Below are 53,943 nucleotides of genomic sequence, written 5' to 3' on the forward strand. Positions count from 1 at the left end.
ACTTGACCCGCAAACCCGCGGGCCTGACATTACCCCCACGACCCGGGTCACTTCTCGATGAAAACGCCGGGTCAACTCTCAGTGAAAATCAACACATCGCCGGCCTGCGCCCGCGCGGCCGTGCCGACGAGGTGGTCGCGAGCCTGCCGTTCACGCCGCTGCCGGCACCGGACGCCGCGCTCGACGCGCTGCTCGGCCGCATACCTTAACCCTCACCGGAGAACCCCATGTTCCATATCGACTGGCGCGAGGCTTCGCGCTGGTGGTCGCTGCGCGTCTCGGCGCTCGGCTCCCTCCTGTTCGCCGCCATGTCGCTGATCCCCGATCAGCTGCTCGCCCTTTGGAACATGATGCCGAGCGAGGTCCGCGCCCATGTGCCGGCGCGCGCCGGCAGCTGGATCGGCCTGGCGCTGTTCCTCCTGGTCGCCATCGTGCGATTGATTCCGCAGCGACCGGCGAAGGGTGAGCCGGTTGAGACGCTGGTCCAGACCGATGACGGTTGGATCCTCACCGGTGCCGGGAAGATCAAGGGCTCGCTGGTCGTTCTCCGCGACAAGGCCGGCAAGGTCGCGGCCAAGGCGGCCGGCACCGCGGCGATCGCGGCCGCGCTGGCGATGGCCGTCGCCGGGCTGAAGCCGGACGAGGGCAAGCGGAACGTCTCCTATCTCGACATCGTGAAGGTGCCGACCAGCTGCTACGGTCACACCGGGCCGGGAGTGGTGGTCGGCCAGTACCGGACCGACGCGCAGTGCGAGCTGCTGCTCACCGAGGATGCGCGCGAGCATATGATGGGCGCGCTGGCCTGTTCGCCCGAGCTGGCGACGCGACCCGACCAGCTGGCGGCCGTCACCCGCCTGACCTTCAACATCGGCGTGCGCGGCTATTGCCGATCGAGCATCGCCCGCAACTTCGCGGCCGGCCGCTGGCGCGCCGGGTGCGACGGCTTTCCCGCCTGGCGCTATGCCGGCGGACGCGAGATCCGGGGCCTGCTCCTCCGCCGGCAGCGCGAGCGCGCGCAGTGCCTGACGAACCTGCCGGCATGAACCCGCTTGGGCCTATCCGCCGCGCGATCGGGCTCGGCCTGGTCGTGGCGCTGGCGATCGCCCTGGCGTGGGGCTTTCGCGTCGATGCCTTGCGGGGCCGGTACCGCGCGCAGCTCGACCGGATCTCGATTGCGATCGACCAGGTGACTGGCCGCAAGGTGTCGCCGGCAGCCGCGCCGATCGCGATCGAGGCGGTCGGCATCGTCCGCGATCGGTACCGCCAGCAGCGCGACGAGGCGCGCGGCGTCGTCGAGCGCCAGTCCGCCTCGATCACGGCGCTGGCGGCCGAAAGCGCCCGCCAGGCGGCGATCGGCGCGCGCAACCGCCAGCTCGCCGAGGCGGCGATCGCCGAGCGCGGCCGCTGGATCGCACGGGCGGCCGCAGCCGAGACCCGCACCGAGCGGCTCAGCGCCGAGGCCGAGGCCGCCGAGTGCGAGCGGGTCGCCGACGCGCTCTACCAGGACGGCTTCTAACCGGACCTGTCCCGGGCGGCGGCAGGCGCGGCGTGTCGGATGCGGCCGCGCGCAACCGCGCCACCAGCTCCGCCAACCAGGCCCACCATCGCCGCATGGCCGCCCCCATGCCGCGCCCGGGCTGAACCAGGGGTGACACCACAATGAAGCTACTCGCCGCGCTGGCGCTCGCCAGCGCCCTGTCGGCGTGCGCCGGCCGCACGCCCACGCCCGAGCCGACCATCGTCTACCGCGATGCACCGATCGCCGTCGCGGCCGGCTGTGTCGTCGACCGGCCCGCCCCGGTCGTGCCGCTGCGCGACCGCGTGCCTCCGGCCGAATGGGCCGCCCGCGCGCCTGGCGCGAAGGCGCAGGCGATCGCCGCTCAGGCCGGCCGCCGGATGAATCACCAGGCCCGCACCGACGCCGCAACGTCCGGCTGCGCTGCCGCCAACTGAGGGCCGCACACCATGCTGAAAACAGCGATCGATCTAACCTCCTACCAGCTTGCCGCCGGCGAGCCGTTCCTCTTGGAGATCCAGCTTCAGGAATCGACCGGCGCAGTCATGAACCTGGCGGCGCGCGAGTTCGTGCTGGCGTTCTATGGCTCTGGTCGCACGCAGGTCGCCGCGATCGACGGCCAGAAGCTGACCGACGCGACCGGGCTCTTCCTGCGCTTCGCGCGCGACGGCCTATTCAGCGACGGCCTGTTCGGTCAGGATCTGACGGTCGAGTTTGCCGAGCGGTATAAGAACGGCCGCAACGTCATCACGACGGGCAAGCTAACCATCCTGGCATCCAGTGGCGGCGTGCAGTCGCTGGACGATGGCGTGGTCGGGCAGTTCGTCGTCCGCATCACCATGCGGGCCAATGCCTCCTCCCCGGGCACGCTGACGCCATCGCAGCAGATCCTCCCTTACCAGCCGACCCTTGGGACGCCGGCCCCGACCTTCACCACCGCGCCCTCGATCTCGCGCAGCGGATCGCGTCTGACCGGCAACGACGGCGTGATCGCCAATGGCACCGCCAAGACGCGCGAATGGCTCCTGGATGGCACGGTGATCGCCAGCGGCGGCACCTATGACCTGGTCGGCACCGAGGCGGGCCAGATCACCTATCGCGTCCTAGCGGAGGGTGCAGGCGGCACGCTGCGCGTCAGCTCGGCCCCGATCAGCGTCACGGCAACGGTGACGAAGGTCACCATCACCGGCACCCCGCCGACGAGCGGGCAGGTCGGCACCGCCTACAACTTCATGCCGGCGACGGCGAACGGGTCTGGCACCAAGACCTTTGCCTTGTCCGGAGGCTCGCTCCTGGCGGGCCTGGCCTTCAGCACGTCGACCGGTGCGATCACCGGCACGCCAACGGCCGCAGGATCGATGACCGGCCTGGTCATCACCGTCACCGACAGCACCGGCAGCGCCGCACTGCCCGCCTTCAGCGTGACGATCGCGGCGGCCGCGCAGCCGGTCCCCGCCTTCGCGCTCACCGGCCCGGCGACGATCGCCGAGGGCAATCCATCCGCAGAATACGGCTTCGCCGGTCCCGCCACCATCGCAGAGGGCAACTGATCCATGACGACTGTCACCTATACCGTCACCGAGAATGCCGCGACCGGCGTCGCCCGCACGATCAAGATCGGCGTCCGCGCAAGGTCCGGCTCTTCCATTCCGTCGCCGCGCACGGACTGGAAGGATGACACCTATCCCGTGATGACCTTCGTCCTGCCGATCGGCGCGACGAGCGCGACGGACACGATCAGCACGAAGGGCAATCTCTCGCCCGATGGTCCGCGCGAATGGGAGTTCTACGAGATCAGCCGCTCGCCCGCCGGCGGCACGCTGAGCATGAACCCGCAGTTCGGCACCATCACCGACGACGACACGGCTGACCCGGTCATCACCTATACCGCGTGGCCCTATAGCGACGATTTGGAGGATGCAGCGGACGGCAGCGACCCGCTCGTCCGGTCCAACTGGTCGGCGACCGGCAACAGTGCTGACCGCTACCGTGTCGGCACCTATTCAAACGGAAAAGCCGTGTTCAACGGTAACATCTACCGGCCGATGAATTATCTCACCTTCGGTCCCGACTTGAACATCGACGGCCTCGATTGGGGGTTCGAGGTCGAGATTGATGAGAACCGCGCCGGCAATGCGGGAGCGACCAACGGCAATGCCTGGGAAACGAGCCGTCAGTCCGCTCTGCTCTTCTATCGCGGTGAAGGTGACTACCTGGAGGTTGGTGCCGGCGACACGGGCATTCTGCCCGCTATCGCCAATGTTCTGAACGGTGGCACGTCGACGCGCATCGGCAACACCTTCCGGCATCAATTGCAGACGGCCCCGACCGCGCTTCCCGGCGGGTCGCCGAGCGTCAAGACGCTATTCCAATACTACAATGGCGGCCTGCGCGCCCGCCTCATGGGCACGGGCGATTGGGCCTTGCGGGCCGACAAGGCGACGTACCCGTTCGATGTGGCGGAGGTCAGCAAGATCACCGGGCTCACGGACCTGGCCGCGCGCCACGGCCGCTTCGGCTACCGCAATTCGACCTGGACCTATCCGCTGCTCAACGGCATCCGTATCCGGCCGCTGCGCATGATCATCACCAGCCATGCGCGCTACTGCTCGCGCACGACCTTCACCAGCGGGATCGGCCGCATCTGGATCAAGGGCGCGTATCGCGGCAACGCGGTTTCGTGGGCCTACCGGCTGCGCAACAAGCCGGCGAACACGATCGCGCAGGATTGGAAGGCGTGCAGCGACGTGGTCACCGACGCCGGTGCCGGCACGTTCTCGCTCAACTGCATCATCCCCCAGGGCGGCCCCTACGAGATCGAGCTGGCGATGACGGACAGCGATGGGAAGGTGCACACCACCTGGACCAAGCGCGTCGCCTGCGGCCGGTTCTTCATCACGAACGGGCAATCCAACTCGCTAATGCGCGGCAATGCGGTCTCTGACCTGCCGGCGTTCAGCCCGCTGGCGGCTTGCACCCCGATCACCACGCTCGAAAATAAGGAGGGCGTGCCCGCGTTCGAGATGCATGGCATGGGCACGGCCGAATATGCCTTCCCCTCGAATATCGAGATGTCGCGCACCATCGCCGAGGCGACGGGCCTACCTTGCCTGACCATCTCCACCGGCATTGGCGGCTCGGGGATCAGCGGCATTTTCGGCGACACCGGTTACGCTGGTACCTTCGTGCCCACGCGGGCGCGGATCGACGGCGTGGTCGACGGCGTCCTATGGGATCAGGGCGAGGGCGATCGCGACGGCGTCTATTCGCCCGACACGTATTACGACCAGCTCAAGGCCGGCTATCTCAAGATGGTCGATACCTCGGGCAACCCGAACCTGCCGATGTGGATCTCGCCGATCGGCAACTTCCCGTCGAACAATCCGCCGAACGGCCTGACGACCTTCCCCCAGATGGACCGCTACGAGCGCGTCGTGAAGCTGGCCTATGAGAAGCTGATCGCCGAGTACCCGGGCAAGATCATGTATGCCGACAGCAAGCTGGGGCAGGTTCACGGCGACGGCGACTGGTACCATTACAAGGCTCTAGCGGCGACCGGCTATCCGAGCATGGGCCGCCGCGCCGGCTACAGCATCGCCAAGTACCTCGGCATCAGCACGCCGGACGGTCGCGGCCCGTTGCCGAACGCCCTTTCGCGGTCCGGAGCAGTCCTGACCCTGTCCATGGATATGAACGGGGCGACCGGGCTGACCGACTTGGTCACCAACTCGACCATCTCGGGCGACACCAGGGGCACCCCGGCGCTTGCGGGCGCGCTCTATGGCTATGAGGTCAGCGCCGACGACTTCACGTCGCTGCTCGCGATCAGCAGCATCGTGCGGTCGGGCAACACACTGGTCATCACCCTGGCGGCCGATCCAGGCAAGCCGGTGAAGCTGCGCAGCTTCCACGGTGCCAGCTACGAGGACCGCTACCTATTCTGGGGCACCTATGCGAACGGGCGCGACAACATCCCGGTTGCCCCGATCATCAACTATCTGACCAGCAACTGATCGCCTTCCAGGATCAATCGGGCCGTGGCATAGCTGCGGTCCCGATCGATCCTAGTCGTGAGATCGGGGCCGCGCGCGCGGTTTACCTAGGGTCGCCGGTTCGCCGGGTGGCCCGAGAAATAGAAGACCCTCCGGGGAAATACTCGGGGCGTAGCTCCCTGGGTCTGCGCGACTAGCCACCCGGTCCGTCCGGCCGGCTGGTCGCGCAGATGTCCTCCACCAGTTTCAGGCGGCGATCGCCGCCACCATCCATCCTGACGCCATCCCGGCGCAGGCTCGCCGATCGCTGTCGATCGGCGCTTTCAGGCGCGCCTAGTCGAGCGCTTCCCCTCCTGAAGGAACGAGCACCCTATGGCGCATCACGCAGCCAATCCCCCCGCCGCGTACATCGGCGGGAAGCGTAACCTTGCGAAGCGCCTGTGCGCGCTGATCGAGGCAACTCCCCACCGCGCCTATATCGAGCCGTTCGTCGGCATGGGCGGCGTGTTCCTGCGCCGGCCGACGCCGGCGCCGGTCGAGGTGATCAACGACTTCAACGGCGACGTCGCCAACCTCTTCCGCGTCATTCGGCGGCACTATGAGCCGTTCGTCGATGAGCTGCGCTGGCTGATCACCAGCCGGGCCGAGTTCCAGCGTCAGAACGCGCTCGATCCCCGGCTGCTGACCGACATCGAGCGCGCGGTCCGCTTCCTGTACCTCCAGCGCCTGGCGTTCGGCGGCAGGGTCGAGGGCCGTACCTTCGGTGTTCGCCGCGACATGAGCAGCCGGTTCAACCTTGGGCAACTCCGCGCCGATCTGAAGGCGCTCCGCGATCGCTTGGCGGCCGTCACGATCGAGCAGCTCGACTATGCCGATGTCATCCGCCGATACGACCAGGCTAATGCCCTATTCTTCCTCGACCCGCCCTATGACGAAACCAGAGGCTATGGGATCGAGTTCGGCCGGCCGCAGTATGAGGCGATGGCCGAGCAGCTCGCCGGTATCCGGGGCCAGTTCATCATGTCGATCAACGATACCCCATTCATTCGGGAGACGTTCGCGCGCTTCCGGATCGACGAGGTCGAGACGACCTGGACGCTGTCGTCGACCACCGCGCACAGCTCGAAGAAGGTGACCGAGCTGATCATCCGCAGCCCGGAACGCTGATCGCCTGGGGTATCGTCGGGGTATCGCCCACCGGCGACCCGCCCCAGAGTGGCGGAAATGCGCGAGCTGATCGAGGGTGCGGCGGAGGATGTCTCCGCCGTGAATGTCCGCTTTTGGGAGGAAAGCGGACATGACCGCTTTTGGGAAAACTGCGGCTGTGACTATGGTCGTGCCATGCCACGCTTGGTTCCTTTCGCTCCGGAGCACTTCGACGTTCTCTCCAACTGGTTCGCAAGTGAGGCGGATGTGGTGCAGTGGGGCGGACCATTCCTGTCGTTTCCTTTGACGGTCGAGCAGCTCCGGCCCATGCTGACCGAGGCGGAGACGATGCCGCCTACCCGGCTGTGCTGGATGACGGAGCACGACGGCATTCTTGTCGGCCACGCGCAGCTTGGCTTCGACTGGCGTAACGGAAACGCCTTGCTGTCGCGCGTTGCGGTCGCTCCTCATGCGCGCGGTCGCGGACTGGCTGGCCCTATGCTGCGCCTCGTTCTTGGGCAGGCGTTCGCCCGACCCGAAATCATGAGGGTTGAGCTCAACGTCTACGCTTGGAACGTCCCCGCTATACGCTCTTACGAGCGGCTCAGTTTTAAGATCGAGGGCGTTCGTCGCTCCTCCGCCTTGGTGAATGGCGAACGGTGGGACACTGCCATCATGGCGCTGTTGCGACAGGAATGGCAACCCTGCTCTGACCAAGCTTAGACGATAGCGAGTTCCGCTTCGCAGACCTTCTCGCAAACGAACCTCTAGGAGGACAGTCGCGGCGGCAATCCCGTTGGGGACCGTCCGAGGCACCGTTTCCCAAAACCTGTTCCCAGTTGTTCTTTCCCAAAACGGCCTGTCTGAGATCGAGAAACGGGACAGATCATGCTCAACGAATGACAGGTCTTGGAAGCGTAATCCCCATCCGGAACGTCCGACTGTGGGCGGAAGCGGACATGGGGTATGCCCGCCGCTGTTCGGGGTACATCGGCTCAGGAGTAGCTCGGATATGCGTCGCCAGAGCGGAGGGTGTCTCCGCCGCAAATATCCGCAAGTGGGAGGAGAGCGGATATTTGCGGGATCAAATGGTTTAGGTTCGCTAGAGCCAGAAGCGGCCCCATGCCAGATGGATCAGGCCGGGAAATGAATTCCGCATAATTTGTTGCCGTCGGGATCACGAAAATAGGCCAGTTCGATGGTCCCCATGGAGGCAGTTTCGCGCGGTCCAGGCGGAGCTTCGATCGAGGTTCCGCCAGCAGCAATGGCGGTATCGTGAAGCTGCTTCACCTGCTCTGGCGAGTCGCAGGAAAATGCGACGGTGCTGCCGTTGGCGACGCTTGCCGGTTCGTCGTTGATCGGCTGAGTGACGATGAAGTTGGTCCCGCTGCCGTTATTGTATATCAGACGCGTATGGCCGCTATCTGCGACGTTCCGCGTCCCTTCCCCTGCACCCAAGGTGCCGAGCACCGTGTCGTAGAAGCGCTTGGACCGCTCAATGTCGTTTGATCCGACCATGGTGTGAAAAAGCATGCATACTCTCCTGATGGCTGATCAACTACCGATCGCCATTAGCGGTTTCAGCTAACCGGCACTTCACCTGCGGTCATCCCCCGGAGCCGTCGCATTGTTCGCTCTTGGGCGCGAGCTGCCATGGGGTATGCCCGCCGCTATTCGGGGTACATCGGCACAGGAAAAACGCGGAATTGCGTTGCTGCGGCGGAGGGTATCTCCGCCTCGGTTGGTTCGAAAGCTTCTCGGCGTTATGGCTTACTGCCGCGAGATCGCACAAAACCGCCGAATGCGACCGAATGCAAAATGGTCCGAGTTCGAGGACTTCAAGCTTAGAAAGCTTGTTTCTTCTCAGGCCTCACTCGCAATGATGGCGAGGTGTTTAGGCCGCTCACAAGCTTCGGTGAAAGCACGTCTTTTCCGACTGAAGCGCCTATTGCCATAGTCGCCTAATCATACCTCCTTCGCCTCGGCCGGTCTTCTGGCTTTATAGCCATATCCATCGCTGACTGTTCAGCTTCGACCTTGGTTGCGAATAGGACTGGCAGCCATCGCTTTTCGCGCTCCGAATAGAGACCCCACGATTCGGGACGGGTGGAGTCGGCATAAAGTCGAACGACAAAGCCATGAGCGTGGGCCACTTGGATTGATCCGATCAACGTTGTGAATCAAAGGTTTATGATTCGCTGACCATCATAGCCGGTTCTCGAACTGCCCCTTAGCAATCCATCCACGGCCTTACGCTTCGACCAGAGTTCGTGCTTTCGGACGGGAAACCTCCCTTTCGGCCAGCCAACCATGCCGCCCAGTGCACAAACTTCGTGCTTTCGAGTATTAATTCGCCGGCGTTGGCCGGCCTGATCCTCTCCTAAATAGCGAGATTCCCATGCTGACCAACGCTGCCGTGAAGGCTGCGCGGCCGTCGACGCGCGCCTATAAGCGCTTCGACGAGCGCGGCCTGTTCCTCTACGTCGCGCCGACCGGCACCCGCTCTTTTCGGATGCGCTTTCGCCTGGGCGGGAAAGAACAGCTGCTCACCATCGGCACCTATCCCGAGGTCACACTCGACCAGGCGCGCGATCGGCGCGACGCCGCGATCGAGCAGCTCGGCCGAGGCGAGGATCCCCGCAGCTGCTCGGCCGCGCCGATCGCGCGGACATTCGAGGTCGCGGCGCGCGCTTGGCATAGCCTTCGGCGTCCAGAATGGACCCCGGTTCATGCCGGTGACGTGCTGACCAGCCTGGAGCGCGACGTGTTCCCGGCGATCGGCGCGCTCGCCCTGAACGACGTCACGCGGCCCGAGATCCTGGCGCTGCTCCGCAAGATAGAGCGGCGCGGCGCGGTCGAGACGGCGCGGCGCATCCAGCAGCGGATTTGCGGCGTGTTCCGGCTGGCCATGTCGGAGGGCTGGTGCGACGCCAACCCGGCCGAGGTGGTGACCGAGGGCTTGGCGAAGGGCCGCGCCAGCGGCCGCCATCCGGCGCTGGTCGACGCGGCCGAGCTGCGCGCGCTCCTCGCGGCCGTCGACGCGCAGCGCGCCGCGCCGGCGGTGGTGCTGGCTTCACAGTTCCTGGCGCTGACGGCCGTGCGCCTGGCGGCCTTGCGTGGAGCACGTTGGGAGGAGATCGAGGATATCGACGGCGTCGAGCCGCTGTGGCGCGTGCCGGCTGCGCGCATGAAGCTGGCGGCGGCGAAGAAGCTCGACCCGACGAACGACCACTTGGTCCCGCTGTCGTCGGCGGCCGTGGCGGTGCTGCGCCAGGCGCGCGAGCTGGGCGACGGCGCGGGCCTGATCTTCGCGGCCGGTGCCGGGACCGCGATGATCCCCGAGCGCGCGATCGGCGACCTGTACAACCGCGCCGGCTATGCCGGCCGGCATGTGCCGCACGGCTGGCGCGCGAGCTTCTCGACGATCCTCAACGAGGCGCGGCCGGACCAGCGCGGCGCGATCGATCGCGCGCTAGGCCACATCGGGGGTGGTGCCGAGGCAGAGCTGAAGATCAACGCCAAGGTGGAGGGGGCATATAACCGGAGCCAGCATCTCGCCCCCCGGCGAGCGTTGTTCGATGCCTGGGCCGTGATCCTGGTCGACGGTGCGGCAGACGCGACGCTGGGGTGAATTGGCGCGGTTCCTGCTCGTCCCCCCAGGCAGCTCGGGGCGGCGCAAGCCGCCACGCACCGACAGCCGCGCCTATGCGGTCGGGTCGATGGGTTGGGCCATTTCGGCAGGGGGGACTAACAAATCTGTCCGAGCGTAGCTCGCTTCCTTTTCATCTTGATCTCTTAAGGGCGGATAGAGCCTATTCCGTGTGGTCGCGCTCCGCGAGCTTAGAGCCGTAGCTCGCGAGCGCGGCCTGTAGTGGCGTGGGCGGGGCCGGCGGTGCGCCGACGATGCTCAGCACCGGCGCTGCTGGCCTACGAGCGCCAAGACGGCGCAGGGCGAGGATCAGGCGCTTCCAATAGGTCTGCCATGTCCGTGCTGCCATGCGCCGCCTGTGGTCGAAGAAATAGGCATTGCTGGTCTGCTCCAGCTGCGGACCAGCCTGCTTGTCGTTGCCGGTGCGGGTCGTGCGACGGACGCGTTCGATCAGGCCATGGTGGCGCAGCCGGCGGATCGCGGCGACGGCGCTGTTATAGTGGACGCCGGCGCGCTCCGCGATCTTCTCGATCGACGGGAACAGCCGGCCGGTGGCGAAGTCCAGGAAGCCGAGCAGCGCACGCAGCACGTCGACATCGATGCGGTGCAGCCGATTGTCCGCATTGCTCAGCCATTCGTCGTGCTTGGCAATCGCCATGCGCAGCTGCGCCGGCCGGCCTACCGGCACCTCGGCCGGTGATCGCGCCAGCAGCTCGTCCAGTTCGGCGGCCGCATTCGCGCGCTCGGCGCGACGGCAACGGATTTCCGTCAGCGGAAATTCCTTGCGCAGCTGGCGGCGGAGTGAATCGGCCGTGCTGATCAGCACCTCACAATGAACCAGGCCCTGCGGCACTGAGCCATCGCCGACCTTCGACCACGGCTTCGCCCGGGGATCTGTCTCCTCGTAGCTATGCCGGCGCGGGACGCGGCGACCCTCGCCCTGGTCGGGACCGCGCGTCTTGCCCGACAGCTGCGCGCCGACGGATACGATGAGGGAATTGACTGCGCTCTTGGAGGGCGCGGCGGCGAAGGTATGCGACATCGTGTCGGCTCCCGGATGGGAAGTCGATGGGGCGCACGAAAGCGCCCGCTGAATCGCATGAGACAGCGCGGCGCTTACGCGGGTGCTGAAGGCGTCAGAGACGCCCGATTGTCGGTGGTGATTTCCCGAAAACGGCTCCGGTGCCGCTCCGGTGCAGACCAGAACGAGCAACGTAAAACTGCCGTTTTTGGGGGGTGCTTAAGCCGCCAGAACTTCGCGAAAGCCGCAGAAAACTAGGCTGGGCGTTTCGTTCGTAATGCGGGGGTCACAGGTTCGAGTCCTGTAAGCGGCACCACTTCCGATCAGAACCTGGCACCGTCAGCATCGCTGCTACGCACGATCGCGCTTGCGGCGGCGCGCGCCAGGAGACATTCCGGCGGCCGGACGATAGGAGCGCGGGATGGCCCAGCTGCTGCTGTTCAACAAACCCTATGGCGTCCTGTCGCAATTCACCGACCGCGGTTCGCCGACCGCGCGGTCGACATTGTCGGACTTCATCGCGACGCAGGGCGTCTATCCCGCCGGCAGGCTCGATCGGGACAGCGAGGGCCTGCTGCTGCTCTGCGACGACGGGCGGCTGCAGGCGCGCATCGCCGATCCCCGCTTCAAGATGCCCAAGACCTATCTGGTGCAGGTCGAAGGCGATCCGCAGGAGCCGGCGCTGGACCGCCTGCGCCAGGGCGTCCGGCTCAACGATGGCATGACCCTGCCCGCCGAGGTCGCGCGGATCGCGCCGCCGGACCTGTGGCCGCGCGACCCGCCGATCCGCCAGCGCCGGTCGATCCCCGACGGCTGGCTGAGCATCACCATCCGCGAGGGACGCAACCGGCAAGTCCGCCGCATGACGGCGGCGGTCGGGTTGCCCACGCTGAGGCTGGTCCGCTGGTCGATCGGCGACTGGTCCGTCGCCGGGATCGCACCGGGCCAGTTCGAGGCCCGCTCCGGCCCGGGCCGGGGGCCCGGCGGCGCACGGCGGCGCTGACGCGGTCCGGCGGGAAGCCGGGAAGCCGGGAAGCCGGGAAGCCGGGAAGCCGGGAAGCCGCTGGCGGGATCGCGTGGGCGCGGATCACGGCCAAGCCCGCCACCGGTTGCCGCCGGCCGCGAAAGCTGATTTGAGGCTTCCACGCCTCAGCCCGGCGAAGAAGCGCGCGGCGGGAGGGCGTCGATCGTCCCGGCATCGGCGTCTTCGCCCGGTCGCTCGCACCAAGGCCCATCGGCAGGATTTCGGACTTTCATGAATTATCGCCACTCCTTTCATGCCGGCAACAGCGCCGATGTCGTGAAGCACAGCCTGTTGATCGCGCTCGTCCGGGCGTTGCAGCAGAAACAGGGCGCGCTGACCCTGATCGACACCCATGCCGGCTGCGGGCTCTACGACCTGGGCGGCGAGCAGGCCCAGCGCACCGGCGAGGCCGCACAAGGAGTGGCGCGGGCCTTCGCCGATCCCAACCCCCTGCTGGATGCCTATCGCGCCGCCGTCCAGGCCGTGAACATGGGGGCGGAACCGCGCCTCTATCCCGGCTCGCCGCGCGTTCTGGCGCAGCTCCTGCGGTCGCAGGACGGGCTGATCCTCAACGAGAAACATCCCGAGGACGCGCATGCCCTGCGCGGCGCGATGCGGGGCACGCCAGCCGCCGTGCACGAGCGCGATGCCTATGAGCTTTGGCTGGCGATGCTTCCGACCCGCACCGGTCGGGGCGTGGTGGTGGTCGACCCACCCTATGAGCAGACCGACGAACGCGCCCGCATCACCGCCACCCTCGCCGCGGCGCACCGCAAATGGGCGCATGGCGTCACGGTCATCTGGTATCCGCTGAAGGACCGCGCGACGCACCAGCGGTGGAAAGCCGATCTGCGCAGGCTCGGCATCCCGAAGATCCTGTCGGTGGAGCACTGGCTCTATGATGCCGATCGCCCCGGTCTCTACAACGGCGCGGGCCTGTTCATCGTCAATCCGCCCTATGCCTTCATCCAGGCGCTGCCGCCCCTGCTGGAGGCCTTGCGCGCCGCCCTGGCGCCGGACGGGCACCGGGGCGCGATCACCGCTGAGTGGCTGGCGCCATGACCATCGGCCGGGTCGCGGAGGCGGCCGTACGGCCCCATCGGCACCGCCGCTCCACCCACCGCGCTCACCCCTCGCGAAGCCGCGGCGCGTCCAACGCCATCGCCGCCCGTTTTGCAATCGCCAGGAGCCTAGCCTCGTCCCATCCCTCCCGGGCCGCGGCGGACAGGCCGAGCATCGTCGTGGCGACGTAATCGGCCAGATGCGCGGGGTTCTCGACACCGGCCCCTGTCAGGAACGCCTGCACCTTCTCCCGGTTCTCGCCCGCGATCCGCGCGGCCGCGACGCCCCAATCCTGGGCTGCGGTCCTGGCATGTTCGAGGATCAGGCACCCGCGCCGCTGCGGATGGGCGGCATAGGCGTGCGCCGCGGCGCATAGCATGGCGGCAAGGGCGGCTTGGGCCGGCACGCCCGGCACCAGGAAACGGTCCAGCGGCACGACGGTGTTCGAATAGCGTCGCAACGCCTCCTTGAAGAAGGCGGTCTTGCTGCCGAATGCCGCGTAGAAGCTCGGCGGGGTGATCCCGATCGCCTCGGTCAGCGCCGCGACGCTGACCTTCTCATAGCCGTGTTCATGGAACAGATGCTGTCCCACCGCGACCGCGTCGTCGAGCGCGAACCCGCGTGGCCGCCCCCGTAGCCGCCCGTTTTGTTTAACAGCCATTACAGAATCCATTTGCTTCGCTCATGCCATTTATATAGCGGTCATTCATGTAATTAGCCACGCCCCAGATCGCTGCGGTCGGGGACGGGCCTCGACCCGACGGACAAGGACCATCATGCCGCCTCCTGCCTCGCCCGCCTGCGTCGGACCGGCGTCCGCCCCGCCGCGCGCCGAACTCCCCATCGCGGCGCTGTCCGGCCTTGCCGCCAGTGGCTTCCTGTGCATCGTGACCGAGACGCTGCCGGCCGGACTGCTGCCGCACGTCGCGGCCGGGCTGGGGGTCGCCGAGGCGGTCGCGGGACAATTGGTCGCGGTCTATGCGCTCGGATCCTTGCTGGCGGCGATTCCCCTGACCAGCCTGACCCAGGGCCTGGCCCGGCGGGGCGTCCTGCTCGCGACGATCCTCTGCTTCGTCGTCGGCAACGCCCTGACGGCAGGGGCCGGATCGCTGGCCGTCATCCTGGTCGCGCGGTTCGTCGCCGGCTGCGCGGCCGGGCTCGCCTGGGGGATCCTGGCGGGATACGCACGCAGCATCGTGCGTCCGGACCAGACCGGCCCGGCGATGGCGCTCGCCATGGTCGGCGTGCCGCTGGCGCTTGCGCTGGGCGTCCCGCTGGGCACCTTCCTTGGCGGCCTGGTCGGCTGGCGCGGATCGTTCCTGATCCTCGCGGCGCTTGGCCTCGCGCTGATCGGCTGGATCATCGCCACACTGCCCGACGCGCCCGGCCGGGCGGGCGACGATCGTCCATCGCTGCGCCAGGTCATCGCGACACCCGGCGTGGCGCCGATCCTGCTCGTCATCCTCACCTGGATGACGGCGCACAATGTCCTCTATACCTATATCGCGCCGTTCGCGGTGGCGGCCGGGGTACGGACCGATCTGGTCCTGCTGGCCTTCGGCGTCGGGTCGCTCGCCGGGCTCTGGCTCGTCGGGCGACTGGTCGACCGGATGCTGCGCACGCTGGTCCTCCTGGCGACCGGATCGTTCGCGACGGTCGCGATCGTCCTGGTCGTCGTCGGCGGACAAGACGTCGTCCTCTACGGCGCGGCCCTTCTCTGGGGACTGGGCTTCGGCGGCGCGGGGGCCATGATGCAGACGGCATCGGCGGATGCGGCCGGCAACGGCATCGACCTGGCACAGGCCATGGTCACCACCGCATGGAACGTGGCGATCGCGGCCGGCGGCGCACTGGGCGGCGCGTTGCTCGCGATCGGTGGGACGTCGCTGCTGCCGCCGGCCGTCGCCGCGCTGGCTCTGCTCGCCTTCCTGATCGCGCTGGCCGCCCGCCGTTCCGCCTTTCCACCCGGCCGCCGCTGACGGCCGCCCGCGCCGATCGGTCGCGCGCATGCGTCATCAGGCATAATGATATATTGTTTTGCGCCCCGGGATGCGGCAGCACGCCGCCTCCAGGCCATCGATGATGGCGGACGACGGGACCATGATCGTGACGCCATATCGCCTTTCCCTTTCCGTATGCGCAGGGTCGCTGCTGGTCCTGTCAGTCGCACCGGCCCCCCAGGCGATCGCGCAGGTGTCCGCGCCGGCCACGCTGTCCGCCACGATCCTGCCGCCGGCCGCGCCATGGACGGGGGCGAGCGAACGCCTGATCGCGGCGGCCGACGATCCCTGGATCACGCCGGCTGAGGCGGCGGGCTTCCGCACGACTCCCACCTATGCCGAGGCCCGCGCCTGGCTGGAGCGGCTCGCCGCGGCTTCGCCGCTCGTCACCGTGAAGCAATTCGGCCGCACGACAGAGGGGCGCGAGATGATCCTGGTCCGCGCCAGCAAGGGGGGCGCCGCGAAGCCCGTGGTGCTGGTGCAGGGCGGCATCCATGCGGGCGAGATCGACGGCAAGGATGCCGGGCTGATGCTGCTGCGCGACATCGCGCTGCGCGGCAAGGACGCGCTGCTCGACCAGGTCGACCTGGTGTTCGTGCCGGTCTACAACATCGACGGCCACGAACAGCGCAGCGCCTATCATTATCCGCATATCCGCGGGCCCGCCGAAAAGGGCCGTGACGGCAATGCGCGCGGCATCGATCTCAACCGCGACTATGCCAAGCTCGACGCGCCCGAATCGCGCGCGATGGTCGGCCTGATCCGCGCGCTCGATCCGATCCTCTATATCGACTGCCACGTCAGCGAAGGCTTCGACATGCAGTATGACGTGACCTTCACCTATGCCGGATGGGGCCGATATGCGCGGCACCGCGCGACCGCCGGCTGGCTGGAGAGCCGCTTCGGCCCGGCGGTGTCGCGGGCGCTGACCCGCGCGGGCCATGTCCCGACCCTCTATCCCAGCCCGGTCGACACGCGCCGACCCGACCAGGGCATCCGCCAAAGCCCCGAAGGACCCCGCTACTCGACCGGCTATGGCGACTTCATCGGCATGCCGACGGTCTTGGTCGAGAACCATATGCTCAAGCCCTATCGCCGACGCGTGCTCGGCACCTACGTCCTGCTCGAAGCGGCGCTGAGGATCGCGGGCACCGACGCCGCCCGCATCGCCGCCGCCCGGGCCGAGGACCGCGCCAGCCGCCCGGCCGACCTGCTGACCCGCTGGTCGCCCGATCCCACGCCGGTCGGCTGGGTCGAGGATTTCAAGGGCGTGGCGTTCGACACCTATGTCTCGCCCGCCTCCGGCCGGCCGGAGCAGCGCTGGCTGGGCACGCCGATCAGCATCCGGATGCCGATCATCGGCCAGATCCCGACGGAGCGCGTCCGCCTGCCCAGGGCCTGGTGGGTGCCGCGCGAACAGAGCGAGGTGATCGAACGCCTGCGCCTGCACGGCATCGCCGTCGAGACGATCGCCGCCCCCCGCCGGCTGAGCGTCGACCGGGTCCGGCTGATCGATCCCCGGGTGACCCAGCCCCGCGAAGGGCGCTATCCGATCACCGCCGGCTTCGCGCATGAACGCGCCGAGCAGGTGATGCCGGCCGGCAGCGTGCGGGTGCCGGCCGACCAGCCGCTCGGGCTGCTGGCGGCGGCGCTGCTGGAGCCGGAAAGCCAGGATTCGTTCCTGGCCTGGGGCTTCTTCCCCGAGATGCTCGCTCCCGCGCCCGACACGGACGCCTTCGTCGTCGCCCGGCTTGGCGAGCATGTGCTGGCCACCGAGCCCGGGGTGAAGGCCGCGTTCGCGGCGAAGCTGCGCGCCGAACCGGCCTTCGCGGCCGATCCCGAGGCGCGGCTGGCCTGGCTCTATGCGCAGGCCGGGCCGGGCCATGCCTTCGTGCTGCGCTATCCGATCGCGCGCGAGGTGGATTGACGCCGGGCCTCGGCGCGGTCGTCGAAGCGCGGCGCGCGGCCGAAGTCGGCCCGGCCGAACGGCCGGTCGTGGAAGACATAGTCGTAGTAGAAGGATCGCAGCCGGGCGTGGAAGGCGCGGATGCGGTCCTGATAGGCCAGTTGCGCGGCCAGGTCGGTCCGCGCCAGCCGGGTCAGGAGCGCCTGCACCCCGACCGAAGGCAGCAGCCAGCCAAGCGCGCGGCCCGCCCGGTCGCGCCGCTCCAGCGCCGCGCGATAGGCGCGAGCACGGGGCGCGACCGCCTCGTCGCCATTCTGGTGGAAAGCGAGATACCATTTATAATGGAAGTCGGCGCCCAGCGGCGGCGAGTCCGACCATTCCGGATGCGCGGCGTAGAAGCGCCGCATCGTCGCCGCGCGCGGGATGTCCCAGGCATGGTTGACGACCTCGCGCTGCGCCAGCGCGATCTCGGCGCCCTGCCCGACCGGGACCAGCCGGTCGATCACGACATGGCCCAGGGTCGGCACGATCAGCACCAGCACCAGCCAGGCGGCGGCCAGCGTCGCGGCATTGGCGACCGAGGTCCAGCGCAGCCGTCCGACCAGGGCGGCGAGCGCGATCCAGAACAGCAGATAGGCGAGGATCGCGCCCAGCACGAGCAGGACGACGCCGAACGCCACCCCCTCGGCCAGCGCCGCCACCGCGAACGGCAGGCCGAGCGTCGCCCAGAGCAGGACCAGCCGCAGCCCGGTCCGCCGCCGCCACAGCGCCGCACCGCCGCGCGGCAGCGCGTCGAGCGTCCGTTGCCGACCCGCCTCGCGCTCGCCCGACACCAGGTCGTGAAACAGCGCGATGACGAACAGCGGCGCCAGGAACACCAGCACGAAGGCGAAGTCGAAGCGCCCGGCCAGCGCGATCTGGGGATTGAAGATGTCGCCGTCCTGGATCTGCGCCTCCAGCCCCAGCGCGCGGACCCGCAGCATGTACGGCGCGACGTCGCGCATCCCCAACGCGGCGAAGGCGAGCGGCGCGGGCGCGTCCCAGGTCGGATGGAAGCTGTAATAGGCGGCGCTGCCGGCATCCTTGGTCCGGTCGACATAATCGGCGACCGCGCCGATATCCTCGGCCTGCGCCGCCGGGATCGCGGCGATGGCGGCGCGTTGCCGCGCGACCTCGGCCATGCCGGTGGCGACCGCCGCGACGCTCAGCAGCGCGAGCAGGACCAGGGCGAAGGCGCTCGGCCGCTGGCGCAGCAGCAGGCGCAGTTCATGCCGCCAAAGAGTCATCGGCCCGCTCCCAACCGGCGGGTGGCCCATCCCAGCAGGGCGGAGGCGGCGACCAGCCACAGGCCCAGCATGGCCAGGCCGGGCAGCGCCGCCCGCGCCAGCGTCGCCCCCGTCGGCGCGACGAAGCGGAAATCGGGAAGCGCCTGCCAATGCGCCGCGCCGATCCGCTTGCGCCGGTCGGCCCCGGCATCGGTCGCACTGTCGTCGGCATAGGTGACGGCCTCCGCCTGCATCCGGTTGAGCCGCTGGACCAGCGCATAGCGATAGGCCTCGGCCTGTTCGAGGAAGCGGCGGTGCGCGGCGAAGTCGGTGCCCGCCGCCGCCATCGACAGGCCGCGCAGCGCGATGGCCGGACTGAGCAGCCCGGCGGCATCCACCATGGCGTTCTGCCGGGCTTGGGCGGCGAAGCTCTGCGCGGCATAGAGGTCGAACAGCGCGGCGCTCAGCCGCTCGCCCTCCAGCGCCAGCAGACCCTTGTAGTTGAACGGCAGATCCTCGACCCGCTCGACCCGATGGCGGTCGAGCAGCGCCTGTCTGAACCGGGTGAAATGGGGATCGTCGGGATCGTGGCTGTCGCCCATCCGCCGCAGGTCGCGCGCGATCGCGACCTCGGTCTGCAAGCGGTTGCGCAGCGGCACCGCGCCGCCGGCCAGATCGGGCACCGCGCGGGGCAGCAGCACGCTGGTCACCGCCCATAGCGCGACCAGCACCAGCAGCGCATCGCGGCTGCGCCGCACCACCGCCGAGACGAGCAGGATCAGCACCACCCACAAGCCCAGATAGAGGCCATAGCCCAGCGCGATCGTCAGCATCGGCAGTGCCAGCGCGCCCGGCTGGCCGGCGATGAGCAGCAGGCCGAGCATCGCCGGCGCCGCCGCCGCCAGCGCCACCGCGCCCAGTGCGAGCAGCTTGCCCGCCACCAATTGTCGCCGCGACGCGCCCTGCAGCATCAGCAGGCGCAGCGTGCCGCGCTCGGTCTCGCGCGCCAGGCTGCCGAAGCCCAGGAAGACCAGCAGCAGAGGCGCGACGATCTGGAGCACGAAGGCGGGCGTCAACTGGCCGAAGCGGATCAGCAGCGAGCTTTGCCGCACGTCACCGAAATTGGCGGTGTTCTGCCGATGCCCCTCCAGGAACATGCTGTTGCCGGTGAAGGCGTCGACGCCGGGGTCGAAGGCCGCGAGCGGACCGAGCGGGCGGAAGAGGAAATGGCCATAATGCACCATCCGGTGCGGATGCCGGTCGGGTTGCGCGTCGAAGGCGCGTTCGGCCGCGTGCTGGTGCCGCGCGCGCCGTTCAGCGATCGCGCGCTGGTGCGACCAGCTGCTCGCGACCGCCGCCCCGGTGAGCAGCAGGATCAGCGCGAAGGCGATCAGCGCGACCCGGTTGCGCAGCATCAGCCGCAATTCGTCGCGGGCGATCAGGCGCACGATCCTCATGCGGCGACCTGGAATCGGGCATGGAGCGCACGCACGTCGAACCGCTCGGGCCCGCACGCCGCGACCCGGTGGGCGACGCGGCCGGCTTCGAGGACGGCGATCTCGTCGGCGACGTCGGCGGCGCTGAGCAGGTCGTGCGTCACCATCAGCACGGCGGTGCCGCGTTCGCGCACCGCGGACAACAGTCCGTTGAAGTCCGCCGTCGCGCGCGGGTCGAGCCCCGAGGTCGGTTCGTCGAGCAGCAGGACCGGCACGGCCCGCAGCAGCGCGACCGCGATCGCCACCTTCTGCCGCATCCCCTTGGAGAAGCCGGCCAGCCGCTGGTCCCAGGCGCGTTCCTGCAACCCGGCCGCGCGCAAGGCGTCGACGATCGCGGCCCGCCCGTGCCGCTCGTCGCTCAGCGCCAGCAGGTAATCGGCATTCTCCACCGCCGAGAGATGCGCGTACAGCGCCACGTTTTCGGGCAGATAGGCGATGTGGCGGCGCGCCGCGTCGGGGGCGGCGCCCGGATCGATCCCGCAAACCGCGACCCGGCCCGATCGCGCGCGCGTGAAGCCCAGCAGCGTCGACAGGGTCGTCGACTTGCCCGCGCCATTGCCGCCCAGCAGCGCGGTGATGCGGCCAGCGCCGACGCCCAGCGTCAGGCCATCGAGCACGGGCTGATCGCCATAGGCGACGGTCAGATCCTCGATCAGGATCGGCGCGGATGATGGGAGCGACATGACGACCTCGATGCTCGGCGATCGGGCGTCTGTGCCGCATCACACGTGCAGATACAACATAACATTACAGCACCGATCTGAACCATGCGTGCCGCCCGGGCCCCGTCAGACGATCGGCAGCCCCGCCTTGCGCACCGCCGCGACATAGGCGCGCATCCCGCGTTCGGCGCGGGCGCTGAGCGCCAGGAAGGCGCGGCGGCGGTCGGCGGGATCGGGATGGCGTTCGAGCAGCCCCGCCTCGGTGAGTCGGCCGATCCAGCGCAGCGCGGTGGTCGACGGCACCGCCGCGGCGATGCACAGGCTGGAGACCGAAACGCGATTCCGCTCCAGCCGGGCCGCGAACAGGTCGAGCAGCATGTCCCAGGCCGGGTCCTCGAACAGGGTCTTGCCCAGGAAGGTCTCGCGCATCCGCCGGGCGCGGATGGTCTGGCGGATCATGTGCGGATCGATGTCGACGGCGATCGGTTCGATGCTGAAGCTCTGGCGGCGGTCGCCGACCTCGTCGTCGTCGTCGCCGATCTCGCGGTCGCGCGTGGCCAGGCGGGTCAGCAGTTCGGCGATCCGCGCGATCTCCGCATTCACCCGGCGCAACCGCTCGCCGTCATCCTCGCGCCAGCGGTCGGACAGGCCGTCCTCCAGCGCCATCCGCCCCGCCACCGCCAGTTCGCCGACCCATTCGGCGAAGCTTATGTCGCAGAGCAACTGCACCCGAAGCCCGATCAAGGCGCCGGCCACCATGTCGATCTGGCTTTCCGAAAAGGTCGCGACGACATGCAGGTCGTCGCGTTCGGCCACGTCGCGGATCGCCGGCAGCGCCGCGCCCAGACGGTCGTCGTCGACCCCCTCCGCGACCAGCATCAGCACCGGCCGGTCGATCACCGCCGCACCCAGGTCGGAGGCATAGGACCAGTCGACGGCATGGACCAGCCGGCCACCGGCATAGCTGATCACCTCCGCCGCCTCGGTCCGCGCGCCTGGCGTCGCGATCAGCACCACGTCGAATGCCGGGCCCGGCGCTGCACCGTCGATCACCCCATGTCCCCTATCACCGCCCATCAGCCCAGGGCCTTGACGATCTCCTCCACCATCTTCTTCGCATCGGCAAGCAGCATCATCGTATTGTCGCGATAGAAAAGCGCGTTGTCGACGCCAGCATAGCCGACACCACCCATAGATCGCTTGATGAACAATACGTTACGGGCTTTTTCGACATCGAGCACCGGCATCCCGTAGATCGGCGACGACTTGTCGGTCTTGGCGGCGGGATTGGTGACATCGTTGGCGCCGATGACGAACGCCACGTCGGTCTGCGCGAAATCGCCGTTGATGTCTTCCAGTTCGAAGACCTCGTCATAGGGAACATTGGCCTCGGCCAGCAGCACGTTCATATGACCGGGCATGCGGCCGGCGACCGGATGGATGGCGTATTTGACGCGCACCCCCTGCGCCTTCAGCCGATCGGCCATCTCGCGCAGCACATGCTGCGCCTGCGCCACCGCCATGCCGTATCCCGGCACGATCACCACCTGTTCGGCCTGGCTCATCAGGAAGGCGGCGTCCTCGGCCGATCCGCGCTTCCACGGCCGATCGATCGCCGTCCCGCCCCCGCCGGCATCCGACACCGCGCCAAAGCCGCCGGCGATCACGCTTACGAAGCTGCGATTCATCGCGCGGCACATGATGTAGGACAGGATCGCGCCCGACGCGCCGACCAGCGCGCCGGTGATGATCATCGCGCCATTGCCGAGCGTGAAGCCCATCGCCGCCGCCGCCCAGCCCGAATAGCTGTTCAGCATCGACACCACGACCGGCATGTCCGCGCCGCCGATCGGCACGATCAGCAGGAAGCCGATGGCGAAGGACAGGAGGGTGATCGTCCAGAACGCCCAGGGCGCCTGGCTTTGCGCGAACAGCGCGACCAGCAGCCCGATCGCGACCAGGATCGCCAGGTTGATCGCATGGCGCGCCGGCAGCAGGATCGGCGTGCCGCCCATATTGCCGTTGAGCTTCAGGAAGGCGATGACGCTGCCCGAGAAGGTGATCGCGCCGATCGCCACGCCCAGCGCCATCTCGACCCGGCTGGCGATGTGGATCGTGGCGAAGGGCGGGCCGATCATCGGCGTCACCAGCTCGGCGATGCCGAACGCCATCGGGTTGAGGTACGCCGCGATCCCGACCAGCACCGCCGCCAGCCCGACCAGCGAGTGGAAGGCGGCGACCAGTTGCGGCATCGCCGTCATCGCGATCCGCCGGGCGGTGACGATGCCGATCGCGCCGCCCACCGCGATGGCCGCCAGCATCTCGGGCAGCGACGCGATCTCGTGCGTGACCAATGTGGTGACGACCGCGATCGTCATGCCGACCATGCCCAACCGGTTGCCGCGCTGGCTGCTAGCCGGGCTGGACAGGCCGCGCAGCGCCAGGATGAAGCACACCCCCGCGACCAGATAGGCGAAGGCCACCCAGGGGTTGGCCGCTACCTCATGCATTCCGCCTCTCCCCCCTCACTGGCCCGGTCATCGCGATGGTGTCGCCTCCGCTCACTTGGCGGGGCGCTCCTTCTTCTTGTACATGGCGAGCATCCGCTGCGTGACCGCGAAGCCGCCGAAGATGTTGATGCTGGCCAGCACGACCGCCACCAGCCCCAGCCCCTTGGCCATGCCCGATCCGGCCGCCGCGGCGGCGACCAGCGCGCCGACGATGATGACCGAGGAGATGGCGTTGGTCACCGCCATCAACGGCGTGTGCAGCGCCGGCGTCACCGACCAGACGACGAAATAGCCGACGAAACACGCCAGCACGAAGATGGAGAGGATGGCGATGAAGGTCATTGCGGCAGCTCCGTCGCGTGCAGGATCGCGGTTAGGACATCGTCCGGTGTTTTCAGCATGACGGTGGCTGGAACGCGCAGCGTAGCGATACCCCGCGCCCGGAACCACGCGTCACGCTCGGCATCCCGTTCGGGTCGATCGCCGCGATCCTGCGCCTCACCGTCGATATCGACGATCAACCGCGCCTCGTGGCAGTAGAAGTCCGCCGCATAAAGGCCAGCCGGGTGCTGTCGGCGGAACTTCAGCCCATTCGGCCGCTGCCGCAATATCCGCCACAGCAGGATTTCAGACAGGGACATGGACTGTCGAAGTTGACGTGCCTGCGTCTTTGCAGCCGGACTTCCCTGCAGCACGTTCTAACTCCTCCCCTGCAAGGGGAGGGGGACCGGCGCGCAGCGACCGTGGAGGGGTGCCCCCGCTAGCGACGATGCGCACCCTCGCCACCGGTGACACCCCTCCGTCATGCGCTGTGCGCGCGACACCTCCCCTGCAAGGGGAGGAATAAGGCGCCATCCCCTCATTCCCGCAGCCGCTCCGCCACCACCGCGCCGCCGCGGGTCACGCGGATCGCCTCGGCGATCGGGTCGCCGTCGGGCAGGACCGGGCGGCCGGCCTCCTTGTCCCAGAAGGCGCTGACGAAGTTGAACAGATTGCGGGCGAACAGGGCCGAAGCGTCCGCCGCCAGTCGCGCCGGCATGTTGCGGTGGCCGATGATCGTCACGCCGCCGCGGCGCACGATCTCGCCCGCCACCGCGCCCTCGACATTGCCGCCCTGCTCCACCGCCAGGTCGACCACGACGCTGCCCGGCCGCATCGTCGCCAGCTGCGCGGCGCTGATCAGGCGCGGCGCGGGTCGGCCGGGGATCAGCGCGGTGGTGATGACGATGTCCTGCCGGGCGATATGGCCGGAGACGAGCGCCGCCTGCGCCGCCTGATATTCGGCGCTGGTCTCGCCGGCATAGCCGCCCTGCCCCTCGCCCTCGATGCCGGCGACCTGCTCGACGAAGATCGGCTTGGCGCCCAGCGATTGGATCTGCTCGCGCGTAGCGGCGCGGACATCGGTGGCCGAAACCTGTGCGCCCAGCCGGCGCGCGGTGGCGATCGCCTGCAATCCGGCGACGCCGACGCCCATCACGAAGACGCGCGCGGCGGGGATGGTGCCGGCGGCGGTCATCATCATCGGCAGCGCCCGGCCATATTCCGATGCGGCGTCCAGCACCGCCTTGTAGCCCGCCAGGTTGGATTGCGAGGACAGGATGTCCATCGACTGGGCGCGGGTGATGCGTGGCATCCACTCCATCGCCAGCGCCTCCAACCCCAGCGCCGCATAGCCCGCCGCTCGGGCGCGACCGTCCTGGCCCAGCGGATCGAGCGCGGCGACCAGCCATGCGCCCGGCGCGACCCCCGCCAGCCCGGCGGGATCGGGGCCGCGCACGCCCAGCACCAGCTCCGCCCCCGCCAGCACGCCCGCCCGGTCGGCGATCGTCGCGCCAGCCGCGACATAGTCGTCGTCGGCCAGGCCGGCGGCGGCTCCGGCGCCCTGTTCGACGCCGACCTGCGCGCCAAGCGCCGTGAATTTGCGGACGGTTTCCGGCGTCGCGGCGACTCGCGTCTCGCCCTCCGCCCGTTCGTGGAGGACGGCGATCTTCATCGCGTCAGGCAATCAGCCAGATGACACAGGCGACGATGACCGCCACCGCGACCGCGCCCCATTTCAGCATCGCGATCATCCGGCCGTAATCGGTCACATGCGCGCCGAGATCGCCCTTCCCCACGCCATGGTCCGCGTCGCTTCCCGCCATGTGACCCTCTGCCGTATCCATTATCGATGGCGAGCCTAGACGCGAGTGGCGACTCGCTCAAGCCCGATCCCCCGCCGGCGTCCCGCTGCCGAGTCGCACGCCGCATCATTAACCTCGATCTAGCCAAACCGGCCATGATCCCCTAAGCGCGGCCTTGGCCCCGGAGGGCGTCGAAGGCGCAGGGTGCGCGATTAAGGCTGCCTTTACCTGATGCGGCCTACACCCCGTACCGAACCGGGACGAGGTAGGGCGAGAATGACGCGTAACGGACAGCGGCTGCTTCTACTGATCGACGACGAACCCGCGCAGCGGCGACTCGTCGCGGCACTGGCCGCGCGGGCGGGCTGGCGCGCCCTGTTCGCCGCCGATGCCGACATGGCGATGGCGATGCTCGCCACGCCGGAAGGCGGGCAGCTCGACGCGATCCTGCTCGACCATTGGGCGGGGGAACAGGATGCCAATGCGCTGATCGCCGAGCTGCGCGAACGCCGCCCGACGCTGCCGATCCTGATGCTGACCGCCAATGGCTCGGTCGCGCAGGCGGTGGCGGCGATGCGGGCGGGGGCGACCGATTTCCTGGTCAAGCCGCTCGCCCCCGAACGGCTGCTCGCCGCGCTGGAGGCGGCGGTGGCGGGCAGCGCGGCGGGCGAGCTGCGCCCCTTGACCGAAAAGATTCCCGCCCTGCTGGCGTTCGACGAGATCGTCGGCTCCGCGCCCGATTTTCGCGCCGCGCTGGCGATCGCGGCGAAGGCCGCGCGCGCCCGCGTGCCGGTGCTGCTGGAGGGCGAGAGCGGCGTCGGCAAGGAAGTGGTGGCGGAGGCGATCCACGCCGCGTCGCCCCGCGCGCGCAAGCCGATGGTCGCGGTCAATTGCGGCGCGATCCCCGCCAATCTGGTCGAGTCGGAACTGTTCGGCCACGAGAAGGGCGCGTTCACCGGCGCGTTCGAACGCAAGATCGGCCGCTTCCAGGACGCGGACGGCGGCACCCTGTTCCTGGACGAGGTCGGCGACATGCCGCTCGACGCGCAGGTCAAGCTGCTGCGCGTGCTGCAGGAGGGCGAGATCCACCCGTTGGGCGCGCGCCACGCCCGCGCCGTCGACGTGCGCGTGATCGCCGCGACCAACCGCCGCCTGGCCGAGGAGGTCGAGGCGGGCCGGTTCCGCGAGGACCTCTATTACCGGTTGAACGTGGTGCAGGTCGCCATCCCGCCCCTGCGCGACCGGTTGAGCGACGTGCCGGCGCTCGCCCGCCACCTGCTTGCCCGTATCGCGCGCCAGCCGGGCCTGCGCCCGCTGGGCATCACCGACGACGCGCTGCACCTGCTGTGCGCCTATGACTGGCCGGGCAATGTCCGCCAGTTGCAGAACGCGCTCTTCCGCGCGGCCGTGCTGTGCGAGAGCGACGCGCTGACCGCCGCCGATTTCCCGCAGATCGCGATGATGGGCGGGCGGCGCAGCGCCTCGGCGGTCGAGGGCGGCGGCGTGCAGCTGTTCCGGCCCGACGGGCATATGCGGCTGCTGGAGGATATCGAGGCGGACGTCATCCGCCTGGCGATCGGCCATTATCGTGGCCGCATGACCGAGGTGGCGCGTCGGCTGGGCATCGGTCGCTCGACGCTCTACCGCAAGCTCGCCGAACTGGGGATCGAGAGCAACGCGGCCTGATCGCCTGCGGGAAGGCGATCGGGACGAGGATTGGCCTTTCCACGCCCTTGCGCCGCAACCCGGCGGAGGCGGGGACCAGTCGGGCGACGTCTGCAGGCTATCACGATCGCTTCACGATCCCGTGCGGCGTCCGCCGAGGGTTGCGGAAAGACGACGTGGACCGTCGGCGTCCGTGACGGCATTCGTAGGAGCCACAGGCGACAAAGCCGGCGCTTCGGCCTAATCCCATCCGATGTGTTCCGGTGTTTTCCCAGGGTCCGAACCCGTTCGACGGGCCGATGCGCCGCTGACCGCGCCCTTCGTCCTGCTCGACGATGCGCAGGCGCCAGGCCGCACGCGCCTCTATCGCAACCCGGTCAACGTCATCGAGACATGGGACGCGGCAGCGGTGCCCGCGGCGCTCGACCGGCTGCGCGCGGGGCTGGCGGAGGGGTTCGATGCAGCCGGCTACCTGTCCTACGAGGCGGGCCACGCTTTCGAGCCGAAGCTCGGCCGCCCGCCCGGCATCGATACGCCGCTCGTCTGGTTCGGACTGTTCCGGGGGTGGGAGACGGTGGACGCCGCCACGCTGCTGCCCGATCCGGCGGGCGGGTGGATCGGCCCGGCCGAGCCGGACATCGTGCAGTCCCGGTACGAAGCCCAGGTGCGGGAGGTGCTGGAGATGATCGCGGCGGGCGATCTCTACCAGGCCAATCTCAGCTTCCGCGCCACCGCCCGGATCGCGGGCGATCCGCTGTCGATCTATGCAGCGCTGCGGGCGCGGTCGGGGGCCGGCTGGGGGGCGCTGATCGACACCGGGCTCGATCGGCTGCTCAGCCTGTCGCCCGAACTGTTCGTCTCCATCGATCGCGACCGGCTGACCTGTCGCCCCATGAAGGGTACGGCGCGGCGTGGACGGACCGAGGCGGAGGACGCGGCGCTTGCCGCCGAGCTCCGCCGCGATGCCAAGCAGCGCGCCGAGAACCTGATGATCGTCGACCTGATGCGCAACGACCTGTCGCGCGTGGCGATGCCCGGTACGGTCGCGGTGCCCGCCTTGTTCGAGGTGGAGACCTATCCGACCGTCCACCAGATGACCTCGACCGTCACCGCGCGACTCGCACCCGGCCGCGATGCGGTCGACGTGCTGGCGGCGGGCTTTCCCTGTGGCTCGATCACCGGCGCCCCCAAGCTGCGCGCGATGCAGGCGATCGCCGCGATCGAGGCGCGGCCGCGCGGCCTCTATACCGGGTCGATCGGCCATATCGATTCGCGCGGCGACGCCGCCTTCAACGTGGCGATCCGCACGCTGTCGATCCGGGGCGGGGACCGCTACGCCAGCCTGGCGCTGGGCGCCGGGATCGTCGCCGATTCCGTTCCAGAAAATGAATGGAATGAATGTCTTGCCAAGGCCGCCTTCGTGGGCGACGGACAGCGTGTGTTCGACCTGATCGAGACCATGGCCTTCGACCCCGAGACGGGGATCGCGCTGCTCGACCGTCATCTGACGCGGATGAAGGCGAGCGCCGCCGCGCTGGGCTTCGCCTTCGACCGGCACGGCGCGCGCAACGAACTCCAGGCCGCGACCTTCCGCCTGCGCGAGGCGCGGCGCGTGCGGCTGATGCTGTCGCCCAGCGGCGCGGTGGCGGTGGAGACGATGGCGATGCCGCCCGCGCGCACCACGCCGCTGAGCGTCGCGATCGTGCCGCTGCCGGTCGCGCCCGATGATCTGCGCCTGTGCCACAAGACCAGCGACCGTGGCTTCTATGACCGCGCGCGCGCCGCCGCAGGCACCGACGAGGTGGTGTTCGAGCGCCCCGACGGGTCGATCACCGAGGGCAGCTTCACCACCGTGTTCGTGCCGCAGGAGGGCGTGTTGCTGACGCCTGCGGCGGGGGGGCTGTTGCCGGGCGTGCTGCGCGAGGAATTGCTGGCCCGGGGCGAGGCACGCGAAGCGGTGCTGACCCGCGCCGACCTGCCCGCGCAGATCCTGCTCGGCAATGCGCTTCGGGGTTTGATGCCGGCACGTTTCGTTGCGGTTGCGAAATCCCCCGCCCTGCCGCTATAGCGCCGCCGCCCTCTCATTAAGGCATCGGCTCATGAACACTTCCGCCGCCCTCGATCGCATCAGCCCGTCTCCCACGCTCGGCGTCACCGCCCGCGTCAACGAGTTGAAGCGGGCCGGCGTGGACGTGATCGGTCTGGGCGCCGGCGAGCCGGACTTCGACACGCCCGATTTCGTCAAGGCGGCGGCGATCGAGGCGATCCGTCGCGGCCAGACCAAATACACCAATGTCGACGGCACCGCCGAGCTGAAGGAGGCGATCGTCGCGAAGTTCGCGCGCGACAACCACCTGACCTACCGTCCCGATCAGATCAGCGTGAACGTCGGGGGCAAGCACACGCTGTTCAACGCGCTGGTCGCGACCGTCGAGGCGGGCGACGAGGTGGTGATCCCGGCCCCCTATTGGGTCAGCTATCCCGACATCGTCCAGTTCGCGGGCGGCACGCCGGTGATCGCGCCCGCCGGCCCGGAACAGGCCTACAAGCTGTCGCCCGAAGCGCTGGAGGCGGCGATCACCCCGCGCACCAAATGGGTGATCCTCAACTCGCCGTCCAACCCGACCGGCGCCGCCTATTCGGCCGACGAACTGAAGGCGCTGGGCGAGGTGCTGCTGCGCCATCCCCAGGTCTGGGTGCTCGCCGACGACATGTACGAGCATATCGTCTATGACGGCTTCCGCTTCGCGACGATCGCCGAGGTGGTGCCCGACCTGTATGAGCGCACGCTGACCGTCAACGGCTGCTCCAAGGCCTATTCGATGACCGGCTGGCGGATCGGCTATGCCGGCGGCGCGCCCTGGCTGATCAAGGCGATGGCCAAGCTCCAGTCGCAGTCGACGAGCAACCCCTGCTCGGTCGCGCAGGCGGCCGCGGTGGCGGCGCTGACCGGCGACCAGTCGTTCCTGGCCGCGCGCAACGAGGCGTTCCGCGTCCGCCGCGACCTGGTCGTGTCGGCGCTGAACGCGATCCCCGGCATGACCTGCCCGACGCCGGAAGGGGCATTCTACGTCTATCCGTCCTTCGCGCCGCTGATCGGCAAGACCACGCCCAAGGGCGTCGTGATCGCCGACGACGAGGCGTTCGTCACCTATCTGCTCGACGAGGCGCGGGTGGCGGCGGTGCAGGGCGCGGCGTTCGGCCTGTCGCCGGCGATGCGGATCAGCTACGCCACCTCCGACGCGCTGCTGACCGAAGCCTGCGCGCGGATCGCCGAGGCCTGCGCCGCGCTGCGCTGAACCCCGGCGGGCGGCGTATCCGTCCGCCCCTCTATCAAGGCTAATGCAGGATGAACGGGCCGCCCACGGCGCGTTCATCCTGCAACGCTATGTTTCCTGCCATCGTCTTGTCGGGTCAGGGCTGCTGCCCGATATGACGGACGATCCCTTCGCCACCAGGGTCCGGTGGCTCCTGCAAGGCATGGTCCAATGTTGAAGTCGTTCAAGTCCAGCTTCGTGTGGCAGTTCGCCGGTGGCTTCGTGCTCGGTGCGATCGGCCTGTTCGCGTTGCAGCCGGGCGACTCGCACTCCGCCTACCCTGCCCCCGCCCCGGTCGCGGAGACCCGCTGAGGTGATCCGCGCCGTCGCCGCCGCCGCCGGCCTGACCGGCATTGCCGCCATGGCGACGACCGGCCCGGCGGATGCGGAACGCGCGGTGTCGCTGCCGGTCGCCAGGGTCGACGTGCCGGCCACGGCGACGCCGCAGACCGCGGTGCTGGCAGGCGGCTGTTTCTGGGGCATGGAAGCAGTGTTCCAGCGGGTGAAGGGCGTCCGCTCGGTCACCGCCGGCTATGCGGGTGGCAGCGCCGCCACCGCCAATTATCCCGCCGTCTCCAGCGAGCGCACCGGCCATGCCGAGGCGATCCGCATCACCTACGACCCGGCGCGCGTCAGCTATGCGACGCTGCTGCGCGTCTATTTTGCGATCGCGCACGACCCCACCCAGGTCGATCGCCAGGGGCCCGACAGCGGCCCCAGCTATCGCTCGGCGATCTTCCCGCAGACGCCGCAGCAGGCCAGCGTGGCGCGCGCCTATGTCGCGCAGCTAACCGCCGCGCGCAGCTTCCCCCGGCCGATCGCCACCCGGCTGGAACAGGGTCGCTTCTACCCGGCCGAGGCCTATCACCAGGACTTCTTCGACCGGAATCCCGGCCACCCCTATATCGTCGCCTGGGACAAGCCCAAGGTCGCCGCCTTCCGCGCGGGATTCCCGACCCTGGCGCGCTGAGCATGGACGCCCGCTCCCTGCCGGGAAGGGCTTTCCAGCCTCACGCCGCGATCGGGAAGCGCAGCAGCCGGTCGGCGAGCGGCACCAGCGCCTCCGCGCCGCGCCCCACCGCACGGCGGATCTCCGGATGGTCGACATCCAGCCCGCCGGTCAGCGCGCCGAACGCCGGCAGCACCAGCTTGGCGGCGCTGGCGACGAAGCAGCGACGCGCCACCTGCTTGCCGCGCACCCGCACGCGCAGCTTGGGATGGAAATGGCCCGAGAGTTCGGGCCGTAGTTCGGCGGGGTCGGCCTCGTGGCGCAGCACCAGCCCGTCGACCAGCGCCTCCTCCACCACCGCGCCGCCGCAGCGGTCGAGGATCGCCGGATCATGGTTGCCGGTGATCCAGGTCCAGCCTGTGGCCGCGGTCAGCGCCCGCAACCGGTCCTGTGCCGCCTGGGGCAGCCGGTCGCAGCCGCCGACATCGTGGAAACTGTCCCCCAAGCACCAGATTTCGGTCGCGCCGCAGCGATCGACCAACGCCGCCAACGCCTCCAACGTCGCCAGCGAATCATAGGGGGGCAGCATCTGCCCACGTCCGGCGAACCAGCTCGCCTTCTCCAGATGCAGGTCGGCGACCAGCAGCGCACGCCGCGCCGGCCAGAAGATCGCGCCTTCCGCCAGCGCCGCCAGCGCCTGTCCACCGAACGAAAAGGGAACCATTCCCGCGCCATGCCGCGTGCGATCCGGCGACGCAAGTCAGCGCGCACGGTTCGCCCGGCCAGAGCGGCCTCTTGGCCCGTTTCGGCCAAGCGCCTATGCCGGCCTCCTCTCGAAAGGACGTTCCCATGTCGCTCAAGCCGATCGCCGCCACGCTGGCTTCCCTCGCCCTAGCCCCGGCCGCGCTGGCCCAGGCGCCCGCCGCCCCGCTCAGTCCGGAGGCGAGCGACGCGCGCTGCGTCGTCGTGCTGGGCTTCATCGCCGCGCAGCCCAACCAGCCGGCCGACAAGCTGTCCGCACTGCGCGCGGGCAGCATGTATTATGTCGGCAAGCTCAAGGGCCGCAGCGCCGGCCTCGACATCCCCGCGACGCTGAATCGCGCGGCGCAGCAGGCCCAGGCCGCCAAGGTCGACGTCCGCACCGAGGCGGCCCGTTGTGGTCGCGAGCTGACCGCGATCAGCCAGATCGCCACGGCCCGTGCCAGGGCCGCCGCCCCGAAGAAGTAACGCGATCAGGCCGCGGCCGGCGCGCCACCTGCGAAACGGGCCTGGATCCAGGGCAGCGCTTCGCGCCAGTCGTCGATCCGGGCATGGGCGAAGGGCGCCGCCGGCATCGCCGCCGCCAGTTCGGCATCGGCGATCAGGTGCAGCCGGTGGACGCCCGGCGCGTGGCGCGCGACCGATTCATGATGGCCGGCGATGTCGTCGACGAACACCGCCACCGGCGGCCCGTCGACGTCGCCATGCTCCGCCAGCAGCGCCGCCACCGCCGGCCCCTTGCCGCCCTGATTGCACACCACGCGGTGGGCGATGCCGAACGCGGCGAGCTGCTCGACGCGCGGCAGGCGGCATTCGTCGAGCAGATTGGTGAGGATGACGATCTCGGCCTGGGTCGCGATCGCCTGCAACGCCTCGGCGGCGTGCGGGACCAGCGTCTGCCGGCTCATCTCCGCCGGGAAGAAACCGCCGAGCAGCGACCACATCTCCGCCTGGGGGATTGCCCCGCCACCGTCCCGCCGGGTCATGCTGGTGGCGAAATCACCCGCGCCGATCGCGAAATCGATCGCGTGGTGCTCGTCCAGCCAGGTGCGGAAATGCCGCACCATGTGGAGCAGCACCTCGTCGCAGTCGGTGATGAGCAGCGGCCTCATGCGCGCTCTCCGTCCAGCCGGCGGCGCGCCGCGACCAGCGCCTCGGGCCGGACGTCCAGATCGGCTGCGCAGGCGATCAGGTCGGGTTCGTACCCGTCCAGGAAACCAAGGAGCGCGGCCAGCGTTTGCCGATTGTCTGCCCCTGTTTTCAGATCGTTAGGGGTCAAGCCGGTCACATCGAGCAATCGCTGCGCCCGGTCCGGCGCCGCCAGGGTCCAGGCCAGGGCGCGCAGGGCGAGGATTTCCGCCGATGCTATTGCATCTGCGTCGTGATTTGAACTGGACCGCTGCATTGCCTATCGTCGCCTTCAGCTGAGAACAGGAACCCGCGTGACGAAAAAGGTCTTGGTTGTCGAGGATAACGAGCTGAACCTGAAGCTGTTCTGCGACCTGTTGCGGGCGCATGACTGGTCGGCGGAGCCGGTGCGCGACGGCCGCGAGGCAGTGGCGCGAGCGCGCGAGGTGGAGCCGGACCTGATCGTCATGGACATCCAGATGCCGCACGTCACCGGTTACGAGCTGATCCTGGCGCTGAAGGCGGACCTGGAGCTGCGCTCGATCCCGATCATGGCGGTGACCGCCTATGCCGGACGCGACGACGAGGACCGGATTCGCAGCGCCGGGGCCGACGCCTACGTCTCCAAGCCGATCAGCCTGGCGCGCTTCATGGAGGCGGTGAACGGGCTGGCGTGAGTCCGCACCCCTTCGCCTTTCGCTTCACCCCGGTGGGGGCGGGCCGCCAGCGAAAGCCCGGCAACCGAAACGCCCGGAAGCGTACCCTCACGCCGTCGGCAGCCCTGGCCGGGCGCATCGATGCCACATGACATATGAAGCCTTGGGCTCCTGCATGCCGCAGGCGCACGGCAAGGCGTTTCGCAAAGGCCCCATATCCATCAAGGCGCGGTAAGTGCCGGCTCGGCCAGCGATTCGCCCGCATCGCCCGGACACGACGAAAAGGCCCTGGGCGCCACCGCCCACGGCCTTGTCGCATATCCGGCAATCGGACGAGGGCGGTCGCGGCCGCCCGCGCGCCGCTTACTTGATCTTGGCTTCCTTGAACTCGACATGCTTGCGCACGACCGGGTCATACTTCTTGAAGGTGAACTTCTCGGTCTTGGTGCGCGGGTTCTTCTTCGCGGTGTAGAAGAAACCGGTGTCCGCAGTGCTGACGAGCTTGATCTTGATGGTGGTCGGCTTGGCCATGAGCCCTATCCTGAAAAAGACAAGAGCGGCCGACCCATATGGTCACCGCTCGATCAGCCGTGGCGGATGCCGGAGGATCGCTCCAAAGTCAACCGTCCAGAGCCGAGGGGCGGCGCGTTTACCCAGGGTTAACCACGACGCAGCCATGATCCATGCTGGAATCGCACCGGGATTCCGACAGGAGGGTGGCATGGGCAAGGCGTTGCGATACGACAATAGCGGATCGACCGGTCAGGACGTGACGCGACTCGACACCATCCGCGCCGACCTGACCGCGCGAATCGCCGCGCTCGACGTACGGGCCCCCTATGCCCGCGCCCGCGACCTTGCCCCCGATGTCGATGCGATCTGCGCCATCGCGCATCGCAACGGCCTCGACCCGGCGGTCACTGTTGCGCACTTCCTCGATTCGGCTTTGGCGCGCGGCGAGCATGGCTCGCTGATCCATGGCTGGCTGACCCTGTTGAGCGACGCGGTATCCTGCGAACGGCGCGACCTGGCAGCCTGCGAATCCTTCGCCGCCGCCTGTTCGGTGCGACTGGCCGGCTGACCGGCCGGTTCCGGGCGGTTGAAAACGCGCCGGCGGGGAGCCAATCGGGCCTCGGATCGTTACGCATCCGACCCGTCGGACCCTATCTACCGGAGCTCATCATGGCCGATCTCGACCCCGCCCTCGCGACCCCGACCGATCTCAACCGCAACGACACCAAGACCGCCGCCGACGCGCTCAACATCGCGCTGGCGGATTGCTATGCGCTGTACCTGAAGACCAAGAACTTTCACTGGCACGTGTCCGGCCCGCACTTCCGCGACTATCACCTGATGCTCGACGACCAGGCGACGCAGATTCTGGGCGTGACCGACGCGATCGCCGAGCGGGTGCGCAAGACCGGCAACACCACGCTGCGCTCGATCGGCGACATCGCCCGGCGTCAGCAGATCGCCGATAACGACAAGGATTTCGTCGCACCCGCGGACATGCTCGCCGAACTGCGCGAAGACAATCTGAAGCTGGTCGAGGCGCTGCGCGACGCGCGCGAGCGGGCCGAGGCCGCCAACGACACCGCCACCTCCAGCCTGGCCGACGACTGGATCGACCAGGCCGAGGAGCGCGCCTGGTTCCTGTTCGAGGCCAGCCGACAGTCCTGAGTCCCCGGCCGCAAAGGAGCGTTCCGCCATGCTGAAACTGGCCGTAATCTTCCTCATCGTCGGACTGGTGCTCGGTGGGCTGGGCTTTGGCGGCATCGGCGGCGCCTTTGTCGGCATCGCCAAGATCCTGTTCTTCATCGCGGTCGCCTTGTTCGTGATCTTCCTCGTGCTGGGGCTGATCGCAGGCAAGACGGTGAAGGACGCGGTCGACTGATCCGCCGGGCGGAGCGCGGCGTGCCTCCTGTGCGTTGAGCCGGGATGCACGCCTTCGCCGCCCTGCTCGATTCGCTGATCTATACCCGCGGTCGCAACGCCAAGCTGAAGCTGATCGCCGACTACCTCCGCGCCACGCCCGATCCCGATCGCGGCTGGGCGATGGCGGCGCTGACCGGTGATCTCGACCTGAAGGGCGTGAAGCCCGCGCTGATCCGCGCGCTGATCGAGGAGCGGGTCGATCCGGTGCTGTTCCGGATGAGCCGCGACTATGTCGGCGACACCGCCGAGACGGTGGCGCTGCTCTGGCCAGCACCAGTCGTCCCCGCCGATCCCGAGCCGCTGGGCGTCGCCCAGGCGGTCGAGCGGCTGCGCCACCTGTCCCGCGCCGACGCACCGGCGGCGCTGGCCGCGATGCTCGACCGGCTGGACAGCGAGGAACGCTTCGCCTTGCTCAAGATGGCGACCGGCGGCTTGCGGATCGGCGTGTCGGCCCGGCTCGCCAAGACCGCGCTGGCCCAGGCCTTCGCGCTCGATGTCGACCGGGTCGAGGAGCTGTGGCACGGCCTCCAGCCGCCCTATGACGCGCTGTTCGACTGGATCGAGGGGCGCGGAGCCGAGCCGACCGCCGCCGACACGCCCGTCTTCCGCCCCTTCATGCTCGCGCACGGGCTGGAGGATGCGCGCGTCGACCTCGCCGACTATGCCGCCGAGTGGAAATGGGACGGCATCCGCGTCCAGATCGTCCATGTCGCCGGGCAGACGCGGCTGTACAGCCGCACCGGCGACGACGTGACCGGCAGCTTTCCCGATGTCGCCGCCGCCTTCGCGACGCCGGGCGTCGTCGACGGCGAGCTGATGGTGAAGGGCGAGGCGCAGGGTGGCGAGGCGGCGAGCTTCAACGCGCTCCAGCAGCGGCTCGGCCGCAAGACCGTGTCGGCGCGGATGCTGGCGGATTATCCCGCTTTCGTCCGCCTCTACGACATATTGTTCGACGGCACCGAAGATGTGCGCGACCTGCCCTGGACCGAGCGGCGCGCGCGGCTGGAGGCGTTCGTGCCGCGCCTCGACCCAGAGCGGTTCGACCTGTCGCAACTGATCGAGGCGGAGGATTTCACCGCGCTGGAGGCGATCCGCGCCGGCGCGCGCGACGCGGCGATCGAGGGGGTCATGCTCAAGCGCCGCGACTCGGCCTATCTGGGTGGGCGCCGCGCCGGGCTGTGGTACAAGTGGAAGCGTGACCCGCTGACCGCCGATTGTGTGATGATGTACGCGCAGCGCGGCAATGGCCGGCGCTCCTCCTATTATAGCGACTATACCTTCGGCTGCTGGACCGAAGAGGGCGAACTGGCCCCGGTCGGCAAGGCCTATTCGGGCATCACCGACGAGGAATTGCGGATGCTCGACAGCTTCGTGCGCAAGCATACCGTCCACCGGTTCGGACCCGTACGCGAAGTGGAGAAGACGCTGGTGCTGGAGATCGCCTTCGATTCGATCCACGCCTCCACCCGGCACAAGTCGGGCGTGGCGATGCGCTTCCCCCGCATCGCCCGCATCCGCCTCGACAAGCCCGCGGAAGAAGCGGATCGACTGGCGACGCTGCAGCGGCTGGTGACGTGAGGGGGTCGGGGCGGCGGGCGCCGGCTTGCCCCTTCTGGCTATTCCGACGGACGTCGCCGCCGGGAACGACTGGTCATCGCCGCGCCAAACCCGACCGCCAGTTCACGGAATGGTGATAAACCGGGAGTGCGAGCCTTGCACAGCCGGCTCAAACGATCACGCCGAACTCCATGCTAATCGGCTCGATCATGGAGAGGAAGTGGTCGCAGTCCGCATTACCGGCCCAAGCGGTGCAGATCGCCTGGGCACGATCCCGGTCACTGGCAAAGGCCAGATCGACGAACGTGTCATCCCGTAGCTTCACGAGATGCTGCCGCCGCCACCCTGGCTGATGCCGCAGATGATGGGACACCATCGCCTCATAGGCGGCTCGCATCGACCGTTCCTCGACACCGGGCTTCAGTCTGAAGCGACCAAGCTCGATACCGCTATCTGCCACGACCGGCTGTGGGTCGATGGATGTGGCGATGTAGCGAGCCATGCTCGCAACCGACGCAACCGAGCCGCGAAAATCGGCGAATTCGGCGGCGTTCCCGACCAATTGCGCTGCGACGCGGGCGCTGAGATGATCGGCCCAGGTGACCAGATCGACTCGCTCGTTCGCATCGTCCACGCCTTGGAAGGGCGTCCAGGCGATGAAGCCGGGTTGCCGGGCGAGCAGCGCCCTCGCATCGTCGCGAACCATGTCTGCCTGACCGGCATCCTTGGTCCTGTAGGTGACGATCTCATAGCATATTGTGGTCATGGCGCTTCCTGACGGTGACGTTCGTGAGACCGCGAGATACAGCATGCCCCTGACAGTTTCCGTCAGGATGGATCGACGGCCCACCCATGCGCTCGTTACGGCTTCTCGCGCTCCTCGATCACCTGCGCGGTCGGTCAGCCCCGATCTCGGCCGATGCGCTTGCCGAGAGGCTCGGCGTATCGGCGCGGACAATCTATCGCGACATGGTGACGTTGCAGGTCATGGGCGCACCCGTTCGCGGGGAACCCGGCCTGGGATACCAGCTCGAACACGGCTATTTCCTACCGCCTTTGCACCTGGATCACGACGAGATGGATGCGGTCATGCTGGGAATGCGCCTGATCGCAGCGCGGAGCGATGAGCCGCTGGCCGCCGCCGCGCGGCGCGCCTCCGCGAAGTTCGCCGCATCGATGAAGCCTGATCGGCAAGCGGCCTATTCGAACCTGCCGTTGCGCGCAGTGTCGAGGCAGACATCGGAAAGCGAAGGTGCCAAGACCCATCTGACCGTGTTGCGCGATGCCATACGCCGACGCCTGATCCTGCGTATCACCTATACGGACCTTGCAGACAACGAGAGCGAGCGGATCGTCCAGCCGCTTGGGCTGACCCTGTTCGACTCAGCCTGGCTCCTTACGGGTTGGTGCAAAGCCCGAACTGCTTTCCGCAATTTTCGGGTTGATCGGATTGGCACCATTTGCGTCGATGGTGCGACCTTCCGCCACGAAAAGGGACAGCGCTTCGAGGACTATTTAAAGACGCTGTGATGTCCGACCCCGTATGGACGATCTTCGCAGAAATGACGCCACGGCGAGAAGACAGGAGGAGAATTGCCTGCGGACGTCCCTAGGCTTCGCCTTACCAGATGCTCCTTCCCGAAACGGGCGATTGTGCATGGCGAACGAGGCAGGTGGATGCGGCATGCAAGCCCCGCCTCCTCGACCTATCCCTTCACCAGCCCACGCCACGGCAGGTCCGGCCCGACCGGCACGATGCCGCACGGGTTCAGGTCGCGGTGGCTGGCATAATAATGCGTCTTGATGTGGTCGAGATGCACCGTCTCGGCGATCGCCGGGTCGCTCAGCATCCGCTCCAGATACGCCTCCAGCGCCGGATAGTCGGCGATGCGGCGGATGTTGCACTTGAAATGGCCGACATAGACCGGATCGAACCGGACCAGCGTGGTGAACAGACGGATGTCCGCCTCGGTCATCATATCGCCGACCAGCCAATCCTGCGTCGCGAGCAGCGCCTCCAACCGGTCGAGCGTCTCGAACAGCGGCCGCACCGCGTCTTCATAGGCGGCTTGCGTGGTGGCGAAGCCGGCCTTGTAGACGCCGTTGTTCACCCGGTCATAGACGTCGGCATTGATCGCATCGATCGCCGCGCGCCGTTCCACGGGATAGAAATTGCCCGGCGTCGCGCCCAGTCCGTCCCAGGCCCGGGTCAACATCCGGATGATCTCCGAACTTTCGTTGCTGACGATCGTCTCGCGCTCGCGGTCCCATAGCACCGGCACCGTGACCTTGCCCGAATAGCCGTCCCGCGCCCGCGCGTAGAGCTGCCATAGGAAGTCCGCGCCGTGCAGGGGGTCGCCGGTGCCGCCGTGTCCGGTTTCGAACGTCCAGCCCTGCTCCAGCATCACCGGATCGACCACGGAGACGCCGATCATGTCCTCCAACCCCTTCAGCGCGCGGACGATCAGCGTGCGGTGCGCCCAGGGACAGGCAAGGCTGACATAGAGGTGGTAACGGCCTTTCGCCGCTGGCCAGCCCCTCTGCCCGTCCGGCCCCGGCCCGCCGTCCGCCGTCACCCAGTCGCGAAAACCGGCATCCTGCCGCTGGAATGCGCCGTCGGCGCTGTCGTCCGTCACCTTGCCGGCGTGCCAGCGCCCGTCGATCATCCTGCCCATGCGGCGCTCCCGTTCGATCCGGTCGGACTACGCGCGGGGCCGGTCAGGGTTTCAGCCTGATCTCGAACAGCGTCGGCCACAGCTTGCCGGTCACGAACAGCCGGCGCGTCGCCGGGTCATAGGCGATGCCGTTCGCTACCCCTTCCGGATCGGCGACCGAAACCTGCGCCACGACGGGGCGCAGGTCGATCACCTGCGTCACCTTGCCCGAGCGCGGATCGATGCGGACCAGATAGGGGGTGTGCCAGATATTGGCGAGGATCGCGCCGTCGACCCATTCCAGCTCGTTGATCTGGTCGAGCGGCCGGCCGTTCAGCGTGACCGCGATCCGCCGCCGCTCCTTCAGCGTCTGGGGATCGAGCACGTGCAGCGTCGCGGTGCCGTCCGACTGGATCAGCGCGGAGCCGTCGCTGGTCAGTCCCCAGCCCTCGCCGGTCGTATAGCGTCCCTTGCCGAGCGGTTTCAGCGTCCGCGCGTCCCAGCGATAGGCGACGCCGTCATGCCAGGTCAGGCTGACCAGCGTCCGCCCCCAGGCGGCGAGTCCCTCGCCGAACTGCGCCGGGTCGATCTGCGCGCGCCGCGCGACCTTGCCGGTGGCCAGGTCGACGCGCCGGACTTCCGATTCGCCCTCGCGCCCGACGCTCTCGTAGAGCGCGCCGTCGTGCCAGATCAGCCCTTCGGTGAAGGCGCCGCGATCATGCGGGTAGCGGCGCACCACCTCGACCTGCACGAGCGGGGCGCGGGTCGGGGCGGGTGCGGTGGCGGCCGCCTGGGGCGCGGCGGCGATCAGGGCGAGCGGGGCGAGGATGAGGGCCATGGCCCCCATTTTAGGCGAGGACATGGCCAAGGGCCATGGGGACTTGATACGCGGCGTGGCGGAACGACGTCGCGTTTAGGATGGCGGCGGGATTTGCCGGAGAATCCGCATCACGACTATCCGACCGTCCTCCAACGCCATGTCGACGGTCCATTCCCCGCCAGCGAACATGGTGGCAAGCGCGCGGGGGACGCCCTGCGAGTTCACGCGCTCCGCAGGTTCGATCAAACCACGATAGCTCAGCGAATTCGGCTGGATATAAGCGATTGCGTCGAGCGGCAGCTTCGCAAGTGCGACCCGGCCGCTGGTGATCGCCGTCATCTCCTCCTTGCTCGGCCGCAGGTCGGGATCCTTGTTGTTGCGTGCGAAGTCACGCGCCATCAGGGCGGACTGATCGTCGATCGACACTTGCAGCGGGAGGCGGCGATGCGACTTCGCCCGAGCTTGGAGTGCAACCAGTTGGCGGATCAGTGCAAATGATTGCGGCGCGTCCGTTTCGCTGACAGAGAAATAAGGCTTTTGCTCGGTGGCGCATTCGGTCGAGTTCCGGTTTTCGGCAAGCCGACTATAGGTCCGCTCCGTCGTCACGCTGACCGGTGGGGAAAGTGGCGCCATTCCCCCTTTGAAGACCGACGGCGCCAACAACACATGAGCGACCACTCGCTCGCAGAACCCCGCCTCTTGGCTGGCTTCACCCGCCATGACCAAGGTGATGGGCATTTGATAGAGGGCACCCGGCGGCGGCGGCGGCATGGGCGCCCGAAGTCCGACGTCAGCCGCCACGACCACGGGATGTCCTGGCGCCAGCAACGCGTCGCCCAATTGGGCCGGCGTCATTGCCCTGGACTCGGCAAATGTCATGGCCGGTGGGTCGGTACGCAGAGCGATCGCGGCGGCCATGATCCATAAGAGCGGCATGATCCCCCCTCGCCGATAAGCCCTGGGGATTGTGACGTCATCTTGGCAGCGTCATGGTCACCTGCCCCAACGCACAACGGCCCGCCCGGTCGAAACCGGACGGGCCGTCGCGATGCTCCACCCTGGTCGGGTGGGGCGGATCAGCTGCCCTGCTGCAGGTTGACGGCGGCGTACTTGCCGCGACGGTCCACTTCGAGCTCGAACTGCAGGCGATCACCCTCGTTCAGCGAGCTCATGCCCGCACGCTCGACCGCCGAGATGTGGACGAACGCGTCCGGCTGGCCGTCGTCGCGCTGGATGAAGCCGAAGCCCTTCATGGCGTTGAAGAACTTGACGGTGCCCGTCGCCTTCTCGCCGGTCAGCTGGCGCTGCGGCGCGCCACCGAAGCCGCCGCCACGATCGTTGCCACCCGCACGCGGGCCACGGTCGCCGAAGCCACCCTCGCGCGGCTCGCGCGGAGCACGCTCGGTCACCGGCATCGGCTCGCCGTCGATCTTCAGCTCGGTCGCCGAGATGCGGCCGCCGCGATCGACCAGCGTGAAGCCGAGCGGCTGACCCTCGGCCAGGGCGCTCAGGCCGGCCTGCTCGACCGCCGAGATGTGGACGAACACGTCCTCGCCGCCGTCGTCACGGACCACGAAGCCGAAGCCCTTCTGCGCGTTGAAGAACTTGACCACGCCGGTGCCCTCGCCGACGACCTGCGGGGGCATGCCGCGGCCGCCGCCGAAGCCGCCGCCACCACCGCCGCCACGGAAGCCGCCACCGCCGCCGCCGCCGAAGCCGCCGCGGTCGCCACCGAAGCCGCCGCCGCCACGACCGCCGCCGAAGCCGCCGCCACCGCCGCCGAACCGGTCACCGCCGCCGAAGCCGCCGCCACCGAAACCACCGCCGAAGTCGCCACCGCCGAAGCCGCCGCCGCCGAAATTGTCATCGCCGCCGAAGCCATCGCGCTTGTCGCGCCCACGTCCGCCACGATTGCCGCGGCCACCTTTATCGAAACCCATAAGCCCTGTTCGTCTTCCCGGTTCGCCCGTCACTGCATCCTCAAGAACCCGAGCGCCGGACGAGGTGCCGAGGTCTTCAAGGCGCGAAATAGTTTGCGCCTACTCTTGCGCATAGCCGATTCCATCAAGCCCTGCGAATGAAATTTTCACCACGGTGCGTCTTCGGCGGCGAAGAGGGGCGTGGCTGCGACGGGTCGCCGCGCGCCCAGCGCGCTTGAGCGGGCGCGCGCCAGCGGCTACGGCCCTGGGGATGACCGTGCATTTTCATGAAGAGGACATCCCCGCCGGCCTGTTCGCCGGGGCGTCCAGCATCGCAGTCGATACCGAGACGATGGGCCTGATCACGCCGCGCGACCGGTTGTGCGTGGTGCAACTGTCCGATGGCGGCGCGGACGAGCATCTCGTCCGATTCGCGCCCGACAGCGACTATGCCGCGCCCAATCTCAAGGCGCTGTTGGCCGATCGCGCGATCACCAAACTCTATCATTACGGCCGGTTCGACATCGCCGCGATCCAGCATTATCTCGGCGTGGTCGCGGCCCCCGCCTGGGACACCAAGATCGCGTCGCGGCTGATCCGCACCTATACCGACCGGCACGGCCTGAAGGAACTGGTGCGCGAGCTGCTGGGCCAGGACCTGTCCAAGGCGCAGCAATCGTCCGACTGGGGCGGCCCCGACCTGTCCGACGCGCAGAAGGAATATGCCGCGTCCGACGTGCGCTACCTGCACCGGCTGCGCGCGGAGCTGGAGCGGCGGCTGGCGCGCGAGGGCCGCACCGCGATCGCCCAGGCCTGTTTCGACTTCCTGCCCAGCCGCGCCGCGCTCGACCTGGCGGGCTGGCCCGAACAGGACATCTTCGCCCATGCGTGAGGCCGCCTGATGCCGGAGATCGGCCGCCCGGCGGGCGAGCGCGAGCGGAGCGCCCGCCAGCGCTGGGCCGCGCCCGGATCCCGCCACGACCGGGTGGTGGCGGTGGCGCGGGTCGTGCTTCCGACCGCGATCGGCGTGCTGTCCGCCTTCCTGGTGATGGCGCCGCTGACCGCCAGCGGCGACGTGTCCTTCGTGCTCGACAAGAACAAGGTCGAAGTCGCGCGCGAGCGGCTGAAGATCCAGCGCGCGCAGTATCGCGGCCAGGACGACAAGGGCCAGGCGTTCGAGCTGACCGCCGGCTCGGCGATCCAGCGCAGTTCCAGCGAGCCGATCGTCCAGCTCCGCGCGCTGGAGGCCAGCCTGCAACTGCCCGAGGGGCCGGCGGAGATCGTCGGCCAGCGTGGCCATTACAACATGGATTCGCAGAAGGTCGCGATCGACGGGCCGATCGCCTTCAATGCGGCGGGCGGCTACAAGATGGACACCAGCAACGCCACCATCGACCTGACCACGCGGACGATGCAGAGCGCCGGACCGGTAACGGGCACCGTGCCGCAGGGCCGGTTCAGCGCCGATCGGCTCAGCGCGGATCTCGACAGCCGCACGGTCACATTGAATGGCAACGCCCGCTTGCGGATCGTGCCGCGAGGGGCGAAATAGCGCCGATGCGCAATTTCAAGCCGCTGATGCCCGCTCTCGCGATTCTCGCCACCCCGATGCTCGCGGCGGCCCCGGCGGACGCGCAGCAGCGCCACAACAGCAATGCGCCGATCGATTTCGGCGCGGACCAGATCCAGTTGCAGGACAAGGCCAACCGCGCCGTCCTGTCGGGCAATGTCGTCGTCAAGCAGGCGGAGATGACGCTGACCGCGGCGCGGATGACGGTGACCTATACGGGCCAGGTGGTCGGCGGCAATCCGCAGGTCTCGCGGCTCGACGCGTCGGGCGGCGTCACCGTCCGCCGGCCGGACCAGACGGCGCGCAGCCAATATGCGATCTACGACCTCAACCGCCGCGTCATCACGATGATCGGCGGCGTGTCGCTGACCCAGGGCGGCGGCAACACGGTGAATGGCGGCCGGCTGACGATCAACCTGGATACCGGCCGCGCGGTGATCGACGGATCGTCGGTCGCAGGCGGCGGCTCCGGCAGCGGCGCGGGCAGCGGCGTCACCGGCGGCACGACCCAGACCGGCGGCCGCGTCACCGGCACCTTCTCGGTGCCCAAGCGCAATTAGGCCGCGGGGCTTTCCGTGCGCGGCAAAAACGTGCAAGCGGAAGGCCCTGTCGGTCCCCTGTCGAAGCTCGTGAGGCCCTAAGCGCGATGGATTCCACCATCCTCTCCCCGTCGGACACGGTCGCGCCGATCGCCGAGCCGCCGGTCGCGCGCGGCCTGCAGGTCGTGTCGATCGCCAAATCCTATGACAAGCGCACGGTGTTGACCGACGTGTCGGTGTCGGTCGGGCGCGGCGAGGTGATCGGCCTGCTCGGTCCCAACGGCGCGGGCAAGACCACCTGCTTCTATTCGGTGATGGGGCTGGTGAAGCCCGATTCGGGCCGCATCCTGCTGGACAACGAGGACATCACCGGCTTGCCCATGTATCGCCGCGCGATCCTGGGCCTGGGCTATCTGCCGCAGGAGACCTCGATCTTCCGCGGTCTGTCGATCGAGAAGAATATCCTGGCGGTGCTGGAGCTGTCGGAGCCGGATGCGGCGCAGCGCCAGGTGAAGCTCGACCGGCTGCTGGAGGAATTCGGCCTGACCCGGCTGCGCGCCTCGCCGGCCATGGCGCTGTCGGGCGGCGAGCGGCGGCGTGCGGAGATCGCCCGCGCGCTGGCGGCGGACCCGTCGATCATGCTGCTCGACGAACCCTTTGCCGGCATCGACCCGATCTCGATCGCCGACATCCGCGACCTGGTGAAGGATTTGAAGCGACGCGACATCGGCGTGCTGATCACCGACCATAATGTTCGCGAGACGCTCGATATCGTCGACCGCGCCTATATCATCTATGACGGGCGCGTGCTCTTCTCCGGCTCGCCCGCCGAACTGGTCGCGGACGCCAATGTCCGCCGCCTGTACCTGGGCGAGGGCTTCTCGCTCTAGCATCATGGCCGCCCTCCCCTTCCGCCAGGGCCTGCCCGGATGAGCCTCGCGCCGCGTCTCGACCTTCGCCAGTCGCAGTCGCTGGTGATGACGCCGCAATTGCAGCAGGCGATCAAGCTGCTCGCGCTGTCCAATCTGGAGATCGAGACCTTCATCGCCGAGGAGGTGGAGAAGAACCCGCTGCTCGACGCCACCGCGACCCAGGAAGTGGTCCGGCCCGAGCGGCCCGAGACGGAGGAGCCGGCGGGCGCCGATGCGCTGGTGACCGGCGCGGCCGCCGCCGACCCGCTCGACGTGGATTACGCGACCGAGAGCCACCAGCAGGATTCAGCGGCTGACGGCGGCGGCCCGGCCGATGGCGGCCTGTCGCTGTCGGGGGGCACGGGCAGCGGCGGCGCGGGCGCGGAGGACGGCCCCGACCTCGACATGCTGGCGGAGGGCGCGCCCAGCCTGGCCGATCATCTGCTCGCCCAGGCGGCGCTGGCGGTGCCGGCGGCGGACGCCTTCATCGCCCAGCACCTGATCGACCAGATCGACGAGGCGGGCTATCTCACCGTGCCGCTGCTCGACCTCGCCAACCGGCTGGCGGTGCCGCTGATCCGGGTCGAGCGGGTGCTGGCGATCGTTCAGACCTTCGACCCCACCGGCGTCGGGGCGCGCGACCTGGCCGAGTGCCTGGCGCTGCAGGCACGCGAGGCGGACCGTTACGACCCGTGCATGGCGCGGCTGATCGAGCATCTCGACCTGCTGGCGCGCGGCGAGCTGGCGCGGCTGAAGCGAATCTGCGGCGTCGACGACGAGGACATGGCCGACATGGTCCGCGAACTGCGTGCCTATGACCCCAAGCCCGGCTGCCGCTATGGCGGCGAACCCGCGCCGGCGGTGACGCCCGACCTGTTCGTGGTGCCGGTGCGCGGCGGCTTCGGCATTGAAATCAACAGCGCCACCCTGCCCCGCGTGCTGGTCAACCGCCGCTATTACAGCGAATTGTCGCGCACCGGTCAGGACAAGGCGTCCAAGGCCTGGCTGTCCGACTGCCTGGCCAGCGCCAACTGGCTGGTCAAGGCGCTGGACCAGCGGCAACGCACGATCATGAAGGTCGCGCAGGAGATCGTGAAGCAGCAGGAGGGTTTCTTCCGCCACGGCGTCGCGCATCTCAAACCCTTGACCTTGGCGCGCGTCGCCGAGGCGATCGGGATGCACGAGTCGACCGTCAGCCGCGTCACCAGCAACAAATATCTGTCCTGCGCGCGCGGACAGTTCGAGCTGAAGTATTTCTTCACCTCGGCGATCCAGGCGGCGGACGGCGGCGACGCGGTGTCGGCCGAGGCGGTGAAGAGCGCGCTGAAAGCCCTGATCGCCGGCGAGGGCGACACGATCCTGTCCGACGACACGCTGGTCGAGCGGCTGCAGGCCAAGGGCTTCGACATCGCCCGGCGCACCGTCGCCAAATATCGCGAGGCGATGGGGATCGGCAGCTCGGTGCAGCGCCGCCGCGCCCGGGCGCTAGGCGGCGGCTGACCCGACTGGCGCCGGCTCCGTCACACGGACCCGGTCAGGCCCCGATCCTGTTCCAGCCGGTCCGCCAGCGCATGAATCGCGTCGCCGGCGAAGGACCGGACCGCCTCGCCGGCCTCGTCGAACTGCACGGGATGATCGGTGGTCAGCACCGCCTGCGCGCGATGCTCGGCGTCCAGCTCCCACCAGGCGCGCACCGCGCCGGCCAGGCTGGTGACCTCGGCCACGTCGTTGCCGCCACGCGGCACATTCTCCAGCGCCGCGCTCATCCGCCAGTCGATCGTCACAGGTCGTTCTCGCTGATCACCACCATCACCTGGTCGGGATCGCGGGCCAGCGCCTTCGCACCCGCCGCCGCGACGCGATCGGCGACGCCGTGCAGCGTCGCGACCGGCTCCGTCACCGGATTGATGCCGGTCAGGGCGCGAAGCGTATCATAGAGAACCGCGAAGGCATGGCGCTCGCCGCCGATCTCGGCGGCGAACTCGACGCGGCGTTCGTCGACATTGTCGAATAGGGTGGCGGTATCGATGCTCAGCTGGTCTGCGGCCATCCTGCTTCTCCTTGAATATGCTCCCTGAACCGCGCGGGCGACGGCGCAGTTCCGGGTCAGTCGTCCTCATCCTCGAAGCCCACCAGCGCCAGCGCGCGGGCGCGGATCTGGCGGGTCATGCACCAGTGGACCAGCGCATCCTCGCGGCCGTGCGTCACCCACACCTCCTTGGGCGCGATCTCGGTCAGCGTCTGGGTCAGCTCGTCCCAGTCGGCATGGTCGGACAGGATCAGCGGCAGCTCGACATTCTTCTGCCGGGCGCGCTGGCGCACCCGCATCCAGCCGCTCGCCATCGCGGTGATCGGATCGGGCAGACGCCGCGACCAGCGATCGTTCAGCGCGCCGGGTGGGCACATCACGACATGGCCGGCCATCGCCGTCTTGGCGACGCCCGCGACCGGGATCAACGTGCCCAGATCGACACCATGCTCGGCATAGAGGTCGCACAACCGCGCCAGGGCGCCGTGGATGTAGATCGGCGCCGCATGCCCGCGCGCGCGCAGTTCCGCGATCACCCGCTGCGCCTTGCCCAGCGCATAGGCGCCGACCAGCACGCAGCGATCGGGATTGGCGTGGAGCCGCGCCAGCAGCTTGTCGATCTCGTCACCGGTATCGGGATGGCGGAACACCGGCAGCGCGAAGGTCGCCTCGGTCACGAACACGTCGCAGGGCACCGGTTCGAAGGGCGTGCAGGTCGGATTGGGCCGCCGCTTGTAGTCGCCCGACACCACGACCCGCTCGCCCCGGAAATCGAGCACGATCTGCGCGGAACCCAGCACATGGCCGGCGGGAACGAAGCCGACCGCCACCTCGCCCATCCGGATCGTCTCGCCATAGGCGACCGGTGCGCCGTTCTGCGGGCCGTAGCGCGCGGCCATGATCGCCAGCGTCTCGGGCGTCGCCCAGACCCGGCCGTGGCCGCCGCGCGCATGATCGGCATGGCCATGGGTGACCAAGGCCTGCGCCGCAGGCTCCGAGGGGTCGATCCAGGCATCGGCCGGTTTGACAAGGATGCCGTTGGGGTGTGGTTCGATCCAGTCGCCGAGCTTCGCCATCACGTCTCAACGTTTGGGATCGAGGGGAGTGTCCGGTTTTCGGCCCCGCGCCGGAAAGGGGGGAAACGACGCGGAGCCGAACCGGGGAACGGGCGGGCGCGGGATTGGGTTCCCCGCGCCCCGCCGTCACATGGCCTGCAGCTCACCCAGATGCGTCTGCACCACCGGCGCGATCTGGCCAGCGACCATCTTCAGCGGCGCGGACGTGCCGTTGGCGGCATAGCCCTGATGCAGCGTCAGCGCGCGCTGATGCGCCGCCTTCTGCTGGGTCACGTAGAGCGAGTCGCGCGCCGTGCCCTTGGCGGCACGGAGCGCGGCGACGTCGCGCGCGCCCATCGCGTCGAGCTTGGGCGGCGGCACGGTGACGCCGGCCTTGGCGGCGGCGGCCTTCACGTCGGCGGTGCTCTTGGTGTGATCGCGAATCATCATCTGCGCGAAGTCGCGCAGCTTCGTGTTCTTGCTGGTCGCCAACACGAGCTGGCTGGACGTCTTCTCGTAAAGGTCGCTCGCCCCGGCCTTGGTGACATAGGTGGTTGGCGACACCGCCTGCGCCGATACCGCGGCGGGGGTCAGCGCGACGATGGCGGCAAGCGTGAGGGATCGGATCATCATGGCTCTCCTGTTGGCCCTACTCCTCGCCCAAGCGTCCCAACTGGCGGGACGTTCCCGACGGCACGCAGGATTTCGCCAGACAACTGAGGGAGTTGATCGCGATCAATCGCTTTCCAGGACCGGGCAATCGGTCCGCTTTTCAAGCCGTACGAAGGAGAAGCAAGCGTCGCGGCCATGCACCATCCCGGCCGAAGCTGGATCGTCGGATAGGCCGATGGTTGATCTCCCATCGCCTTTGCCGGGGCGGGGAGCCAGGTCGATGCTGACCGCGCTCCCGTGGCGGTCAAAGCCGCCGGCCCTCAGCGCCCCACCCAGTCCGCGATCTGAGTCGCGACCTGATTCGCCGCCTGGTTCAGCGCCGGCCCGGCCGAGTCGGCATCGATAGCGGCGACCGGCACGCGCGCCTCGAACCGGCGGGTCTCGGTGCCGCTCTGCCCGGCGCGCGACAGGGTGGCGTCGAAGGCGACCACCGCCTGGCGCGCGGTCGCGTCCAGACCGAAACGACGCAGCGTGCCACCAAGCTGGTCGTTCGCCTCGCCCACCGCCTGGACCGGGCTGATCACCACCCGGCCGGTGCGCGCCGCCAGCGTGTCCGACACCAGCCGCGCGAACAGCCGCGCCGGCGGCTCGGACCATTGCGCCTCCTTCACATAGGCGAGCGTGGTCGGCGTCACCTCCACCGGCACGCGCGCGGTGGCGAGCGCGGCGGCGCTGCCCGGCACGTCGACGACGATGGTGCGCGCGGTCGCCGAGTCGCGCACCTGCCCGACCGGCACCATCGCGTCGCTGGTCAGGACCAGCAGCGACTTGGGCGGCTTGGCCCCGAAGCTGACGCAGCCGGCCAGGGGCAGCGTCGCGGCGCAGATCAGGAGAGCGGCTCTGTTCATGGCGATCCTCACTTGCCCTTATAGTCCGGCAGCTTCTGCGCGCCGATCAACGAGCTGGCGCCCTGCTGGTCGACCTTCTCCGCCACGGCGGACAGGGCGGCGGCGGTGGTGCGCAGGTCGCGGATCAGACGATTCGCTTCCGGCATGGTCTGTTTCGAAAAGGCCTGCAGGCCTGGCCGTGCATCGTTGACCGCAGCGTTCAGCGTCTCTGCCGATTGCTGCGCGGAGGCGATCGCGCCATTCAGGTTCTGGATCGTCGGCTGCACGTCGTTGGCGAGCAGGCCGTTGGTGGTTTGCGCCAGGTCGCCGATCTGCTTCGACGCCTCGCCCGCCTGCTGGATGGCGATCCGCGTCTGCGCCAGCGTCGCGGCGATCTCCGGCCCGCGATCGGCGAGTGCGTCGGTCAGCCGGTTGGTGTTGTCGAGGATGCCGGCGATCGACGCCTGGTTGCGATCGGTCAGGAGGCCGGTCAGCCGCTCGGTCAGCGTCGACAGCCGCTCCAGCAGCTGCGGCGCGCTGTTCAGGATCGCGCCGATGCCGCCCTGCTTGGTCGGGATGACCGGCACGCCGTAAGGGCAGACATTCGGGTTGGGCGGCTCCGGGCAGGTGATCGGCCGTGCGCCCTTGCGCGCGCCGTCGAGCGACACGGTGCTGGTGCCCGTGAAGCTGCCGATCACGGTCGCGGTGGTGCCGTCCAGCACCGGCGTGTCGTCGTTCACGCTGATCCGCACGCGGACATATTGCGGGTCGTTCTTCCACAAGGCGATCGACTTGACCTGGCCCGAGGGCACGCCCGAATAGGTGACCTGCGACCCGCGCGCGAGCCCGTCGACCGACTGGCGGAAGAAGATGTCATATTCCTTCTCCGCCGTACCGCCCAGCCGCGCGATCCACACGGTGAACAGCGCCAGCATCGCCAGCAGGATCAGCACGACGGCGCCGACCAGGACGTGGTTCGAACGGGTTTCCATCAGACTGTCCTTGTTCCGGCGGGATCGCTGTCCCGCGCCGTATTGTCGCTGTCGCCGCCCTGCGACGCCTGGTGGGTGGTCGCGGCCGTCACCTCGGTCGGGTGGCGGCCCGTTTCCTGATCGAAATCGAGCCGCTCCTGCCCGGTTGCCGCCGCCCGGCCGCGCGGCCCCTCGAAATATTCGTGGATCCAGGGATGATCGGTCGCCTTCAGCTCGTCGATCGTGCCGACCGCGATCACGCGCTTGTCGGCCAGCACCGCCACCCGGTCGCAGATCGCATAGAGCGTATCCAGGTCATGGGTGATCAGGAACACGGTCAGCCCCAGGGTGCGCTGGAGCGACTGGATCAGCGAATCGAACGCCGCCGCGCCGATCGGGTCGAGGCCGGCGGTCGGCTCGTCGAGGAACAGCAATTCGGGGTCGAGCGCCAGCGCGCGGGCCAGGCCGGCGCGCTTCTTCATGCCGCCCGACAGTTCGGCCGGGTATTTCGGACCGGCTTCGGGCGGCAGGCCGGTCATCACCACCTTGTAGGCGGCGATCTCGTCGAGCAGCGATTGCGGCAGTTCGCGGTAGAATTCGCGCAAGGGGACCTGCACATTCTCCGCGACGGTCAGCGTCGAGAACAGCGCGCCGCCCTGGAACAGCACGCCCCAGCGTTTGCGGATCGCGACCGCCTCGGTCTCCTCGCGACCGATGGTCGGCTCGCCGAACACGGTGATCTCGCCCGCATCCGGGGTCTGGAGGCCGATGATCGAGCGCATCAGCACGGACTTGCCGGTGCCCGATCCACCGACCACGCCCAGAATCTCGCCGCGCCGGACCTGGAGGTCGAGCTTGTCGTGGATCACCGACTCGCCGAAGCTGTTGCGCAGCCCCTTCACGTCGACCAGGATATCGTCCCTGCGCACCGGCATCAGTCCCAGCCCAGCCAGGTGAAGAACACCGCGAAGAAGGCGTCGAGCACGATGACCAGGAAGATGCCCTGCACCACCGCCGACGTCGTGCGGAGCCCGACCTGCTCGGCGTCCGCCTCGACCTGCATGCCCTGGAAGCAGCCGGCCAGCGCGATGATCGCGCCGAACACGGGCGCCTTGATCAGCCCGACATACAGGTCGGTGATCGGCACCACCTCGCGAATGCGGGCGATGAAGGTGACCGGCGGGATGCCCAGCGACACCGCCGCCAGCAGGCCGCCGCCGATCATCGCGATCAGCGACGAATAGAAACCGAGCAGCGGCATCAGCACGATCGCCGCCAGCGTGCGCGGCACCACCAGCGCCTCCATCGGCGACACGCCGATCGTGCGCATCGCGTCGATCTCCTCGGTCAGCTTCATCGTTCCGATCTGCGCGGCGAAGGCGGAGCCGGACCGGCCGGCGACCATGATCGCGGTCATCAGCACGCCCAATTCGCGCAAGGTGAGGCGGCCGACCAGGTTGATCGTGAACACCTCCGCGCCGAACTGGCGAAGCTGCACCGCGCCCTGCTGCGCGATGACGATGCCGATCAGGAAGCTCATCAGCCCGACGATCGCCAGCGCGGACACGCCGACCGTCTCGAATTCGTGCACCACCGCGTTGAAGCGGAACCGGCGCGGATGGCGGATCACGCTGGCGAAGGCGAGCGTGGTCGAGCCGAGGAAGCCGAGCAGCCCGAGCAGGGTCCGCCCCGACTGCACCACCGCGTCGCCCACCTCACCCAGCACGCGGCGGAAACCGCTGCCTTGCGAGGCGCGCGGCACCAGCGGCTTGTCGGCCTCCACCACCTGGTCGAACAGGTGCTTGCCGTCCGGGCTCAAGCCCTCAACGGGCGCGTCGTGCTTGGCGGCGAAGCGGTGAACGACCCAGGCGCCGACCGTATCGATCCGCTCGACACCGCTCAGATCGACGGCCCGGACCCGGTCGAGCCGGTCGAGTCGCTCGGTCAGGCCGCCGATTCGCGCCAACGACAGGTCGCCGGTGAAGCGGACCGTGCCGTTATCGTCCTGGAACTGGGCGGCATCGTTCATCAAACGCACCCTTGGTCGAAATGACGCGTCGCGGCAAGCCGTCCCGTTATCACGACAAATAGCGGCGGGTCGATCACAACAGCACATCCACGGCATGGATGCCCAGACCAACAAGGCCGCCGACCAGCGTGCCGTTCACCCGGATATATTGCAGGTCGCGCCCCACCGCATTCTCCAGCCGGCCGGTGATGGTGGCCGCATCCCAGCTCCGCACCGTCTCCGATACCAGCCGGACGATGCCGTCGCCATAATCATGCGCCACGCCCACCGCCGCGCGCCGGACGAAGCGGTTGATCCGCAGCGCCAGCCCCCGGTCGCGAACCAGCGTGTCGCCGATCTGGCGCAGGATCTCGCCCAGTTGGCCATTCATCGCCGCCTCCGGGTCGCGGGCGACACGCAGCAGCGCGGCCCGCGCCTGCTCCCAGAGCCCGTCGAGCCAGCGGGCCATCGCCGGATTGGCGAGCAGCTCCTCCTTCGCCGCCTCGACCCGCGCGCGGGTGACGGGGTCATGCTGCAGGTCCCAGGCCAGCCGGTCGAGCCCGTCCTCCACCTTCTGCCGCATCGGATGGTCGGGATTGTCGGCGATATCCTGGAGCAGCTTGTCGAGAC

Annotated in this window: 60 protein-coding genes (1 of these 60 only partly in view); 30 read left to right on the forward strand and 30 right to left on the reverse strand. The window is 68.7% G+C overall.

Translation table 11 applies throughout. The features are described 5' to 3' along the window. The 8 genes from GGQ96_RS09985 to GGQ96_RS10020 all read left to right on the forward strand — a co-directional run. Positions 1–209: hypothetical protein (locus GGQ96_RS09985; protein ID WP_184114253.1), on the forward strand; the 209-nt coding region annotated here is incomplete at its 5' end. 18 nt (positions 210–227) lie between these two features. Then, a complete protein-coding gene (locus GGQ96_RS09990; protein WP_184114255.1) occupies positions 228–1,043 on the forward strand; it encodes a lysozyme in 816 nt (271 codons plus the stop codon). Next, entirely contained in the window at positions 1,019–1,516 is a 498-nt protein-coding gene (locus GGQ96_RS09995) for a hypothetical protein (RefSeq protein ID WP_184114257.1), read from the forward strand. The genes GGQ96_RS09990 and GGQ96_RS09995 overlap by 25 nt, the downstream gene beginning before the upstream one ends. A 143-nt stretch (positions 1,517–1,659) precedes the next feature. Further along, entirely contained in the window at positions 1,660–1,953 is a 294-nt protein-coding gene (locus tag GGQ96_RS10000; RefSeq protein ID WP_184114259.1) for a hypothetical protein, read from the forward strand. Between the two features lie 12 nt (positions 1,954–1,965). Continuing rightward, a complete protein-coding gene (locus tag GGQ96_RS10005) occupies positions 1,966–3,066 on the forward strand; it encodes an Ig domain-containing protein (RefSeq protein ID WP_184114261.1) in 1,101 nt (366 codons plus the stop codon). 3 nt (positions 3,067–3,069) lie between these two features. Continuing rightward, complete coding sequence (locus GGQ96_RS10010) at positions 3,070–5,529, forward strand: hypothetical protein (protein WP_184114263.1); 2,460 nt, start codon at positions 3,070–3,072, stop codon at positions 5,527–5,529. Between the two features lie 351 nt (positions 5,530–5,880). After that, a complete protein-coding gene (locus GGQ96_RS10015; RefSeq protein ID WP_184114265.1) occupies positions 5,881–6,675 on the forward strand; it encodes a DNA adenine methylase in 795 nt (264 codons plus the stop codon). A 57-nt stretch (positions 6,676–6,732) separates the two neighbouring features. Continuing rightward, complete coding sequence (locus GGQ96_RS10020; RefSeq protein WP_246360416.1) at positions 6,733–7,377, forward strand: GNAT family N-acetyltransferase; 645 nt, start codon at positions 6,733–6,735, stop codon at positions 7,375–7,377. Between the two features lie 411 nt (positions 7,378–7,788). Here GGQ96_RS10020 and GGQ96_RS10025 read toward each other — a convergent pair whose 3' ends face one another. Continuing rightward, positions 7,789–8,187, reverse strand: a complete 399-nt coding sequence (locus GGQ96_RS10025; RefSeq protein ID WP_184114267.1) for a VOC family protein — start codon at positions 8,185–8,187, stop codon at positions 7,789–7,791. 865 nt (positions 8,188–9,052) lie between these two features. Here GGQ96_RS10025 and GGQ96_RS10030 point away from each other — a divergent pair. After that, a complete protein-coding gene (locus GGQ96_RS10030) occupies positions 9,053–10,285 on the forward strand; it encodes a tyrosine-type recombinase/integrase (RefSeq protein ID WP_184114269.1) in 1,233 nt (410 codons plus the stop codon). A 181-nt stretch (positions 10,286–10,466) separates the two neighbouring features. Here the strand turns inward: GGQ96_RS10030 and GGQ96_RS10035 are convergent, their stop codons facing one another. After that, complete coding sequence (locus GGQ96_RS10035; RefSeq protein ID WP_184114271.1) at positions 10,467–11,345, reverse strand: helix-turn-helix domain-containing protein; 879 nt, start codon at positions 11,343–11,345, stop codon at positions 10,467–10,469. A gap of 400 nt (positions 11,346–11,745) precedes the next feature. Between GGQ96_RS10035 and GGQ96_RS10040 the strand changes: the two genes are divergently transcribed. Continuing rightward, a complete protein-coding gene (locus GGQ96_RS10040; protein WP_184114273.1) occupies positions 11,746–12,327 on the forward strand; it encodes a pseudouridine synthase in 582 nt (193 codons plus the stop codon). Positions 12,328–12,579: 252 nt separating this feature from the next. Next, positions 12,580–13,410 (forward strand): 23S rRNA (adenine(2030)-N(6))-methyltransferase RlmJ, encoded by an 831-nt coding sequence (locus GGQ96_RS10045; protein WP_184114275.1) that lies wholly within the window; start codon positions 12,580–12,582, stop codon positions 13,408–13,410. Positions 13,411–13,474: 64 nt separating this feature from the next. Here the strand turns inward: GGQ96_RS10045 and GGQ96_RS10050 are convergent, their stop codons facing one another. Next, positions 13,475–14,071 carry a TetR/AcrR family transcriptional regulator gene (locus tag GGQ96_RS10050; RefSeq protein WP_184114277.1) on the reverse strand — a complete coding sequence of 199 codons (597 nt, stop codon included), beginning with the start codon at positions 14,069–14,071 and terminating at the stop codon, positions 13,475–13,477. A gap of 115 nt (positions 14,072–14,186) precedes the next feature. On the opposite strand from GGQ96_RS10050, the gene GGQ96_RS10055 reads away from it, so the two are divergent. Together GGQ96_RS10055 and GGQ96_RS10060 are read left to right on the forward strand one after the other, a co-directional pair. Beyond that, positions 14,187–15,389, forward strand: a complete 1,203-nt coding sequence (locus tag GGQ96_RS10055; RefSeq protein ID WP_184114279.1) for an MFS transporter — start codon at positions 14,187–14,189, stop codon at positions 15,387–15,389. Positions 15,390–15,510: 121 nt separating this feature from the next. After that, the gene (locus GGQ96_RS10060) at positions 15,511–17,337 is read left to right on the forward strand and encodes a M14 family metallopeptidase (RefSeq protein WP_184114281.1); all 1,827 of its coding nucleotides are present in this window, start codon (positions 15,511–15,513) and stop codon (positions 17,335–17,337) included. Here the strand turns inward: GGQ96_RS10060 and GGQ96_RS10065 are convergent. The 9 genes from GGQ96_RS10065 to GGQ96_RS10105 form a co-directional block, all read right to left on the reverse strand. Then, on the reverse strand, positions 17,310–18,602 hold the full coding sequence (locus GGQ96_RS10065) for a DUF3526 domain-containing protein (RefSeq protein ID WP_184114283.1): 1,293 nt from the start codon (positions 18,600–18,602) through the stop codon (positions 17,310–17,312). The two genes, GGQ96_RS10060 and GGQ96_RS10065, sit on opposite strands and share 28 nt — an antisense overlap. Next, entirely contained in the window at positions 18,599–20,038 is a 1,440-nt protein-coding gene (locus GGQ96_RS10070) for an ABC transporter permease (protein ID WP_184114285.1), read from the reverse strand. The genes GGQ96_RS10065 and GGQ96_RS10070 overlap by 4 nt, the downstream gene beginning before the upstream one ends. After that, a complete protein-coding gene (locus GGQ96_RS10075) occupies positions 20,035–20,760 on the reverse strand; it encodes an ABC transporter ATP-binding protein (RefSeq protein ID WP_184114287.1) in 726 nt (241 codons plus the stop codon). Before GGQ96_RS10075 ends, GGQ96_RS10070 begins: the two co-directional genes overlap by 4 nt. A 105-nt stretch (positions 20,761–20,865) precedes the next feature. Beyond that, complete coding sequence (locus tag GGQ96_RS21770; RefSeq protein ID WP_184114289.1) at positions 20,866–21,792, reverse strand: winged helix DNA-binding protein; 927 nt, start codon at positions 21,790–21,792, stop codon at positions 20,866–20,868. Between the two features lie 23 nt (positions 21,793–21,815). Continuing rightward, the gene (locus tag GGQ96_RS10085) at positions 21,816–23,249 is read right to left on the reverse strand and encodes an NAD(P)(+) transhydrogenase (Re/Si-specific) subunit beta (protein WP_184114291.1); all 1,434 of its coding nucleotides are present in this window, start codon (positions 23,247–23,249) and stop codon (positions 21,816–21,818) included. 51 nt (positions 23,250–23,300) lie between these two features. Then, entirely contained in the window at positions 23,301–23,591 is a 291-nt protein-coding gene (locus tag GGQ96_RS10090; protein WP_184114293.1) for a proton-translocating transhydrogenase family protein, read from the reverse strand. After that, positions 23,588–23,944 (reverse strand): DUF559 domain-containing protein, encoded by a 357-nt coding sequence (locus GGQ96_RS10095; RefSeq protein WP_184114295.1) that lies wholly within the window; start codon positions 23,942–23,944, stop codon positions 23,588–23,590. The genes GGQ96_RS10090 and GGQ96_RS10095 overlap by 4 nt, the downstream gene beginning before the upstream one ends. A gap of 164 nt (positions 23,945–24,108) precedes the next feature. Beyond that, entirely contained in the window at positions 24,109–25,242 is a 1,134-nt protein-coding gene (locus GGQ96_RS10100) for an NAD(P) transhydrogenase subunit alpha (RefSeq protein WP_184114297.1), read from the reverse strand. A 4-nt stretch (positions 25,243–25,246) separates the two neighbouring features. Then, positions 25,247–25,393, reverse strand: coding sequence for a hypothetical protein (locus tag GGQ96_RS10105; RefSeq protein WP_184114299.1), 147 nt, complete (start codon positions 25,391–25,393; stop codon positions 25,247–25,249). A 255-nt stretch (positions 25,394–25,648) separates the two neighbouring features. Between GGQ96_RS10105 and GGQ96_RS10110 the strand changes: the two genes are divergently transcribed. The 5 genes from GGQ96_RS10110 to msrA all read left to right on the forward strand — a co-directional run bounded on the left by GGQ96_RS10110 (position 25,649) and on the right by msrA (position 31,324). Then, positions 25,649–27,058, forward strand: a complete 1,410-nt coding sequence (locus GGQ96_RS10110) for a sigma-54-dependent transcriptional regulator (protein ID WP_184114301.1) — start codon at positions 25,649–25,651, stop codon at positions 27,056–27,058. A gap of 232 nt (positions 27,059–27,290) precedes the next feature. Next, on the forward strand, positions 27,291–29,105 hold the full coding sequence (gene pabB / locus GGQ96_RS10115; protein ID WP_184114303.1) for an aminodeoxychorismate synthase component I: 1,815 nt from the start codon (positions 27,291–27,293) through the stop codon (positions 29,103–29,105). Positions 29,106–29,136: 31 nt separating this feature from the next. Next, on the forward strand, positions 29,137–30,336 hold the full coding sequence (locus GGQ96_RS10120; RefSeq protein WP_184114305.1) for a pyridoxal phosphate-dependent aminotransferase: 1,200 nt from the start codon (positions 29,137–29,139) through the stop codon (positions 30,334–30,336). A gap of 189 nt (positions 30,337–30,525) precedes the next feature. Continuing rightward, complete coding sequence (locus tag GGQ96_RS10125; protein WP_184115171.1) at positions 30,526–30,666, forward strand: hypothetical protein; 141 nt, start codon at positions 30,526–30,528, stop codon at positions 30,664–30,666. Between the two features lie 49 nt (positions 30,667–30,715). Further along, complete coding sequence (msrA, locus tag GGQ96_RS10130) at positions 30,716–31,324, forward strand: peptide-methionine (S)-S-oxide reductase MsrA (RefSeq protein ID WP_184115044.1); 609 nt, start codon at positions 30,716–30,718, stop codon at positions 31,322–31,324. Positions 31,325–31,364: 40 nt separating this feature from the next. On the opposite strand, the gene pdeM is transcribed toward msrA, so the two are convergent. Continuing rightward, complete coding sequence (gene pdeM / locus GGQ96_RS10135) at positions 31,365–32,027, reverse strand: ligase-associated DNA damage response endonuclease PdeM (protein WP_184114307.1); 663 nt, start codon at positions 32,025–32,027, stop codon at positions 31,365–31,367. Positions 32,028–32,152: 125 nt separating this feature from the next. Between pdeM and GGQ96_RS10140 the strand changes: the two genes are divergently transcribed. Beyond that, entirely contained in the window at positions 32,153–32,530 is a 378-nt protein-coding gene (locus tag GGQ96_RS10140; RefSeq protein ID WP_184114309.1) for a hypothetical protein, read from the forward strand. A 5-nt stretch (positions 32,531–32,535) separates the two neighbouring features. Here GGQ96_RS10140 and GGQ96_RS10145 read toward each other — a convergent pair whose 3' ends face one another. Both GGQ96_RS10145 and GGQ96_RS10150 read right to left on the reverse strand, forming a co-directional pair. Next, positions 32,536–33,174, reverse strand: coding sequence for an HAD family hydrolase (locus GGQ96_RS10145; protein WP_184114310.1), 639 nt, complete (start codon positions 33,172–33,174; stop codon positions 32,536–32,538). Continuing rightward, on the reverse strand, positions 33,171–33,467 hold the full coding sequence (locus GGQ96_RS10150) for a DUF3572 family protein (protein WP_184114311.1): 297 nt from the start codon (positions 33,465–33,467) through the stop codon (positions 33,171–33,173). The genes GGQ96_RS10145 and GGQ96_RS10150 overlap by 4 nt, the downstream gene beginning before the upstream one ends. 37 nt (positions 33,468–33,504) lie before the next feature. Here GGQ96_RS10150 and GGQ96_RS10155 point away from each other — a divergent pair, with 37 nt between their 5' ends. After that, complete coding sequence (locus GGQ96_RS10155) at positions 33,505–33,867, forward strand: response regulator (protein ID WP_184114312.1); 363 nt, start codon at positions 33,505–33,507, stop codon at positions 33,865–33,867. 342 nt (positions 33,868–34,209) lie between these two features. Here GGQ96_RS10155 and rpmG read toward each other — a convergent pair whose 3' ends face one another. After that, the gene (gene rpmG / locus GGQ96_RS10160) at positions 34,210–34,377 is read right to left on the reverse strand and encodes a 50S ribosomal protein L33 (RefSeq protein WP_125993641.1); all 168 of its coding nucleotides are present in this window, start codon (positions 34,375–34,377) and stop codon (positions 34,210–34,212) included. Positions 34,378–34,567: 190 nt separating this feature from the next. On the opposite strand from rpmG, the gene GGQ96_RS10165 reads away from it, so the two are divergent. The 4 genes from GGQ96_RS10165 (at position 34,568) to GGQ96_RS10180 (ending at position 37,359) form a co-directional block, all read left to right on the forward strand. Continuing rightward, complete coding sequence (locus GGQ96_RS10165) at positions 34,568–34,927, forward strand: hypothetical protein (RefSeq protein WP_184114313.1); 360 nt, start codon at positions 34,568–34,570, stop codon at positions 34,925–34,927. Between the two features lie 101 nt (positions 34,928–35,028). Continuing rightward, complete coding sequence (locus GGQ96_RS10170) at positions 35,029–35,526, forward strand: Dps family protein (protein WP_184114314.1); 498 nt, start codon at positions 35,029–35,031, stop codon at positions 35,524–35,526. Between the two features lie 28 nt (positions 35,527–35,554). Continuing rightward, positions 35,555–35,740, forward strand: a complete 186-nt coding sequence (locus GGQ96_RS10175; RefSeq protein ID WP_184114315.1) for a DUF1328 family protein — start codon at positions 35,555–35,557, stop codon at positions 35,738–35,740. 44 nt (positions 35,741–35,784) lie between these two features. Beyond that, positions 35,785–37,359 (forward strand): cisplatin damage response ATP-dependent DNA ligase, encoded by a 1,575-nt coding sequence (locus tag GGQ96_RS10180; protein ID WP_184114317.1) that lies wholly within the window; start codon positions 35,785–35,787, stop codon positions 37,357–37,359. Positions 37,360–37,507: 148 nt separating this feature from the next. Here GGQ96_RS10180 and GGQ96_RS10185 read toward each other — a convergent pair whose 3' ends face one another. Beyond that, positions 37,508–38,149 (reverse strand): hypothetical protein, encoded by a 642-nt coding sequence (locus GGQ96_RS10185; RefSeq protein WP_221239912.1) that lies wholly within the window; start codon positions 38,147–38,149, stop codon positions 37,508–37,510. Between the two features lie 41 nt (positions 38,150–38,190). On the opposite strand from GGQ96_RS10185, the gene GGQ96_RS10190 reads away from it, so the two are divergent. Next, positions 38,191–38,868, forward strand: coding sequence for a helix-turn-helix transcriptional regulator (locus GGQ96_RS10190; RefSeq protein ID WP_184114319.1), 678 nt, complete (start codon positions 38,191–38,193; stop codon positions 38,866–38,868). A gap of 176 nt (positions 38,869–39,044) precedes the next feature. Here GGQ96_RS10190 and GGQ96_RS10195 read toward each other — a convergent pair whose 3' ends face one another. The 4 genes from GGQ96_RS10195 to GGQ96_RS21665 all read right to left on the reverse strand — a co-directional run bounded on the left by GGQ96_RS10195 (position 39,045) and on the right by GGQ96_RS21665 (position 42,752). Next, the gene (locus tag GGQ96_RS10195; protein ID WP_184114321.1) at positions 39,045–40,013 is read right to left on the reverse strand and encodes a glutathione S-transferase family protein; all 969 of its coding nucleotides are present in this window, start codon (positions 40,011–40,013) and stop codon (positions 39,045–39,047) included. A gap of 43 nt (positions 40,014–40,056) precedes the next feature. Next, positions 40,057–40,830 (reverse strand): glutaminyl-peptide cyclotransferase, encoded by a 774-nt coding sequence (locus GGQ96_RS10200; RefSeq protein ID WP_184114323.1) that lies wholly within the window; start codon positions 40,828–40,830, stop codon positions 40,057–40,059. A gap of 75 nt (positions 40,831–40,905) precedes the next feature. Further along, a complete protein-coding gene (locus GGQ96_RS10205; protein ID WP_184114325.1) occupies positions 40,906–41,730 on the reverse strand; it encodes a hypothetical protein in 825 nt (274 codons plus the stop codon). A 158-nt stretch (positions 41,731–41,888) separates the two neighbouring features. Next, positions 41,889–42,752 (reverse strand): cold-shock protein, encoded by an 864-nt coding sequence (locus tag GGQ96_RS21665; protein ID WP_184114327.1) that lies wholly within the window; start codon positions 42,750–42,752, stop codon positions 41,889–41,891. A gap of 250 nt (positions 42,753–43,002) precedes the next feature. Here GGQ96_RS21665 and GGQ96_RS10215 point away from each other — a divergent pair, with 250 nt between their 5' ends. The 5 genes from GGQ96_RS10215 (at position 43,003) to rpoN (ending at position 47,251) form a co-directional block, all read left to right on the forward strand. Further along, on the forward strand, positions 43,003–43,623 hold the full coding sequence (locus tag GGQ96_RS10215; RefSeq protein WP_184114329.1) for a ribonuclease D: 621 nt from the start codon (positions 43,003–43,005) through the stop codon (positions 43,621–43,623). A gap of 9 nt (positions 43,624–43,632) precedes the next feature. Continuing rightward, positions 43,633–44,283: an LPS export ABC transporter periplasmic protein LptC gene (gene lptC, locus GGQ96_RS10220; RefSeq protein WP_184114331.1), complete on the forward strand. Its 651-nt coding sequence runs from the start codon at positions 43,633–43,635 to the stop codon at positions 44,281–44,283. Between the two features lie 5 nt (positions 44,284–44,288). Continuing rightward, the gene (locus tag GGQ96_RS10225) at positions 44,289–44,861 is read left to right on the forward strand and encodes an LptA/OstA family protein (RefSeq protein ID WP_184114333.1); all 573 of its coding nucleotides are present in this window, start codon (positions 44,289–44,291) and stop codon (positions 44,859–44,861) included. An 86-nt stretch (positions 44,862–44,947) separates the two neighbouring features. Then, positions 44,948–45,730, forward strand: a complete 783-nt coding sequence (gene lptB / locus GGQ96_RS10230; protein WP_184114335.1) for an LPS export ABC transporter ATP-binding protein — start codon at positions 44,948–44,950, stop codon at positions 45,728–45,730. A gap of 39 nt (positions 45,731–45,769) precedes the next feature. Beyond that, a complete protein-coding gene (rpoN, locus tag GGQ96_RS10235) occupies positions 45,770–47,251 on the forward strand; it encodes an RNA polymerase factor sigma-54 (protein WP_184114337.1) in 1,482 nt (493 codons plus the stop codon). 20 nt (positions 47,252–47,271) lie between these two features. Here the strand turns inward: rpoN and GGQ96_RS10240 are convergent, their stop codons facing one another. From GGQ96_RS10240 to GGQ96_RS10280, 9 genes are all read right to left on the reverse strand, one after another. Next, positions 47,272–47,535, reverse strand: a complete 264-nt coding sequence (locus GGQ96_RS10240) for a hypothetical protein (protein ID WP_343059000.1) — start codon at positions 47,533–47,535, stop codon at positions 47,272–47,274. Continuing rightward, positions 47,532–47,801 (reverse strand): hypothetical protein, encoded by a 270-nt coding sequence (locus GGQ96_RS10245; protein WP_184114339.1) that lies wholly within the window; start codon positions 47,799–47,801, stop codon positions 47,532–47,534. The genes GGQ96_RS10240 and GGQ96_RS10245 overlap by 4 nt, the downstream gene beginning before the upstream one ends. Positions 47,802–47,857: 56 nt before the next feature. After that, positions 47,858–48,856 (reverse strand): ligase-associated DNA damage response exonuclease, encoded by a 999-nt coding sequence (locus GGQ96_RS10250; RefSeq protein WP_184114341.1) that lies wholly within the window; start codon positions 48,854–48,856, stop codon positions 47,858–47,860. 126 nt (positions 48,857–48,982) lie between these two features. After that, entirely contained in the window at positions 48,983–49,465 is a 483-nt protein-coding gene (locus GGQ96_RS10255) for a DUF4142 domain-containing protein (protein ID WP_184114343.1), read from the reverse strand. Between the two features lie 302 nt (positions 49,466–49,767). After that, a complete protein-coding gene (locus GGQ96_RS10260) occupies positions 49,768–50,355 on the reverse strand; it encodes an ABC-type transport auxiliary lipoprotein family protein (RefSeq protein ID WP_184114344.1) in 588 nt (195 codons plus the stop codon). 8 nt (positions 50,356–50,363) lie between these two features. Continuing rightward, a complete protein-coding gene (locus GGQ96_RS10265) occupies positions 50,364–51,326 on the reverse strand; it encodes an MlaD family protein (protein WP_184114345.1) in 963 nt (320 codons plus the stop codon). Further along, on the reverse strand, positions 51,326–52,240 hold the full coding sequence (locus GGQ96_RS10270) for an ABC transporter ATP-binding protein (protein WP_184114346.1): 915 nt from the start codon (positions 52,238–52,240) through the stop codon (positions 51,326–51,328). Before GGQ96_RS10270 ends, GGQ96_RS10265 begins: the two co-directional genes overlap by 1 nt. Beyond that, positions 52,240–53,334 (reverse strand): ABC transporter permease, encoded by a 1,095-nt coding sequence (locus tag GGQ96_RS10275; protein ID WP_184114347.1) that lies wholly within the window; start codon positions 53,332–53,334, stop codon positions 52,240–52,242. Before GGQ96_RS10275 ends, GGQ96_RS10270 begins: the two co-directional genes overlap by 1 nt. A gap of 73 nt (positions 53,335–53,407) precedes the next feature. Continuing rightward, positions 53,408–53,943 carry the 3' portion of a DUF445 domain-containing protein gene (locus GGQ96_RS10280; RefSeq protein WP_184115050.1) on the reverse strand. 673 nt of this gene lie beyond the right edge of the window, so 536 of the gene's 1,209 nt are visible here — the last part of the coding sequence; its start codon lies off the right edge, out of view — the gene reads right to left on this strand; it ends in the stop codon at positions 53,408–53,410.

This window comes from Sphingomonas abaci (assembly GCF_014199625.1).
GTDB classification, from domain to species: domain Bacteria; phylum Pseudomonadota; class Alphaproteobacteria; order Sphingomonadales; family Sphingomonadaceae; genus Sphingomonas; species Sphingomonas abaci.

Excerpts from the sequence above, each read along its gene's own strand:
- GGQ96_RS10100 (WP_184114297.1), bottom strand. The coding sequence starts at position 25,242 with ATGAAGATCGCCGTCCTCCACGAACGGGCGGAGGGCGAGACGCGAGTC.
- GGQ96_RS10000 (WP_184114259.1), top strand. The coding sequence starts at position 1,660 with ATGAAGCTACTCGCCGCGCTGGCGCTCGCCAGCGCCCTGTCGGCGTGC.
- GGQ96_RS10085 (WP_184114291.1), bottom strand. The coding sequence starts at position 23,249 with ATGCATGAGGTAGCGGCCAACCCCTGGGTGGCCTTCGCCTATCTGGTC.
- GGQ96_RS21665 (WP_184114327.1), bottom strand. The coding sequence starts at position 42,752 with ATGGGTTTCGATAAAGGTGGCCGCGGCAATCGTGGCGGACGTGGGCGC.
- GGQ96_RS10010 (WP_184114263.1), top strand. The coding sequence starts at position 3,070 with ATGACGACTGTCACCTATACCGTCACCGAGAATGCCGCGACCGGCGTC.
- GGQ96_RS10170 (WP_184114314.1), top strand. The coding sequence starts at position 35,029 with ATGGCCGATCTCGACCCCGCCCTCGCGACCCCGACCGATCTCAACCGC.
- GGQ96_RS10180 (WP_184114317.1), top strand. The coding sequence starts at position 35,785 with ATGCACGCCTTCGCCGCCCTGCTCGATTCGCTGATCTATACCCGCGGT.
- lptB (WP_184114335.1), top strand. The coding sequence starts at position 44,948 with ATGGATTCCACCATCCTCTCCCCGTCGGACACGGTCGCGCCGATCGCC.
- GGQ96_RS10185 (WP_221239912.1), bottom strand. The coding sequence starts at position 38,149 with ATGCTGTATCTCGCGGTCTCACGAACGTCACCGTCAGGAAGCGCCATG.
- GGQ96_RS10165 (WP_184114313.1), top strand. The coding sequence starts at position 34,568 with ATGGGCAAGGCGTTGCGATACGACAATAGCGGATCGACCGGTCAGGAC.
- GGQ96_RS10020 (WP_246360416.1), top strand. The coding sequence starts at position 6,733 with ATGCGCGAGCTGATCGAGGGTGCGGCGGAGGATGTCTCCGCCGTGAAT.
- GGQ96_RS10060 (WP_184114281.1), top strand. The coding sequence starts at position 15,511 with ATGATCGTGACGCCATATCGCCTTTCCCTTTCCGTATGCGCAGGGTCG.
- GGQ96_RS10175 (WP_184114315.1), top strand. The coding sequence starts at position 35,555 with ATGCTGAAACTGGCCGTAATCTTCCTCATCGTCGGACTGGTGCTCGGT.
- GGQ96_RS10275 (WP_184114347.1), bottom strand. The coding sequence starts at position 53,334 with ATGAACGATGCCGCCCAGTTCCAGGACGATAACGGCACGGTCCGCTTC.
- pabB (WP_184114303.1), top strand. The coding sequence starts at position 27,291 with ATGTGTTCCGGTGTTTTCCCAGGGTCCGAACCCGTTCGACGGGCCGAT.
- GGQ96_RS10110 (WP_184114301.1), top strand. The coding sequence starts at position 25,649 with ATGACGCGTAACGGACAGCGGCTGCTTCTACTGATCGACGACGAACCC.
- msrA (WP_184115044.1), top strand. The coding sequence starts at position 30,716 with ATGGCGACGACCGGCCCGGCGGATGCGGAACGCGCGGTGTCGCTGCCG.
- GGQ96_RS10025 (WP_184114267.1), bottom strand. The coding sequence starts at position 8,187 with ATGCTTTTTCACACCATGGTCGGATCAAACGACATTGAGCGGTCCAAG.
- GGQ96_RS10245 (WP_184114339.1), bottom strand. The coding sequence starts at position 47,801 with ATGGCCGCAGACCAGCTGAGCATCGATACCGCCACCCTATTCGACAAT.
- GGQ96_RS10190 (WP_184114319.1), top strand. The coding sequence starts at position 38,191 with ATGCGCTCGTTACGGCTTCTCGCGCTCCTCGATCACCTGCGCGGTCGG.
- pdeM (WP_184114307.1), bottom strand. The coding sequence starts at position 32,027 with ATGGTTCCCTTTTCGTTCGGTGGACAGGCGCTGGCGGCGCTGGCGGAA.
- GGQ96_RS10250 (WP_184114341.1), bottom strand. The coding sequence starts at position 48,856 with ATGGCGAAGCTCGGCGACTGGATCGAACCACACCCCAACGGCATCCTT.
- GGQ96_RS10070 (WP_184114285.1), bottom strand. The coding sequence starts at position 20,038 with ATGAGGATCGTGCGCCTGATCGCCCGCGACGAATTGCGGCTGATGCTG.
- GGQ96_RS10050 (WP_184114277.1), bottom strand. The coding sequence starts at position 14,071 with ATGGCTGTTAAACAAAACGGGCGGCTACGGGGGCGGCCACGCGGGTTC.
- GGQ96_RS10150 (WP_184114311.1), bottom strand. The coding sequence starts at position 33,467 with ATGCAGCGGTCCAGTTCAAATCACGACGCAGATGCAATAGCATCGGCG.
- GGQ96_RS10120 (WP_184114305.1), top strand. The coding sequence starts at position 29,137 with ATGAACACTTCCGCCGCCCTCGATCGCATCAGCCCGTCTCCCACGCTC.
- GGQ96_RS10260 (WP_184114344.1), bottom strand. The coding sequence starts at position 50,355 with ATGAACAGAGCCGCTCTCCTGATCTGCGCCGCGACGCTGCCCCTGGCC.
- GGQ96_RS10005 (WP_184114261.1), top strand. The coding sequence starts at position 1,966 with ATGCTGAAAACAGCGATCGATCTAACCTCCTACCAGCTTGCCGCCGGC.
- GGQ96_RS10055 (WP_184114279.1), top strand. The coding sequence starts at position 14,187 with ATGCCGCCTCCTGCCTCGCCCGCCTGCGTCGGACCGGCGTCCGCCCCG.
- GGQ96_RS10090 (WP_184114293.1), bottom strand. The coding sequence starts at position 23,591 with ATGACCTTCATCGCCATCCTCTCCATCTTCGTGCTGGCGTGTTTCGTC.
- GGQ96_RS10265 (WP_184114345.1), bottom strand. The coding sequence starts at position 51,326 with ATGGAAACCCGTTCGAACCACGTCCTGGTCGGCGCCGTCGTGCTGATC.
- GGQ96_RS10065 (WP_184114283.1), bottom strand. The coding sequence starts at position 18,602 with ATGACTCTTTGGCGGCATGAACTGCGCCTGCTGCTGCGCCAGCGGCCG.
- GGQ96_RS10015 (WP_184114265.1), top strand. The coding sequence starts at position 5,881 with ATGGCGCATCACGCAGCCAATCCCCCCGCCGCGTACATCGGCGGGAAG.
- GGQ96_RS10255 (WP_184114343.1), bottom strand. The coding sequence starts at position 49,465 with ATGATCCGATCCCTCACGCTTGCCGCCATCGTCGCGCTGACCCCCGCC.
- GGQ96_RS10200 (WP_184114323.1), bottom strand. The coding sequence starts at position 40,830 with ATGGCCCTCATCCTCGCCCCGCTCGCCCTGATCGCCGCCGCGCCCCAG.
- lptC (WP_184114331.1), top strand. The coding sequence starts at position 43,633 with ATGCCGGAGATCGGCCGCCCGGCGGGCGAGCGCGAGCGGAGCGCCCGC.
- rpmG (WP_125993641.1), bottom strand. The coding sequence starts at position 34,377 with ATGGCCAAGCCGACCACCATCAAGATCAAGCTCGTCAGCACTGCGGAC.
- GGQ96_RS10225 (WP_184114333.1), top strand. The coding sequence starts at position 44,289 with ATGCGCAATTTCAAGCCGCTGATGCCCGCTCTCGCGATTCTCGCCACC.
- GGQ96_RS10075 (WP_184114287.1), bottom strand. The coding sequence starts at position 20,760 with ATGTCGCTCCCATCATCCGCGCCGATCCTGATCGAGGATCTGACCGTC.
- GGQ96_RS10270 (WP_184114346.1), bottom strand. The coding sequence starts at position 52,240 with ATGCCGGTGCGCAGGGACGATATCCTGGTCGACGTGAAGGGGCTGCGC.
- rpoN (WP_184114337.1), top strand. The coding sequence starts at position 45,770 with ATGAGCCTCGCGCCGCGTCTCGACCTTCGCCAGTCGCAGTCGCTGGTG.
- GGQ96_RS10205 (WP_184114325.1), bottom strand. The coding sequence starts at position 41,730 with ATGGCCGCCGCGATCGCTCTGCGTACCGACCCACCGGCCATGACATTT.
- GGQ96_RS10040 (WP_184114273.1), top strand. The coding sequence starts at position 11,746 with ATGGCCCAGCTGCTGCTGTTCAACAAACCCTATGGCGTCCTGTCGCAA.
- GGQ96_RS10035 (WP_184114271.1), bottom strand. The coding sequence starts at position 11,345 with ATGTCGCATACCTTCGCCGCCGCGCCCTCCAAGAGCGCAGTCAATTCC.
- GGQ96_RS10140 (WP_184114309.1), top strand. The coding sequence starts at position 32,153 with ATGTCGCTCAAGCCGATCGCCGCCACGCTGGCTTCCCTCGCCCTAGCC.
- GGQ96_RS10195 (WP_184114321.1), bottom strand. The coding sequence starts at position 40,013 with ATGGGCAGGATGATCGACGGGCGCTGGCACGCCGGCAAGGTGACGGAC.
- GGQ96_RS10145 (WP_184114310.1), bottom strand. The coding sequence starts at position 33,174 with ATGAGGCCGCTGCTCATCACCGACTGCGACGAGGTGCTGCTCCACATG.
- GGQ96_RS09990 (WP_184114255.1), top strand. The coding sequence starts at position 228 with ATGTTCCATATCGACTGGCGCGAGGCTTCGCGCTGGTGGTCGCTGCGC.
- GGQ96_RS10215 (WP_184114329.1), top strand. The coding sequence starts at position 43,003 with ATGACCGTGCATTTTCATGAAGAGGACATCCCCGCCGGCCTGTTCGCC.
- GGQ96_RS10045 (WP_184114275.1), top strand. The coding sequence starts at position 12,580 with ATGAATTATCGCCACTCCTTTCATGCCGGCAACAGCGCCGATGTCGTG.
- GGQ96_RS10030 (WP_184114269.1), top strand. The coding sequence starts at position 9,053 with ATGCTGACCAACGCTGCCGTGAAGGCTGCGCGGCCGTCGACGCGCGCC.
- GGQ96_RS10125 (WP_184115171.1), top strand. The coding sequence starts at position 30,526 with ATGTTGAAGTCGTTCAAGTCCAGCTTCGTGTGGCAGTTCGCCGGTGGC.
- GGQ96_RS10105 (WP_184114299.1), bottom strand. The coding sequence starts at position 25,393 with ATGGCGGGAAGCGACGCGGACCATGGCGTGGGGAAGGGCGATCTCGGC.